Annotated in this window: 51 protein-coding genes and 1 pseudogene (1 of these 52 running past the window's edge); 23 read left to right on the top strand and 29 right to left on the bottom strand. The window is 53.3% G+C overall.

The annotated features are described in order from the left end of the window. From VF639_RS17710 to bshC, 3 genes are all read right to left on the bottom strand, one after another. Positions 1-478, bottom strand: partial view of an ExbD/TolR family protein gene (locus tag VF639_RS17710; protein WP_331147261.1) — the 5' portion only. The gene continues 35 nt to the left of window position 1, outside the view; the window shows 478 of its 513 coding nt (coding positions 1-478); the start codon lies at positions 476-478; its stop codon lies beyond the left edge, outside the window. 86 nt (positions 479-564) lie between these two features. After that, entirely contained in the window at positions 565-1158 is a 594-nt protein-coding gene (locus VF639_RS17705) for a 5-formyltetrahydrofolate cyclo-ligase (RefSeq protein ID WP_331147260.1), read from the bottom strand. Between the two features lie 167 nt (positions 1159-1325). Next, a complete protein-coding gene (gene bshC / locus VF639_RS17700) occupies positions 1326-2918 on the bottom strand; it encodes a bacillithiol biosynthesis cysteine-adding enzyme BshC (protein WP_331147259.1) in 1593 nt (530 codons plus the stop codon). A gap of 364 nt (positions 2919-3282) precedes the next feature. Here bshC and VF639_RS17695 point away from each other — a divergent pair, with 364 nt between their 5' ends. Beyond that, positions 3283-4488, top strand: a complete 1206-nt coding sequence (locus VF639_RS17695; RefSeq protein WP_331147258.1) for an acyltransferase family protein — start codon at positions 3283-3285, stop codon at positions 4486-4488. A gap of 281 nt (positions 4489-4769) precedes the next feature. Here the strand turns inward: VF639_RS17695 and rimO are convergent, their stop codons facing one another. From rimO to rpmB, 6 genes are all read right to left on the bottom strand, one after another. Next, positions 4770-6086 carry a 30S ribosomal protein S12 methylthiotransferase RimO gene (gene rimO / locus VF639_RS17690; protein ID WP_331147257.1) on the bottom strand — a complete coding sequence of 439 codons (1317 nt, stop codon included), beginning with the start codon at positions 6084-6086 and terminating at the stop codon, positions 4770-4772. 105 nt (positions 6087-6191) lie between these two features. Continuing rightward, positions 6192-7166, bottom strand: a complete 975-nt coding sequence (gene ftsY, locus VF639_RS17685; protein WP_331147256.1) for a signal recognition particle-docking protein FtsY — start codon at positions 7164-7166, stop codon at positions 6192-6194. Between the two features lie 203 nt (positions 7167-7369). After that, positions 7370-7531, bottom strand: coding sequence for a DUF4295 domain-containing protein (locus VF639_RS17680; RefSeq protein WP_022825072.1), 162 nt, complete (start codon positions 7529-7531; stop codon positions 7370-7372). A gap of 7 nt (positions 7532-7538) precedes the next feature. Further along, a complete protein-coding gene (gene rpmG, locus VF639_RS17675; protein ID WP_227610342.1) occupies positions 7539-7721 on the bottom strand; it encodes a 50S ribosomal protein L33 in 183 nt (60 codons plus the stop codon). Positions 7722-8131: 410 nt separating this feature from the next. Further along, positions 8132-9763, bottom strand: coding sequence for an aminopeptidase P N-terminal domain-containing protein (locus tag VF639_RS17670; protein ID WP_331147255.1), 1632 nt, complete (start codon positions 9761-9763; stop codon positions 8132-8134). Between the two features lie 131 nt (positions 9764-9894). After that, complete coding sequence (gene rpmB, locus VF639_RS17665; RefSeq protein ID WP_022825070.1) at positions 9895-10134, bottom strand: 50S ribosomal protein L28; 240 nt, start codon at positions 10132-10134, stop codon at positions 9895-9897. Positions 10135-10352: 218 nt separating this feature from the next. Here rpmB and VF639_RS17660 point away from each other — a divergent pair, with 218 nt between their 5' ends. Then, entirely contained in the window at positions 10353-11198 is an 846-nt protein-coding gene (locus tag VF639_RS17660; RefSeq protein WP_331147254.1) for a class I SAM-dependent methyltransferase, read from the top strand. Positions 11199-11633: 435 nt separating this feature from the next. Here VF639_RS17660 and VF639_RS17655 read toward each other — a convergent pair whose 3' ends face one another. The 4 genes from VF639_RS17655 to ruvX form a co-directional block, all read right to left on the bottom strand. After that, positions 11634-11798, bottom strand: coding sequence for a C1orf53 family protein (locus VF639_RS17655; protein ID WP_331147253.1), 165 nt, complete (start codon positions 11796-11798; stop codon positions 11634-11636). 92 nt (positions 11799-11890) lie between these two features. Continuing rightward, positions 11891-12865 carry a zinc dependent phospholipase C family protein gene (locus tag VF639_RS17650; RefSeq protein WP_331147252.1) on the bottom strand — a complete coding sequence of 325 codons (975 nt, stop codon included), beginning with the start codon at positions 12863-12865 and terminating at the stop codon, positions 11891-11893. A gap of 152 nt (positions 12866-13017) precedes the next feature. Beyond that, a complete protein-coding gene (gene def / locus VF639_RS17645; RefSeq protein ID WP_331147251.1) occupies positions 13018-13617 on the bottom strand; it encodes a peptide deformylase in 600 nt (199 codons plus the stop codon). Beyond that, the gene (ruvX, locus tag VF639_RS17640) at positions 13614-14024 is read right to left on the bottom strand and encodes a Holliday junction resolvase RuvX (RefSeq protein ID WP_331147250.1); all 411 of its coding nucleotides are present in this window, start codon (positions 14022-14024) and stop codon (positions 13614-13616) included. Before ruvX ends, def begins: the two co-directional genes overlap by 4 nt. Positions 14025-14426: 402 nt before the next feature. Here ruvX and VF639_RS17635 point away from each other — a divergent pair, with 402 nt between their 5' ends. Continuing rightward, a complete protein-coding gene (locus VF639_RS17635; protein WP_331147249.1) occupies positions 14427-16109 on the top strand; it encodes a S41 family peptidase in 1683 nt (560 codons plus the stop codon). A 154-nt stretch (positions 16110-16263) separates the two neighbouring features. Here VF639_RS17635 and VF639_RS17630 read toward each other — a convergent pair whose 3' ends face one another. Beyond that, positions 16264-17259 (bottom strand): transglutaminase-like domain-containing protein, encoded by a 996-nt coding sequence (locus VF639_RS17630; RefSeq protein WP_331147248.1) that lies wholly within the window; start codon positions 17257-17259, stop codon positions 16264-16266. 264 nt (positions 17260-17523) lie between these two features. Between VF639_RS17630 and VF639_RS17625 the strand changes: the two genes are divergently transcribed. Together VF639_RS17625 and VF639_RS17620 are read left to right on the top strand one after the other, a co-directional pair. Next, positions 17524-18732, top strand: coding sequence for a homogentisate 1,2-dioxygenase (locus VF639_RS17625; RefSeq protein WP_331147247.1), 1209 nt, complete (start codon positions 17524-17526; stop codon positions 18730-18732). A gap of 120 nt (positions 18733-18852) precedes the next feature. Then, the gene (locus tag VF639_RS17620; RefSeq protein ID WP_331147246.1) at positions 18853-19380 is read left to right on the top strand and encodes a hypothetical protein; all 528 of its coding nucleotides are present in this window, start codon (positions 18853-18855) and stop codon (positions 19378-19380) included. 119 nt (positions 19381-19499) lie between these two features. Here the strand turns inward: VF639_RS17620 and VF639_RS17615 are convergent, their stop codons facing one another. The 5 genes from VF639_RS17615 to VF639_RS17600 all read right to left on the bottom strand — a co-directional run bounded on the left by VF639_RS17615 (position 19500) and on the right by VF639_RS17600 (position 25205). Further along, positions 19500-21086 carry a T9SS type A sorting domain-containing protein gene (locus tag VF639_RS17615; protein ID WP_331147245.1) on the bottom strand — a complete coding sequence of 529 codons (1587 nt, stop codon included), beginning with the start codon at positions 21084-21086 and terminating at the stop codon, positions 19500-19502. A 147-nt stretch (positions 21087-21233) separates the two neighbouring features. Next, positions 21234-22793: a hydroxymethylglutaryl-CoA reductase gene (locus tag VF639_RS17610; RefSeq protein WP_331147244.1), complete on the bottom strand. Its 1560-nt coding sequence runs from the start codon at positions 22791-22793 to the stop codon at positions 21234-21236. A gap of 214 nt (positions 22794-23007) precedes the next feature. Further along, a complete protein-coding gene (locus VF639_RS25420; protein ID WP_414654753.1) occupies positions 23008-23187 on the bottom strand; it encodes an energy transducer TonB in 180 nt (59 codons plus the stop codon). Positions 23188-23476: 289 nt separating this feature from the next. Further along, entirely contained in the window at positions 23477-24241 is a 765-nt protein-coding gene (locus tag VF639_RS17605; RefSeq protein WP_331147243.1) for an energy transducer TonB, read from the bottom strand. A 133-nt stretch (positions 24242-24374) separates the two neighbouring features. After that, a complete protein-coding gene (locus VF639_RS17600) occupies positions 24375-25205 on the bottom strand; it encodes a WG repeat-containing protein (RefSeq protein WP_331147242.1) in 831 nt (276 codons plus the stop codon). A gap of 231 nt (positions 25206-25436) precedes the next feature. On the opposite strand from VF639_RS17600, the gene VF639_RS17595 reads away from it, so the two are divergent. Together VF639_RS17595 and VF639_RS17590 are read left to right on the top strand one after the other, a co-directional pair. After that, positions 25437-26252, top strand: a complete 816-nt coding sequence (locus VF639_RS17595) for a phytanoyl-CoA dioxygenase family protein (protein ID WP_331147241.1) — start codon at positions 25437-25439, stop codon at positions 26250-26252. Between the two features lie 131 nt (positions 26253-26383). Next, complete coding sequence (locus VF639_RS17590; RefSeq protein WP_331147240.1) at positions 26384-27169, top strand: SDR family NAD(P)-dependent oxidoreductase; 786 nt, start codon at positions 26384-26386, stop codon at positions 27167-27169. A 43-nt stretch (positions 27170-27212) separates the two neighbouring features. Here the strand turns inward: VF639_RS17590 and VF639_RS17585 are convergent, their stop codons facing one another. The 3 genes from VF639_RS17585 to VF639_RS17575 all read right to left on the bottom strand — a co-directional run bounded on the left by VF639_RS17585 (position 27213) and on the right by VF639_RS17575 (position 30373). Continuing rightward, positions 27213-28646: a sensor histidine kinase gene (locus VF639_RS17585; RefSeq protein WP_331147239.1), complete on the bottom strand. Its 1434-nt coding sequence runs from the start codon at positions 28644-28646 to the stop codon at positions 27213-27215. Between the two features lie 18 nt (positions 28647-28664). Then, a complete protein-coding gene (locus VF639_RS17580) occupies positions 28665-29438 on the bottom strand; it encodes a tetratricopeptide repeat protein (protein ID WP_331147238.1) in 774 nt (257 codons plus the stop codon). Positions 29439-29692: 254 nt separating this feature from the next. Continuing rightward, complete coding sequence (locus VF639_RS17575) at positions 29693-30373, bottom strand: phosphatase PAP2-related protein (RefSeq protein ID WP_331147237.1); 681 nt, start codon at positions 30371-30373, stop codon at positions 29693-29695. 183 nt (positions 30374-30556) lie between these two features. On the opposite strand from VF639_RS17575, the gene VF639_RS17570 reads away from it, so the two are divergent. Together VF639_RS17570 and VF639_RS17565 are read left to right on the top strand one after the other, a co-directional pair. Further along, positions 30557-31861 carry an amidohydrolase gene (locus VF639_RS17570; RefSeq protein ID WP_331147236.1) on the top strand — a complete coding sequence of 435 codons (1305 nt, stop codon included), beginning with the start codon at positions 30557-30559 and terminating at the stop codon, positions 31859-31861. Positions 31862-32025: 164 nt separating this feature from the next. Next, complete coding sequence (locus VF639_RS17565) at positions 32026-32934, top strand: ATP-grasp domain-containing protein (protein WP_331147235.1); 909 nt, start codon at positions 32026-32028, stop codon at positions 32932-32934. A gap of 140 nt (positions 32935-33074) precedes the next feature. Here VF639_RS17565 and VF639_RS17560 read toward each other — a convergent pair whose 3' ends face one another. Continuing rightward, positions 33075-33863 carry an SDR family oxidoreductase gene (locus tag VF639_RS17560; protein ID WP_331147315.1) on the bottom strand — a complete coding sequence of 263 codons (789 nt, stop codon included), beginning with the start codon at positions 33861-33863 and terminating at the stop codon, positions 33075-33077. Between the two features lie 262 nt (positions 33864-34125). Here VF639_RS17560 and VF639_RS17555 point away from each other — a divergent pair, with 262 nt between their 5' ends. Beyond that, positions 34126-36585 carry a M4 family metallopeptidase gene (locus tag VF639_RS17555; RefSeq protein WP_331147234.1) on the top strand — a complete coding sequence of 820 codons (2460 nt, stop codon included), beginning with the start codon at positions 34126-34128 and terminating at the stop codon, positions 36583-36585. Positions 36586-36734: 149 nt separating this feature from the next. Here VF639_RS17555 and VF639_RS17550 read toward each other — a convergent pair whose 3' ends face one another. Further along, positions 36735-37472: a hypothetical protein gene (locus tag VF639_RS17550; RefSeq protein ID WP_331147233.1), complete on the bottom strand. Its 738-nt coding sequence runs from the start codon at positions 37470-37472 to the stop codon at positions 36735-36737. Positions 37473-37727: 255 nt separating this feature from the next. Beyond that, a complete protein-coding gene (locus VF639_RS17545; protein WP_331147232.1) occupies positions 37728-38447 on the bottom strand; it encodes a tetratricopeptide repeat protein in 720 nt (239 codons plus the stop codon). Positions 38448-38701: 254 nt separating this feature from the next. On the opposite strand from VF639_RS17545, the gene VF639_RS17540 reads away from it, so the two are divergent. After that, a complete protein-coding gene (locus VF639_RS17540) occupies positions 38702-39580 on the top strand; it encodes an alpha/beta hydrolase (protein ID WP_331147231.1) in 879 nt (292 codons plus the stop codon). Positions 39581-39650: 70 nt separating this feature from the next. Here the strand turns inward: VF639_RS17540 and VF639_RS17535 are convergent, their stop codons facing one another. Both VF639_RS17535 and VF639_RS17530 read right to left on the bottom strand, forming a co-directional pair. Continuing rightward, positions 39651-40148 carry a methylated-DNA--[protein]-cysteine S-methyltransferase gene (locus VF639_RS17535; protein WP_414654749.1) on the bottom strand — a complete coding sequence of 166 codons (498 nt, stop codon included), beginning with the start codon at positions 40146-40148 and terminating at the stop codon, positions 39651-39653. Between the two features lie 133 nt (positions 40149-40281). After that, positions 40282-41589 carry an LEA/WHy family protein gene (locus VF639_RS17530; RefSeq protein ID WP_331147229.1) on the bottom strand — a complete coding sequence of 436 codons (1308 nt, stop codon included), beginning with the start codon at positions 41587-41589 and terminating at the stop codon, positions 40282-40284. A 207-nt stretch (positions 41590-41796) separates the two neighbouring features. Between VF639_RS17530 and rocD the strand changes: the two genes are divergently transcribed. From rocD to VF639_RS17475, 12 genes are all read left to right on the top strand, one after another. After that, the gene (gene rocD / locus VF639_RS17525; RefSeq protein ID WP_331147228.1) at positions 41797-43047 is read left to right on the top strand and encodes an ornithine--oxo-acid transaminase; all 1251 of its coding nucleotides are present in this window, start codon (positions 41797-41799) and stop codon (positions 43045-43047) included. A 476-nt stretch (positions 43048-43523) separates the two neighbouring features. Further along, a complete protein-coding gene (locus VF639_RS17520) occupies positions 43524-44225 on the top strand; it encodes an exopolysaccharide biosynthesis polyprenyl glycosylphosphotransferase (protein ID WP_331147314.1) in 702 nt (233 codons plus the stop codon). Positions 44226-44606: 381 nt separating this feature from the next. Continuing rightward, on the top strand, positions 44607-45407 hold the full coding sequence (locus tag VF639_RS17515) for a polysaccharide biosynthesis/export family protein (protein ID WP_331147227.1): 801 nt from the start codon (positions 44607-44609) through the stop codon (positions 45405-45407). A 34-nt stretch (positions 45408-45441) separates the two neighbouring features. Continuing rightward, positions 45442-47814: a GumC family protein gene (locus tag VF639_RS17510; RefSeq protein ID WP_331147226.1), complete on the top strand. Its 2373-nt coding sequence runs from the start codon at positions 45442-45444 to the stop codon at positions 47812-47814. A 28-nt stretch (positions 47815-47842) separates the two neighbouring features. Then, positions 47843-49204, top strand: coding sequence for a hypothetical protein (locus tag VF639_RS17505; RefSeq protein ID WP_331147225.1), 1362 nt, complete (start codon positions 47843-47845; stop codon positions 49202-49204). 54 nt (positions 49205-49258) lie between these two features. Next, positions 49259-50449 carry a glycosyltransferase gene (locus VF639_RS17500; protein ID WP_331147224.1) on the top strand — a complete coding sequence of 397 codons (1191 nt, stop codon included), beginning with the start codon at positions 49259-49261 and terminating at the stop codon, positions 50447-50449. A 2-nt stretch (positions 50450-50451) separates the two neighbouring features. After that, the gene (locus tag VF639_RS17495; protein ID WP_331147223.1) at positions 50452-51597 is read left to right on the top strand and encodes an XrtY-associated glycosyltransferase XYAG1; all 1146 of its coding nucleotides are present in this window, start codon (positions 50452-50454) and stop codon (positions 51595-51597) included. 59 nt (positions 51598-51656) lie between these two features. Further along, on the top strand, positions 51657-52088 hold the full coding sequence (locus tag VF639_RS25415; RefSeq protein WP_414654748.1) for a VanZ family protein: 432 nt from the start codon (positions 51657-51659) through the stop codon (positions 52086-52088). A 9-nt stretch (positions 52089-52097) separates the two neighbouring features. Then, positions 52098-52649, top strand: a complete 552-nt coding sequence (locus VF639_RS17490; protein ID WP_331147222.1) for a WcaF family extracellular polysaccharide biosynthesis acetyltransferase — start codon at positions 52098-52100, stop codon at positions 52647-52649. Positions 52650-52696: 47 nt separating this feature from the next. Then, a complete protein-coding gene (locus VF639_RS17485; RefSeq protein ID WP_331147221.1) occupies positions 52697-53941 on the top strand; it encodes a WcaI family glycosyltransferase in 1245 nt (414 codons plus the stop codon). Positions 53942-54391: 450 nt separating this feature from the next. Continuing rightward, positions 54392-54700, top strand: a complete 309-nt coding sequence (locus VF639_RS17480; RefSeq protein ID WP_331147220.1) for a transposase — start codon at positions 54392-54394, stop codon at positions 54698-54700. Positions 54701-54764: 64 nt separating this feature from the next. Continuing rightward, positions 54765-55547 (top strand): IS3 family transposase, encoded by a 783-nt coding sequence (locus VF639_RS17475; RefSeq protein ID WP_331147219.1) that lies wholly within the window; start codon positions 54765-54767, stop codon positions 55545-55547. A gap of 71 nt (positions 55548-55618) precedes the next feature. On the opposite strand, the gene VF639_RS17470 is transcribed toward VF639_RS17475, so the two are convergent. After that, positions 55619-56629, bottom strand: a complete 1011-nt coding sequence (locus tag VF639_RS17470) for a glycosyltransferase family 2 protein (RefSeq protein ID WP_331147218.1) — start codon at positions 56627-56629, stop codon at positions 55619-55621. Positions 56630-57539: 910 nt separating this feature from the next. Continuing rightward, positions 57540-57671 (bottom strand): annotated as a pseudogene (locus VF639_RS25505) (IS701 family transposase); the annotation flags it as partial.

Here is a 57671-nt window from a genome sequence, read left to right as displayed (position 1 = left end):
CTGCCGACAGATTTACCAGCGCGTATTTCTGCTGATCTGTAATAGTCATTTCATCCAGCGCGTCCACCAGGTCACGGTACTTGGCATCCTGAACGCTCTTGATAAGTACGGTAGGTGCGGGCTGTTGCCGCTGCCGCTGAAGTAACACCTGCCGCAGGCCGTCGGAGCCGAAGGTTGTGGTGTGCAGCGTGGCGGGCTCGGCTTCGGTGTTCAAGCCGAAGAAGTAATGCACTTGGCCGCTCTTGCCTAGAATCAGGGTAAGCGCTCCTTTTTCAGAAACAGGAGTTTGAGGACCCTTGCCGTCAGGCATAGCTAGCTCCATCACAGTGGGCTTGTTGAACGAAGCCGTCAGGATGAAGAAGGTGAGCAGCAGGAAGGCCAGGTCGACCATGGGAGTCATGTCGATGCGGGTCGACATTTTCTTGCGGCGAGGTTTGGTACCACGGCCAGCGGGAGCGGAAGATTGAATTTCAGCCATAACAAGAACGGTATATAGTGAACGAACAACCAAGCAACGGTGCTGTGCAGTTGCTTATTGTTAGGTGGTTCAGCGCACCAGATAGCTCAACTCCAGGCCTCGGCTCCAAACCACCGAATGCCCATCGGAGTCAGGCAGGCATGCAGGCGTACATCATGGGGTGAGGCGTCTTCAATGGCAGGCACCGGCTGTTCCCAGCTCATCCCAATGCGCAACGCATCGGGGCGGCACTCGCTCAGAAATCGGTCGTAGAACCCTTTGCCATACCCCACACGATGCCCTGTTATGTCGAAGGCCAGCAAAGGAATCAGCACGGCATCCAGCTGTTGCGGAAAAACCTCCGGAGCCTCCACTGGCTCCGGAATACCCCAGCGGTTGGTAACCAGCCGGGTATCAGGTGTGAGGTGGTGGTGGCGCAAGCTCACGCCATCGGGCTGTACTACGGGCACGGCCAGCTTCACCGGAAGGTCATACTCCCATATCCAGCGGATAATCTCCCAGGTATCTGGCTCGTGCTGCTGCGGAATTGGCAGAAACACATGCAGCCACTCCCACTGCGCTATGCTGAAGTAATAGAACAGATGCTTGCGCAACATCGTGCTACGCCGTGCCAACTCGTACGGCGGCAACGCCTTGCGGCGAGCAAGCATGTATTGGCGCAGTTCGGCTTTCACTGACATTGCTAATCTTGAGCTTTCTTAGGGTGTGTGGACAGTCACATTTTGTAGCGCGGAAACCACAGGAAATCCGTTCCGCGACGAGCACAGCGAGTATCCGGTACCGCACCATCTGATCCTGACGCGTAGGAACTCGCGCTGCTCGTCGCGGAACGGATTTCCGCGCTACCTCACTCCTCTTCCAGCACCGTAAACTCCAGCGCCAGCGGGTCAAATGCCTCCAGCAATTGGTCGATGAACTGCGGATTGTTGATTAGGATGCTGAGCACGTTGTCGATTCGTTCTTGCAGCTGGCCTTCGGGCATGAGCTTTTCTTTGAGCGCGGCTAGCTGGCTGTAAGCTGTTTCGTGCTTGGCTTCCGAAGCTTTGCTAAGGCGCTTTTCCAAACTGGCGAGACTGGTAGCGGCTTTCTGCTGTTCGGCGGCCACGGTGCGCACCAGCGTAGGGTCGAGGCGCTGGGCCAGATCGGCTACTTCCTTGAACACGGCTGCCAGCGCCTGTTGCTGCGTGGCCAGGCTGATTTCCTCCTGCCCCAAGGATGCGCCTACCTGCTTCTTCAAATCTGACAATGGCCGGAAAATATCCGTCGACGTGAGCCCAAGCTTGCGCAGCTTACCCGCAATGGCTTTGCCAATATACTGGGCCGAATTACGAAGCAGCAAAACCGGATACGGCACCTTATTCTCGGCAAACACTTGCTTCAGCTGAAACCAATACGCCACCTCCGCGCCGCCCCCGATGTAGCACAGGTTGGGCAACAACAGCTCCTGGTACAACGGCCGGAGCACCACGTTGGGGCTGAACTGCTCGGGGTGCTGCCGGGCCAGTTCCAGCAGTTCTTCCTGCGTGTGACATCGATTGGTGTTGCGCACCGTTATCTGCACGCAGTCGGCCGCTGCATCGTATTCCAACCGTTCCCGCTTGCCGGCGTAAGTCAGGAAAAACAAGTTGAGAGGGCGCGAATACACTTGGGGTTTAAAACCAGCGGCTTCCAGCTGGGTATTGGCGGCCTGCACGGCTTTGTTGGAAGCCTGCTCCAGAATCTCGCGCTCCAGCACTGGCACCAAGGCTTGCTTCAGCTCAGGCTTATCGGCATCGAGGCTTACTAAGCCGTACTGCCCAAATAGGCTGTGCGTAAGTCGGCGCATGGCATCGGCTAGCGTTGCCGATTCATGATAGGCTTCGTGGAAAGCAGTTGGTACGTCGGCGGGCAGTTGGTCTAGTAGTTCTTCCCGCAGGCCGTCGAGCTTCAACCGACCTACTGGGCCGCCTTGTTCAGCGGAGTTCCACTCGTATTTCTTCCCAAACAGGTGCAGATGGTTGATTTCAGCGAAGTCGTGGTCTTCGGTAGCCATCCAATACAGCGGCACGAAGTCGTACTGCGGATACTGCTCTTTCAGCTGACGGCTAAGTTTTACGGCCGTTACTATTTTGTACACGAAATACAGCGGGCCGGTCAAGAGGTTGAGTTGATGGCCGGTTGTGATAGTGAAGGTGGTATCTTTTTCCAGTAAGTCGAGGTTGGCCTGCACCTGCTCGTGTACTTCGGGTAGCGTGGCGTATTGCTCCCGTAAAGCAGCTACCAGCCGCTGCCGTGCCTCGGGAGTGTACTGCGCCTTTTTCTCTTCTATCTGCGCCGCAAACGTATCGAGGGCCGGGAAGCGGTGGTAAAACGGGGCTAAAGACTCATGCTGGGCCAGATAGGCAGTGATTAAGGGAGAAAACGCGCCGGTATCGGCGTAGCGCAGGGTCGTGACAGACATACAGTGGGGAATAATTCGGCTATAACCGGCCAGCCGCCACAAAGTAACTGGCAATTTGTGGGATCAGCTTAGACGAGGCCTCGCTTGCACCAACAAAAGCCCAATTTCTATATAATTAAAAGTTTATATATCAGCAGTTTGCGTCAATATAATACTGAATCATATCTGCTTAAATAGACAACTATAACTAAACTACCCACGTACTAGCAGCTGTCATTTTGCATTCTGGATCATAAGCTCAATATAGATAATATCACTATTTCTATTTTATAGAATTTTTAGGCAAAAAAGCCTGCAGATCTTGCAACAACTCCATATAAGTTTGCAATATTTGGGCATTAAAACGTTTTAATGCCGCGTGATCATGGTATCCAATATCCAACAACCCAAAACCTACTTCCCTAATCTAGACGGATTACGCACGCTAGCTTGCTTAGGAGTTTTTGCTTTCCATGGTCTTGTCGCCAACGCACCTGGGGGAGTAGCTTCTTCACCTGCGTTTAGCGTATTCAATAAAGGCACTCTGGGTGTCAATTTCTTCTATGTACTATCCGGTTTTCTGATTACCTACCTTCTCTTGGAAGAAGAGCAACGGCATCAGCGAATCGACTTGCTGGCTTTTTACCGTCGCCGTATCCTGCGTATTTGGCCCTTGTTTTATGTGGTCATTGGATACGGTTTTTTTGTGCACCCGCTCATCATGCACTTGCTGCACATGCCCCACCACGAAACTGCAAGTTTGGGGCTGCACATGATTTTCCTAGGCAACATGGACTCGGTGTGGAAGGGGGCACAGCCAGCGGCTGGCAGTTTGGCCGTGCTGTGGTCGGTAGCTGTCGAAGAGCAGTTCTATCTGGTATGGCCCATCTTGTTGATGTTTCTCTTTCGTCGCTGGCGGCCGGGCGCGTTTTTGCTGATTATGGCGGCCTCTTTTTGGTTCCGCTTCACTCATCAAGCGAATTTTTTCCTGACTTACCGGCATACATTCGCCGTTATGTCGGATATGGCAATGGGTGGCGCTATTGGTTGGCTTAGTTTTCACTATCCAGCTTTCCGCCAATCTATAGCCGGCTGGTCGCGTTGGACTATCACAGGCATTTATCTGCTCGGCTTACTTACTCTAGGGCCGCAGAAGTTTCTTCCTTCAGCGGTAAAAGCAGTTACTGATCAACACATCACCCAATCGTTTTTCTTTGTTCTGGTCATTCTAGAGCAAAATTACGCTACCCGCTCTTGGTTTAAAATCAAGAATATTCCCTTCCTGACGTATTGGGGAACGTTCACTTATGGCTTTTACTGCTTACATAGCATCGTGCTTGAGCTGTTGACTATTGGCTCTGATCAGTTGCACGTACCTTCCACTCCGCTCAACACGGTCATCCGAGTTGGAGTTGGGTTGCCTATAAGCGCGGGGCTAGCGTGGCTGAGCTACACCTACTTTGAAAAGTATTTCCTGCTCCTGAAAAACAAGCGCAAGCTAGCTATCGAACAAGATGGCAAGGCCGTGGAACCAGTCATCACCCCATCGGGCCAGCTTATGCAGCTAGATTTAGGAAGTCCCTCTGCGTAACCAAGAAGCTGAAAGTCAATTGAACTTCTCCTAAACTTTCTGCTTGATCTGGCGTCCGCATGTGGCGCCTCAAGCCAGGAACCGGAGGCGTAGTCGAAGCACCTCGCGTACTGACGTTGCCAAAGTAACTTGATTACCACTCTAGCGAGATACTTCGACCACACCGCAGGACGTTCGAGTAACTCTCTAAACAGGCTTCCAAGAAATTAATAAGGTTCCATCAACAAAAAGGCGCTCCTTCTAGAAGGAGCGCCTTTTTGTTGATGGGTAGGTCTTGTTGATTACGAAACGAGTTGCCCGTATAAATCAAAGTCCGAAGCTTCGTGAATTTTAACGTTAGCGAAGTCACCTAGGCGAATAAAAGTATTCTTCGTGGCGGGTACCAGCACTTCGTTGTCCACTTCGGGCGAGTCAAACTCGGTGCGGCCCACGAAGTAGCCGCTTTCCTTACGGTCGAAAAGCACCTTGTAGGTCTGCCCGACTTTCTGCTCGTTCAGCTCCATCGAAATGCCTTGCTGCAACTCCATGATCTGGTCGGCGCGGTCCTGCTTTACGTCAGTCGGTACGTCGTCGGGCAGGCTGAAGGAATGGGTGTTATCCTCGTGCGAGTAGGTGAAGATGCCAAGCCGGTCGAAGCGGGTTTGCTCCACGAAGTCGTAAAGGTCCTCGAAATCCTGCTGCGTCTCGCCAGGGTGGCCGGCAATGAGGGTAGTGCGCAAGGCAATGTTGGGCACACGCTGCCGAATGGTATCCACCAACTCAATAGTACGGCGCCGGCTGATGCCGCGCCGCATAGTTTTCAGCATGTTATCGGAAACGTGCTGCAAGGGCATGTCCAGGTACTTGCAGATGTTGGCACGCTCGTTCATCACGTCGAGCGCCTCCAGGGGGAACTGCGACGGGTAGGCATACTGCATCCGGATCCACTCGATACCGTCCACATCAGAGAGGTGACGGAGCAAATCGGCTAGCTTCCGCTCGCCGTAGGCTTGCAGGCCGTAGTAAGTCAGGTCTTGCGCAATCAGGATCAACTCCTTGGTGCCCATACTAGCCAGGCGCTTGGCTTCGCGCACCAGATCTTCTATGGGGCGGTCTACGTGCTTGCCGCGCATCAGCGGAATGGCGCAGAACGAGCACGGCCGGTTGCAGCCTTCGGCAATCTTGAAGTAGGCATAATGCTGCGGCGTAGTCAGCAGCCGCTCGCCCACTAGCTCGTGCATGTAGTCGGCTTCCAGCGTTTTCATCAGCTGCGGCAGCTCCAGCGTCCCGAAGTAGGCATCGACCTGCGGAATTTCCGCCTCCAGGTCGTCTTTGTAGCGCTGCGAGAGGCAACCTGTTACGTAAAGCTTCTGCAGTTTGCCCGCTTCTTTTTCGTCGGCGTAGCGCAGAATGGTATCAATGCTTTCCTGCTTGGCGTTATCGATAAAGCCGCAGGTATTGATAATCACAATATTAGCGTCGCTCTTATCAGCCTCGTGCGTCACCTCGAACTGATTGGCGCGCAACTGCCCCATCAGCACTTCCGAGTCGACAACGTTCTTGGAACAGCCAAGCGTGATGACGTTTACTTTATTGGCCTGCTGGCTTCTAACTTTCATAAGGAATGGTAACGCGAAGTTTCACTTCGCGAATCGTTGAACGGCGTACCGGCCCGGTAAAGTTCAGATGGTACGGCTGGTCCGCGAAGTAAAACTTCGCGCTACTTACTTTTTAAACAAGGAGTTGACAAACGTGCGCCGATCAAACAGCTGCAAGTCGGTCATCTTCTCTCCTACCCCAATGTAGCGCACCGGCACCTGCAACTGGTCGCTGATACCAATGACTACGCCGCCTTTGGCCGTGCCATCGAGCTTGGTGATGGCTAGGGCCGATACTTCGGTGGCTTTCGTGAATTCTTTGGCTTGCAGAAAAGCATTCTGCCCGGTACTACCATCGAGCACCAGCAATACTTCGTGGGGCGCATCCGGAATCACCTTCTGCATCACGCGCTTGATTTTGTTCAGCTCGTTCATCAGGTTCACCTTGTTGTGCAAGCGGCCGGCCGTGTCAATAATCACGACGTCGGCACCCAATTCCACTCCCTGTTTGATAGCGTCGTAAGCTACCGAAGCCGGGTCAGTATTCATACCGTGTGAAATCACCGGCACGCCTACCCGCTGGCCCCAAATGATAAGTTGGTCGACGGCGGCGGCCCGGAATGTATCGGCGGCTCCTAGCACCACCTTCTTGCCGGCACTGTGGAAACGGTGGGCCAGTTTGCCAATAGTAGTGGTCTTGCCCACCCCGTTTACGCCCACCACCATAATCACGAAAGGCTGGCCGGGGCTATCGGGCCGATCAAGGATGGCATTGGAGCCGGAGGTGCGATTGTCTTGCAGCAAGTCCACGATTTCCTCGCGCAGGATGCGGTCCAGCTCCGAGGTGCTCACGTACTTGTCACGGGCCACGCGCTTCTCAATCCGGTCGATAACCTTTACGGTGGTATCGATACCGACGTCGGCGTGCACCAGCAACGTTTCCAGGTCGTCGAGCACCGCTTCGTCCACGGTAGCTTTGCCCACCACGGCTTTGCTGAGTTGGTCGAAGAAGTTGGTTTTGGTTTTTTCCAGCCCTTTATCCAACGACTCCTGCTGCTCCTTGTTTTCCTTGTCTTTTTTGAAAAAATCGAAGAGGCCCATCTATTGGTGCTTAGTGCTTGGTTGGTAGTGCTTAGTTGCGCAGCCGCTATGAACGGCGGCAGGTTCACTCACGCTATTTGCTTACTTAAGTAACTAAGCATCAACAACTGAGCACTAAGCACTAGAATAAATCCCCAACACGAAAAAAGTCCCACACTGGCGGGACTTCTTCACTTCGGTCAGGGGGCCACGAGGGCGCTGAACTACTTAACGCCAGTGCTTAAGTACTCCTGCACTTTGTCAACGGGCACCATTTCCTCGCGGAAGGTGTAGGCACCAGTTTTATCGGACTTGACAGCGCGAATAACTTTCGCCCAGTCTTTGCCGCCTGCTACTTTCAGGGTTGCTACTACTTTCTTAGCCATAACTCAATTACTTGATTTCCTTGTGAACGGTCATCTTCTTGAGCACGGGGTTGAATTTTTTCAATTCAATGCGCTCAGGCGTGTTCTTGCGGTTTTTGGTGGTGACGTAGCGCGAGGTGCCCGGCTGACCCGAGTTCTTGTGCTCGGTGCATTCGAGGATTACCTGCACCCGGTTTCCTTTCTTAGCCATCTCGACGGGGTTTTTGGGATTAAGGACTGCAAAGGTACAGCTCTTTTCGGGATTGACAAGTGGTTGAATAGTTAAATTGTTGATGGTTGGTTGTTGATTGTTAAATAGTTGTTGAGTAGCGAAATGGTACTGAAGCAACCAAACAAGCTTCTTAGCCCTACATGATGGTGCGAGAGGTCTTACCATTCTAGCACCGCTACTTGATCTAAAATCAACTTTTACCATAAACTCTAGGCCGCTGCACGACCAATATTGGTCTTCCTCATTCACCGAAGCTGTTCAAGAAGTCCACTAAATTTCTCCAGGCCGTCTCATGCTTGATCTGGCGTCAGCACGTGGGAGGCTCCGGCTGCGCTTAGCAGGACAGACAAGCAATTATCTGAGCGTCTTCACCCTCAATCAGCCGCCAGCTATTTCAACAGCGGCAGTTTAAAATCGTCGAGGGCGCTTGGCTTAGCCATCATGGCTTCTACCTCGGCTACCGTGCGCGGCGCTTCCTTAGATAAATTCTCGGCGCCCGTGGTGGTGATGAGCACATCGTCTTCGATGCGAACCCCAATATTCCACCACTTCTTGTCGCAAGGGCTACCCTCCGGGATGTAGATGCCGGGCTCCACTGTGATGACGTTGCCGGGTTTGAGGGGACCGTAACTGCCCCGGTCGTGCACGTCGAGGCCGAGGTAGTGGCTGGTGCCATGCGGGAAATAGCGGCGCATTTCTTCAAACTTCTGAATGATGCCTAGCTTGATCAGGCCCTCTGCTACCACCTGCTGCGCGGCTTTGTTGGGAGCCTGAAACTCGTTGCCGGGCTTACACTCCCGGATGGCGGCATCCTGCGCCGCCAGCACCAGTTCATATATCTGCCGTTGGGCAGCGCTGAACTTACCCGAGGGCGGCGCGGTGCGGGTTACATCGGCCGTGTAGCCGTGGTACTCAGCCCCGCAGTCCATCAGTACCAAGTCGTTGCCTAGGTGGAGCTTGTCATTGGTTACGTAGTGCAGAATGCAGCTGTTGTTACCAGCTCCCACGATGCTCGGGTAGCCTTCGAACTCGGCGCCATACTGCTTGTAAACATATTCGTGTAAGCCCTGCACTTCCATCTCCCCCATATCAGGGCGCAGAGCTTTCATTACTTCTTGTTGCCCTACGGCGCTAATGCGGACAGCCCGGCGCAGCAGGTTCAGTTCCTCGGGAGTCTTTATGGCGCGCATTTCGTTTAGCGCGTCATCGAGCACCGCGTTTTCAAAACGGTTGATGGGACGGGCAGCCATAACTTTTTGACGCTCGGCATCGGTAGTGGCTTGTAGGTAGTTCTGCACGTAGGCATCCGCTACCAGGGTTGGCTGCGTTTTCACCATATTTTCCAGATACGCTTTTACCTTGACTGCATTTGTGATGCCGGAGCGTTCAATTAGACGGTACAGTTCAACCTTCTTGGCATCGTATGCGACTGGAATAGCCGCCTGCTGGCGGAAGCTAGCAACTAAATCAAACAGGTCGGCGGGGTCTTGCGCGTCATCGCGCACATCGGTGAGCAAGTCGAGAAAATGGATGTGTTGAAAGTCTGCCCACCGGATACCGGCTCCCGCGAAACCCGTGTTGTCGGCTACATACTGTAGTTTCAACTGTTGCTTTGCTCCTTCCGTACCCAATCGTCGGCCCGTCCAGACCTCGGCCTTGGGGTTGCGCGGCTGCACAAACAAAGCCTCGGTAATTCCTGCTTGACCGCCCACGGTTTGCGGCTCTTTGAAGACCACCAACACAGCGTCGGGCTCGTCGTAGCCGGTCAGGTAGTAGAAGTCGGGGGCTTGGTGGTAGATGTAATCAACATCATTGGCCCGGTTACGGACTGGCGCCGCAAATAGCACCGCCACTGACCCGGCCGGCAGTGCCTGCCGCAACAACTCCCGCCGACTTTTGTGAAAGGCCGGGTCCAGAAAATCGGTGGGACGGCCGGAGTCCGCCGCCCGCTGCGCGTATCCGTTATGTAGCGAGGCACTTAAACCGAAAGCGAGCAGCAGCGGGCGGAAAAACCAGGTCATGGCGAGAGCAAAAACGCAAGAATGGAATCAGGCAGATACAACAAAGACGCGTACCCGAACCGAAAATTGCTTTTTAGTTCAGGTACGCGTCTGCTAATACGTTTGCGCTAGAGTAAGCCGGGAAGGCTAGACTAGTAAACGATGAAGCCTTGCTCCTTGGCCTTCTTCAGGACCGACATGATGCCGTTCTTGTTGATGGTGCGGATGGTGCTGGTAGCTACTTTCAACGTCACCCACGAATCTTCCTCGGGGATGTAGAAGCGCTTCTTCTGCAAATTCGGGTAGAATTTGCGTTTGGTCTTGTTGTTAGCGTGCGACACGTTGTTGCCTACGCGGGTACGCTTGCCGGTCAAATCACAAACTCGGGCCATGATATCTGAAGGTTGAGGTTACAATGCTAGAAACAGGGGCGCAAATATCGGTATAAGTTTGACAATAGCCAAATGTCTCCTCAACAAGTCAATAGGAAAACCCTGACTTGCTTTTATGATAGGCGGCTGCGGCTGAAACAGAAACGCAGAAAACCGTAGTTTTGCCAACTGCCAACTAATCTGAAATGGTTGGCCCTCTCCTGTAACTACTTGCTCCTATGCTGAAGGAACTCTATCAGTTCGTATCGCCCAAATACCAAAATCTGTTCCTAGAGTATAAAGTTAGTTTCGAACCGCGCTACGGTCATGGCAAACCGCCGCACCAGCCGCTCTACGACCTCATCAACCGGCACCGGGAAACGTATCGGGAATTGCTTAATGGCATCCTGACCTACAAGCCCATCTTCGAGCAGGTAAAAGATGCCAAGGTTGAAACCGACGCCAAGCAACCCGCTTGGAACAACACCTTCTTGCCGGGCCTCGACATAGTGGCTATTTACGGAATGCTCGCGCATTTTCGGCCGGCACAATACGTAGAAGTAGGCTCGGGCAACTCCACCAAAGTGGCCGCCAAGGCTATCCGCGACCAAAGCCTGCCCACTCAAATTACGTCTATCGACCCCTACCCACGGGCTGAAATCGACCAACTGGCCCAACACGTAGTGCGCAAGCCTTTCGAGGATACCGACTTCTCGTTTCTGTATTCGCTTAAGGCCAACGATATTCTGTTCATCGACAATTCGCACCGGGTGTTGCCCAACTCCGACTCCATGGTGTTCTTCCTAGAAGTGCTGCCGCGGTTGGCCTCCGGCGTCATCGTGCACATTCACGACATCTACCTACCCTACGATTATCCGCAGTTCATGTGCGACCGGGCGTATTCCGAGCAGTACATGCTGGCCGCCTTCATCCTGGCAAACCCCGAGAAGTACGAAACGATTCTGCCGAACTACTTCATCAGCCAGGACCCCGAGCTGAGTGGCATCTTAACCCCTCTTTGGCAGCAGCCGGCTCTACAGGGCGTTGAAACCCATGGCGGCTCTTATTGGCTGCGAGTGAATTAACCACCTGCCTGTTATAACCTGCACCACAAAGCAAAAGAGCGCCACATGTGTTGGGCGCTCTTTTGCTTTGATGGTCTATCTGTATAAAGCGTATCTGTGTAAACTAGCGTATGGTCACTCTGAATGAAATTAATTATAGTAGCAAGGAGAAACGCCTCATGAACACGGCCAGAGCAGAAACTGAAAGGTTTCTCCTACTAGGTTAGCGCTTATGCAAGCTACCTACTGTTGAAGCCCGCCGCATCACATGTAGATGTGACACGGCGGGCTTTTATTTAAACCGTCATTCGCTGTAGCTGCAGGCCTACCTATGAACCTGTTTGAGAAGTTGATTACCTATGCTGCTTGATCTAGTATCCTCTTCTCAAAGCGGCTGGCTTGCTGATGTTGTGTTCTGCGCGGATGCCGGATCAAGCACGACATTCAATCGGTTTTCTACTTGGCGGATTTAGCTTTTCGCCACGGGCAGTGCCGGCAACCATTGCCGCAGCAATTGCCACGGCGACGGTGGTACTGCTCGGTGAAGACCATGTAGCCTTCCGGGGTGAGGTAATAGTCGCCGGGTTGGAGCGGTTGCGCTAGAAAAGCGGAGTTAGGCATAGAACTGTTCAGCAAGCAGAGAGGCCGCAAAGTTCCACTCTAATTTTTTAACTGAGCTATATGAGTGGTTTGTGAGGTTGTAATCTGCTATCCTAATCTTCATGGCCGGGCGCTATGGTCGTAGGAGCTTGCTGTAATTCCTTGGTTTCCTGTGCCAACCGCTGCTGCTCTTTCAGAGAAGGCTGTTTAGGTAGGTTATCTAAGTCGGGCTGCCCGGCGTCCACCCAACAGGTGTACCAAAAAGCTCCAATCAGGCGTTGCGCCAGCCGCATTTGCCGCTCCACCTGACCCGTAAGCCGCTGATGATATTCGCGGCTGAATTCGCGAGAATACACGCGGACTGTTTGGTTGTTGCGCTCCTCGAAGCCGTACTTTTTATCATCGGCGAACTTGTTGGTTAGCTCTTTCTCGAACCGCAGCACCGAATCTACGGCCGCATTGGAGCGAGCTACGGTTGTCCAAATAGTTTTGGACGGCGACTCCAGATACGGCGCGGGACCTGTGAAAAAATCGTAGTTCGCGGCTAAGATTTCGGGCAGTCGGGACTCCCACAAGCCGTGAATGCCACGCTGGCCCGTAAGCTGGCCATTGTAGTTGTGCGTGGTATGCAGCGGCACGCAGGCATCAGCTATATAATGCCCCAAGTCCGCCGATAAGCTTAGAATCCGGTCGGCGTCGCGCTGGCGGAAGGCTTCGGTCAACTGGCCCTTCATCCGGAATACCTGCCAGGTCACAATACCGTGGCGCATCAGAGAATCTTCGCCGTACTTGGCTACTGCGTCGGCATACGAGCGGGGCAGCTTGGCCAGGGCAGAGTCACCATATACATCCACGTCTAGGAAGTGGCGAGCCGCTTCGCCGGGTACCACCGAGCGGCGGGAGTCGGGCCGGGTGGCATTTTCGGTCAGATACTCGATGTTGGTCTTGTAGAACCCAATCATCTCGGGTGGCAGCGTGAACACCGCCAGCCGGTTGATGAGCCGATGCCCGAAGAAACCCCACGCCTGCGGCTGCTGCGGCCACAAAAGCAACACTAGGAAGAGGAGCAACGGTAGTTTTTTCTTCATAACACGAGAAATAGGCCCGTAGATATAAACTAAGAACAAGTGATTGAAGTGATTGGGCCTTAGTACACTGCCAGCCCGAAAAGCAAAACAGCGAAAATACCTAACCTCTTGTTCAGCTCCAACAGCTATTTCTCTATTTTGATGCCGCTAACCTACCGCCGACCTTGGCTGACAAACCGCATGCGGTAGTCGGCATTCACGTCGCCTTTACTGATGCGCGTGAGCTTTCCCTTGATGAGCTGCTTTTTGAAGCCGGAAATCTTGTCGGTGAAGAGTACGCCCTCCAAGTGGTCGTATTCGTGCTGAATGACGCGGGCCGTCATGCCGCTGAAAGACTCTTCGTGTGGCTGGCGGTTTTCGTCTTCGTAGCGAAGCACGATATCCTCGTTGCGGTATACCATTTCGCGCACGCCCGGAATGCTTAGGCAGCCTTCCTCGAAACCCCATTCTTCGCCGGTTTCACTTACCATTCGGGGGTTGATAAAGGCGCGTTTTACAGGCTTCTCGGCATCAGTGAGTGGCTCGCCGGTTTCCTCGTCTTCGGTGTCAATCATTGGCTCCGAATCGATAACGAACAGCCGGATGCTTTTGCCTACTTGCGGCGCGGCCAAGCCTACGCCGTGGGCGTGGTACATGGTTTCAAACATATCCTGCACAACCTGTTTCAGCTCGTCGGCTGGAAAGTCTTGGGGAATGTCTTTGGCGCGGGTTTTCAGTACAGGGTCGCCAAAAGCAACTATTGGGTAAATCATTGGGATGCGAGGAAAGATTGCAGAATAAGGGTGGCACTCACCCGGTCGACGGTGGCTTTGTCGCGGCGGTCTTTTTTGCTGAGGCCGCCAGCCAGCATAGCGGCGTGGGCCATACGAGAGGTATACCGTTCGTCTATCTCATGCACGGGCACATCAGGAAACTCACGGCGCAGGCTCCGGATCAGGCCCACAACGGCACTTGTGCTGTCGGTTGCTTCGTTGAGCAGCGTTTTGGGCATTCCGACCACAAGGGCCACCAAGGGCTCGCGCTGGTGATAGGCTTTTAAGTAAGTCAGTAAGTCCTTGCTGTGCACCGTGTCGAGGGGTGTGGCAATGAGCTGCAGAGGATCCGTCACGGCAAGCCCAACACGCTTATTGCCATAGTCAATGGCGAGAATACGGCCCATACCAGAACGATGTTCAAAAGAATACTATAGCACAGCCGCTCGGGCCACCGTTTCAAAGATACGACAGCGCATTAAAACCAGGGAGCTTCCTACCAGATCATACCAGCGCAATCTGTGGTTGCGCCTTTTTAAGACCTTAATTTATGAAATTAGTTTTATACTAATATTACCCATCCTATCGGGCCACATTATACAAGGTTCATGTTAAGCTAATTTGCACCGACATATGCACATTATATAATTTTTTGCTTGTAATAAAGATATAATTGCATTGTTATTCGAAAATTCATACACAAGAACTTATGATGCTATTATCTTGGAAATGTTTTAATATTTTTGAATAGCGCTTCTGTGTTGAGCGGCACTTCCACTGCCTGTTTCTATCCTAGCCTAAACCTTATCATGACAACAAAGTCCACGCCTCAGCCTATGCCTGCTTCGGAGCCTACTCCCCGCAACTCACGGCGGCAGGTGCACCAGCCGCTACTACTGGCGCTGACGTTGGCTTGTGGCGTGATCTTAGGAGCCAACCCATTCCAACCGTCCAGCCAAAACCCCGACGGTACGGCCCGTGGCTACCTCAAATTCAAGGAGATTCTGAGCTATGTAGACCGCGACTACGTGGATTCGGTTGACGCAGAGGCTTTATCGGATTATGCTATTGGCCGGATGCTAGAGCAGTTGGACCCGCACTCGGTTTTTATTCCGGCCAAACAGCAACAGCGAGCGGCGTCTTTTCTGCAGAGTGATTTTGACGGCGTCGGGGTGGAATTCAATATTTTCCGCGACACCGTGACGGTGGTGGCTCCGCTCAGTGGCGGCCCGGCCGAACTTTCGGGCCTGCAGCCCGGCGACCGGATTATGGCAGTGAACGGCGAGCGGGTTTCTGGCATTCATATTACCACTGAGCAAATGTTTGGGAAGCTGCGCGGTACTCGGGGCTCGAAAGTGACTTTGCAGCTTCTGCGTCGGCACCAGGCGAAGCCACTAAACGTAGCCGTTATCCGCAACCGCATTCCTAACAACTCAGTTGATGTAGCTTATCTGGTCGATAATCAAACCGGCTATATCAAAGTAAGCCGGTTTGCCAGTGGCACTTACGACGAGTTCAAGCAGGCGCTCGGCGACCTGCGCCGCCAGGGCATGACCAGCCTCGTGCTAGATTTGCGCGGCAACCCCGGCGGCTACCTCGACCGGGCTACTAAACTAGCCGACGAATTCATTGGCGGTACCCGCAAAATAGTTTACACCGACGGCAAAGGCGACCAGTACGACACCCAAACCTTTTCGCGGGTGGCGGGCGAGTTCGAGGAAGGTCCCCTGGTAGTGCTCGTAGATGAAGGCAGCGCCTCGGCCGCCGAGGTAGTTGCTGGTGCTTTGCAGGACCACGACCGGGCGCTGGTAGTTGGCCGCCGTACCTATGGCAAAGGCTTGGTGCAACAGCCGATTGCGCTTAACGACGGGTCGGAACTGCGCCTCACTATTGCGCGCTACTACACGCCCTCGGGCCGGAGCATTCAGAAGTCATACCGCAAGGGCTTGGCCGCTTACGAGCAGGATTTGCAGAACCGCCTCCGGCACGGGGAGCTGTTCCACGCCGACAGCATTCATTTCGACGACTCCTTACGCTACCACACCGACCATGGCCGCATAGTGTACGGCGGCGGCGGCATCATGCCCGACATATTCGTGCCCCGCGACACCTCGGCTTTCTCGGCGTACTACACGCGTTTGCAGAGCCACAATCTGGTGCGCGAGTATGCGGTAAATTACTTTCAGGAGCACAAAATGGAACTGGAAGCCATGCGTCCCGAGCAGTTTTTAAGCGGCTTCCGCATCACCGACGCGCAATTACAAGGCTTAGCCGAAATGGCCGCCCGTGACGGTATGCCCGCCAACCCAGCGCACTTGCGCCGCTGTGCTAGCCTGTTGCGCAACCAAATAAAAGCCTACGTGGCCCGCAGTGCTTACGGCAAACAAACGTATTATGCCGTGCTACATGATCAGGACGCGGAACTGAAGCAAGCGCTGCAAGCCGTAGGCAACGGTTCGGCCAACCCTATGCAGAAGCTATCAATGAAGTAAGCCTTGCTTCTAAGTACAGAAAGCTATTAGATCAGAACGGCCGGAGCTTCTTGCTCCGGCCGTTCTGATCTAATAGCTAGGAGGGGTTATAGGGGCAAAATTTTGCGGGGTTCCTGTAGCTTCCATTTCGCGCTATAACTCAAATCCACGGTACCTACTTCCCTAGATCTTCGTACCGAAACTGGCCTTTCACCCCTTCGAGCAGCTTCCCGTCGGCTTCGGCGTAAGGATAAACGAAGTAGTTCAATGGGCTGCTTTTTTGATGTGGAGCTAATACTAAGTCACGGCCCCGGGTGAGCTCGACGCGGTTTTCGTCGTGGGCCCCGAAGAAGTAGGTGCGGCGCGACGGGTCTTTGGCGGCTTCAGAGGCATCGACGGGCACCCAGCCAGTTTGCTTGGTGTAGAACTCGGCCCAGCAGTGGTAGCCTTTGATTTCACCGGCTCCGCGCTCGGCAGGTAGCGGGAAGCCGATGCTGAAGCGCGCCGGGATACCCAATGCCCGGCAGTAGCCGATAAACACGGCATGAAAGTCGGTGCAGTTGCCGCGGCGGGCGTCGCAGGCGTAGTAGATATCACCACGCCCCCAGCCCTGCCCGGTTTTGTCGTAGGTGACGGTACTGACGACGTGCTCGTAGATGGCGCGGGCTTTTTCGAGGTCGGTTTTGGCGTTGGCTTTGGTTACCACCTCCTGCGCCCATTCCTTGATTTTAGGATCAAGCGGGACCAGACGGTCGGGGGCCAGCCAGCGGGCCATGTTGGGGTCGGTAGGCTCCGTGGGGCGCGACGACGGCTTTGCGCCGGCCAAAAGTGGGTTCTGGTGCTCCCGCCGGGTGGCTTGAAAGCGCATATCAACGGTGAGGCCGGCAGCTTGTGCGGCGGGCACTTTCAGATGCAGCACCTTATTGCCAAATGGCGCGTTGGTGATGGTGTAGGGCACCTTGGTCTTGATTTCCAGCTGCTTTATATCCTGCGAAGCATCGGGGTGGGGCACAGGCAGCCACAGCTCCAGCGAATCGGTGCCGGTTGGCAGCGCCGGAACCGTCGCGGTATAATCGAAGGTGAACGTACGCGTCCGGGGTGTGGGTGCGGGTCCGGCGGCCAGCAAGGCAAAGCCCACAGGTAACAAGTAGCGGAGGATAGTGGCAGACATACAGGAAGCGGAACACCCAACTGGCTAATAGCAGCCAACACAGGAGTTGCAAAAGTAACGTATCGTATCGGAGGAGTGTTTAAGAACAGCCCCGATTCGGAGTGCCACCGGGTTTCGGTTTACACGAAGCCACTGCCCTAGATTCTGCAATACTGGTACTACGCATACACCAGCAACCTTTTCGCTTACCCGCATCCTCTCAAACGTTCTTACCTTCACGTACCAAGTTTCTCGCTCCATCCCACCCAAACCCACCCTGTTCGTATGGCTTACTACCACCGCCTCGGCCAGATTCCGCGCAAGCGCCACACCCAGTTCCGCCAGCCCGACGGCACGCTGTACGCCGAGCAGCTGGTGGGTACGCTCGGCTTCCACGGGGTCTCGTCGCTGCTCTACCACCAGCACCCGCCCACCGACATCCGGCAGGTAGGACAGCCCGAGCCGTTCAGCCCTAAGCTGCTCAAGGATCGGCCGTTGCAGCCCAGCCACTTGCGCACCCTGGCCCAGACTACCACCGGCGGTGACTACCTAACCGCCCGTCAAACCATGCTTGGCAATGCCGACGTTACGCTCAGCATCTGCAACCCCACCGAGCGGCGCATGCGCTACTACTACAAAAATGCGCTGGCCGACGAAGTAATTTTCGTGCACGAAGGCCGGGGTGAACTGTGGAGCCAGATGGGCAAAGTAGTGTTCGAGCCCGGCGACTACGTGGTTATTCCGCGTACCATCATTCACCAGTTGCACTTCGAGGAAGGACCGGTGCGCTTGCTGATTATCGAGTCGTTTAGCCCCGTGGAAACGTGCCGGCGCTACCGCAACCACTTCGGGCAGTTGCTGGAGCACTCGCCATATTGCGAGCGGGATATCCGGCCACCCAGCGAGTTGGTGACGGACGATGTGCAGGAGTCGGGTGAGTATCTGTTGAAGATCAAGAAGGAAGGTCAGCTGCACCAGCTTACCTACGCCCATTCGCCTTTCGATGTGGTGGGGTGGGACGGGTACTTCTATCCTTATGCTACCAGCATCCATGACTTCGAGCCGATAACCGGCCGCCTGCACCAGCCCCCGCCCGTGCATCAGCACTTCGAGGCACACAACTTCGTGATTTGCTCGTTTGTACCGCGGCTTTTCGACTACCACCCGCTTAGCATTCCCGCGCCCTACAACCACTCCAACGTCGATTCCGACGAGGTACTGTACTACGTAGCGGGCAACTTTATGTCGCGGCGGGGTGTGGATCTGGCGTCGTTTACCTGGCACCCGAGCGGCATCCCGCACGGGCCGCACCCCGGCACGGTGGAAGCTAGCTTGGGCAAAAAGGAAACCCATGAACTCGCCGTGATGGTCGACACATTCCGCCCGCTTTACCTCACGGAAGCCGCCTTACCCTACGTGGATCCACGCTACCCCATGAGTTGGCAACTCGACTTTGTGCCGGAGGCACCCAAAGCAGCCGACATGATGGATTAGTAGTTGACTAATATCGAATTGCACGCCTTCCTGAGATAGAATCAGGAAGGCGTTTTTTTAGCTTCAACAACAATAATTATCCTGAAACACGCCGTATTTTCGTAGCAAAATTCAAAATCTATGAAAAAAATACTGTTTTTATTTCCTTTGATGCTGTTGCTGGCCACGGTGGGCTGCGAGAAAATTGACAAGCTACTAACCTTCTATATCGAAGACTCTCAGAATATCAAGGTATCCAGCAGCTTCCCGCTTGGGAAGATAGTACCGCTCACGCCGCTTACCGTTACTACGAGGTCGGAAGAGAAGTTCAGTAACGAAGGCACCCGCGCTGATTTGGTGAAGGATGTCAGCTTAAACCGGCTTACTCTCACTATCACTGACCCAAGCAGTGAGAATTTCGATTTTTTGAGAAGCATCAAAATCTACATCAGCACCGACAGCAACGACAAGGTTTTGCTGGCTTCGCTGGAGCAGATACCACAAGGAGTCAAAGTCATTTCGCTGAAATCAAACAACGCAGTGCTTGACAAGTACATCAAGGCCAAGAGCTTCACACTGACTACGGAAGCAGTAATAGCTAAGCCCATCTCGCAGGACATCACGCTGCGCTGTGACACTCGCTTTAAGGTTACGGCCGATCCGCTGTAAGTGAGGCTGACCACTGTGAAAAGCCCCGTTCAGGTTGGAACGGGGCTTTTTTATGTGCTGGCGTTTTTAGCCCGTGAAAGGTGCTGAGGCCTGCGCAGCAGACGCAGGGTTCTGCTAGCTCACTTTACCAGCATCACTTTGCGGTGCAGGCGGTAACTGCCAATCTGGGCATCGATGAGGTAAGCGCCGGCGGGCAGGTCCTGGATAGGCAAGCTGAGTTGGCGCTGTCCGGCAGCCAGGGGTTCGTTTTCAACTACAGTGCGCACTTTTCGGCCATCGGCGGCTAGCAGTTGAATGGTGGCAGTGGTAGCGGCGGGTACTTGCAGGGCTAGGTTTAGGGTGTGGTGGGCCGGGTTAGGGTAGGTGCTTAAACTCAGGCCGGGAACGGGCACAGCGCTGGACGTGGCCAGGACCGGCACGTTAATGAGGGCCGTCCAGACGCTGGTTTGGCGGTTGTCCATGCGGGTCCACACGGGGCGCACCACATTGTTGTGAGCGGTGATGTTGGTGTAGTCGCCGAAGAAAACCTGCTCGGTGGGCGTGAACGGGCTTTGGCTGAGGCGGAAATTCTGGAAGGTACGGCCGCCATCGGTGCTGCGGGCGCCGTACACATCGGTCTGAATATCGAGGGAGTTGCTGTTGTTGCGCCGGTCGTAGAACACGCACCAGAGGTGGCCGGTGGCCTGATCAACGGTCATCCAAGTGAAAAACTGATGGCGACCAGCCGGGTCGTTGTTGACGCGGATGGGCGCGCTCCAGGTTTGGCCGCCGTCTTCGCTACGGGCCAGCCACACGTCCGTGTCGGAGGGGCCGTTGCGCTGGTCGGTCCAGTTCACGTAGAGGTTGCCGCGATAAGGGCCAGGGCTAGCATCGCACGCCGTTACGGGCAAGCCATTGGCACGCGTTATACCTGGCACGGCATACTCCCAACCACCGGGCTGGCTCACAATGGTTCGCTCGCGGGGCAGCCAGGTTTGGCCGCCATCCAGACTGCGGTTGAACACGATGCCCCGCGGCCCGGCCCAGGCTACGTATACCTCGCCGTTGGGACCCACGGCCGGCATAGCTCCTTCCACTGTATTGTCATCATCCACGGCATCGCCCCCATAGAAGCTGATGCGCCGAGGCGTACTCCAGGTTTGGGCTTGGTCGGTGGATTTGCTAAACAGAATGCGGGTACTGTCGCGGCTACCCAGGCTACCATACACGTCGAATTCGCTCCAGGTGGCATACAGGGCGTTATTGCGCCGGTCGACGGTTACCCATTCCTTGTCTTGCTGCTTGGGTTGATTGTAGCCGAAAAACGACCGGTAGCTGAACGGCGTGGTGGCCGAAGCCGTCCGCTGCACCAGCAGCCGGTCGATGAACGGAAATGCATACGACGTGGCGCCGGGGTTGGAAAGATGGAAATAGTAGAAGGCGCCCGTGGTGTCGACCACTACGCACGGGTCGCCCCAGACCGAGTAGGGCGAAGTGAGGGCACGCCAGGTCCAGGTCTGGCCGCCATCGAGAGAAGAATACTGGTTGTTGAGGTTGGCCCCGGCCACCAGTTGCTGCGTGTTTTTGGGGTTGATGGCAATGGCCGTTTCGTTGGGCGTGTTCTGGGTGCTCACCAGCACATTAGGGTGCGCCGATTGGGCGTAGGCCACCTGCGGAGCTCCACTCAATGCCCCAACGCCAAGCAGGAAAAGTAGCAGGTATTTCATCGAGCGGATAGGTTGGCTGGCAATGCTTTATACTACGTTACCCACTCCAGCATCTGCCTAAGCTACTGTAGCGAAACGTGTCGTCTTTTACTACGGAGTTAGCGCAGCGGGTTCACCTTCCTCCCTGTCCTTACTGTAGCCACTGCGTTATCGGTTCCGGCCGTACTGTTCGTGGCTGCTCACCCAATCGGAAGAGGAAATAGCTGAACCTAAGCTCAGTTCACCGGCCAGCACAACACCGGCCACTATTTCAGCGAATTTATTGACCGTACCCCGGCCCACGCAGCCTAACATGCGGAGGCATTCGTTTTGGGTGGCCAGCCCGGTACCCCCACCGTGCGTGGCTACGATAAGCGAAGGAATGGTGATGCTCAGGTACAAGTCGCCTTCTTTGGTTACCTCGGAATACAGCACCCCCGCGCTGGATTCCGAAACATTGGCCACATCCTGCCCCGTGGCAATGAACAGCGCCGTAATACCGTTGGCCGAATGCGCCCCGTTGTTGTTGGCCCCCGACAAGAAAGCGCCTACGTTGCTGACCTGCCCATGATACGCCAGCTGCTCGGGCGTCACGCGCATGCGCTGCTGCAGAATGTCGCGCTTGATTACGCACTCGGCCACTACCCGCTTGCCACGGGTGCGCATCACGTTGATCTGGGAGGCTTTTTTGTCGGTGGCGAAGTTGGATTCGAGGTAGAAGTGCCGCACGGGTGCGCCCTTGTAGTGGTCCAGAATCCAGGAGCAAGCGGCAAATGTGGCGCGGCCCACCATGTTCTGGCCCGCTGCGTCGCCGGTGCTGAAGTTGAAGCGTAGATACGCAAACTTGTTGGCCAGGTAGGTATCGATGTATTGCAGCTTCGCCACGCTGGAGGTGCTTTCCGCCTCCGGCCGAATCTGGTCGATGGTTTCGGCTACCCAGCGGCCAAAATCCCGGGCGCCGCGGGCATCATCGAACACGAAAACCGGGGCCCGCTGCATGGCGTCGCCGATGACGGTGCACTTCACGCCGCCGCACAGGTTGAGCACCTGAATGCCCCGGTTGTAGCTGGCTACCAAGGTGCCTTCGGTGGTGGCCATGGGCACCAGAAAGTCGCCCTGGGCGTACTCGCCATTCATCCGCAACGGGCCGGCCAGCCCCACCGGAATCTGGGCTACGCCGGTGAAATGCTCGCAGTTGCCTTGCAGCGTGTGCGCATCAAACGAGTAGTGCTTGAGGTGCTTGAACTCCTGGCCCGAAAACTCCTCGGCAAAGCGTTGGCGGGCCTGAATGGCGGCCTCGGAATAGTCGTCCTGGCTTTGGCGCGGAATGCGGGTGCGGTTGTCAGCCTGTTGCACAATGGCGTCTTCCACCTCCACGAGCATGTCGCCGAAAGGGTCGGCGGCAAACTGCACCCGAATGGGATGAATGCCCTCGGGCAGGGCCGTAGCCGTGAGGTGGAAGGTGATGCTGTGCCCCACCGGAAACTCCAGCCCGCCGGGGGTGCGGCTCAACACATCGTGCGCCGGCCGGATGTCGCCGTCGCCCAAGTCCAGCGCAATATTCTCGGGAACTATGCGCTGCTCCCCGACCTGCACGTAATCGAGCCGGGTGAACCGGACGGTATCAAGGCGGTTCTTGATGCTGAAGGCGACGCCGTTGGGCGTGTTGCGCAGGCTGCCGCGCGTATACAGCAGTTTCAGCAGCATGGGGCTAGGCGTGAAGATCATAGGAGCAGAAGACGAGAGTGGGAGTAGGAAGATGCGGGTAGTAAAGTCGGAATTTTTCGGAGAATAGTAGAATGTAGAATAAGCCCGGATCTTCCATCCTGTAAGTTCATCGGCGACGCTTGGTTTGTGGCTGTTCTACAGGTTCCTTGCTGAATATGATTGGAATAGTAAACGGCACACTAACTGGCCGCCCGTCGCTTCGCCCTGGTGTAAACTAATAACCAAGCAACTGTACCACTCGTAAGGCCTCAATATCCATGGCCGGATGCAACCCCTTCATAACCTTTGCATCCCGAATGCTCCCACTTGCATCAACAACGAAGCTGACGAAGACTCTTCCGCCCTCCTGTGGTGCTTCTGTGGGCCAGCGCAAGTTTTGACGAATGAACCTCATCAAGCCCTCTGGTCCACCGGACTTCTTACTTACTCCTTTATAAACTGGAGCAGCCTCAAACCAAGTCACCGTTCGGTCTTCTCTACGGCTAGTAGCTTTTGGAGCTTCTTCTAAGCTGCTCAAGTCAGGAGTGACCAGCACGTCCTGCACGTATGGAACTGGCAGACTAGGCTCAGATTCTATTGTACCAGATAATGGCTTTCCAGTACTTTTTTCAGCCTGCGCCCAGGCTTCCTCGTTCCTCAGGCACAAGCCGCACACCAACAGTATCAGCGGTAGTCTGTGCATCTCAATTACGCTTGAATGTGATGGGAAGAGTGTAGTGTACATCTACTGGCCGATTATTTTGCCGGCCCGGCGTAAACTGACCATTAAGTAGTTGTACCAGTCGCAGGGCTTCGATATTCAACGCCGGGTGTAACCCTTTTACCACTTTTGCGTCGCGCACGCCACCGGCTTTATCGATGACGAAAGCAACAAATACTCGCCCTTCCACTTCTGCAGCTTCCTTCGGCCACCGCAGATTGTTTTTGATAAACAAAGGAAGGGCCTGTGCTCCGCCATCCTTGTAGACAGGCATCTGCCCTACATTGGTGTACACTTGGTGCGCATCAGGATTAGGAGCAGGTTCTCCTACAAGCCCTATTTCAAAAAATACCGCTTCAGGTTTAGGAGTCGCTTTCGAAACTTCCTTAGCCAGGGGTTGATTGGGTTTATGACCAACCACCTTATGCGTCCCCTTCTGCACCTGCGCCCACGCTTCCCCACTCGTCAAACCCAACCCACACACCAGCACCAGCGCCACCAGAAACCGCCGCAGTTTGGGGCGCAGCTGCGGCTTGGGCGCGAGCTGACTTTGGCGGAACCGCCCGCACACTCGTCCGTCGGGAGAATTTTGGAAGGCCGCTTCTAAATCGGCTTGGGTGCCTTTGGTGAAATCCATAACCACTCGGTTGCACTGGCTACAGTGCTGACCTTGCGCTACGGGGGTCATTTGCTGCCAGTCCTCGTGGCAGGCATTCAGGCGGACGTTGAGGATGGGTAGCGGCAGCATAGCAATAGGATCAGGCCATTGAATATACCAGGCGAAACGCTGACAAAGCAAAGCTATTGCACCCAGGCTATTCAGCATTTACCTGACCGGCAGGACACCAGTCAGTCAACTACTTAGCAAGCGGGAGTGATACTTACTCTTCCCAATATTCTTTGCCGCGGCTGTCGATGTAACCGGTCTTGCCTTCGGGGGTTGTTACGCGGGCTACGTCCTCTATAAATGGCTCGGCAGCAGTATACTGCACCTTAGTTAAGAGCTTGCCCTCGGTGTCCAGATAGCCAAAGCGGCCTGCTTGCTCAACGATGGGGTAAGCACAGCCATTGGCGGCGGTGGCGCGGATGGCGTCGTATTCCAGCGGTAATGTCAGGTTGCCGCTGCTGTTCAAGACTCCCCATTTCAAGCCTTGCCGAACCAGCAGCAGACCATCGTGGTGCAAATCCTGGATTTCGTCATACTCGGCGGGCACTACCGTGCTGGCACCCATGGTAAAGCGGAAGCCGACTTTGCCTTGGCGACGTACCAGGTCGCCTTGCTCTAGGTAATCGGTTTCCGGCTCGGGGTCGGGGGGCGAGGCTAGACGCTGGCCACCGGGGTTGATGTAGAACGTTTCGCCGTTTAGCTCGACGCTGGCCCGGCCGTGCTGGAAGTTACTGGCGCGGCGGTACTGCACGGGTGTGAGGGAAGTGCCGCCACCGTTGATGTAGCCGTATAGCGTGCCTTGCCGGACCCAGGCCACCCCTTCCACAAAAGGCCCTGCCTCGTCGTAGGCCAAGGGTAGCACCAAACGGCGGGTGTGGTCGGCGTAGCCCCAACGACTCCCGTGGCGGAACGGCAGAAGGTCGGGAGTAGCGTTTTGAGCTAGCAGTGCGGTATCGGTCAGCAACAAGGCCAGTCCGCCCAACCCCCAAAAAACGAGGCGACGGCATGGCCAGAACTTAAATAAAATGAACTGGAATCCAGACATTGAAACGAAGGTACACAAGCCGGCAAAACCTACAGTCAGTTTGCGGGTTGATTCACTTGTTCTTCACCTATCATCCCGAATTTTTGACGGCTTTCGCCACTAAAAAAGCTTGCAAATGCTAGTGTCCAGATTACCCTTGTTACCGTAATTTTATGGCGAGCAAGGTTTGGTCCGGTATCACTCCCCTATCTTTGCGCCTGTAGGCGCATTTGCCGGTTGCCTCCGTTCCTTATGTCTTCACTACAGAATTACCCGCGTTTCACCTTAGGCTCTGCCCTCACGGCTGAACAACTGGCGTTTTTCCAACGAAATGGATTCCTGCACTTTCGGGCTTTTGCCGACATCAGTACGGTGCAGCGCTTGTTGCGCGCTACCGAGCAGGTGCAGCGCCAATGGCTGGCCGACGAGGTGCAGAAAGTAAATGGCGTACCAATCAAATACGGCAAGGATGTCGATGGTTCTCCGATAGTGCAACGCTTTGCTTTCGCCAATCATTACAGCCCTGAGCTGCGCGAATTTTTGGAGGAGCCGCGGTTCCAGGCGCTTTTCCCGCTGCTCGAGGCCCCCGGCGGCCGGGTGGGCATCAACGAGAAAGACGGCCTCGTTATCAACCATTACGTGAACGTAAAGGGCAGCGAGTTTTCGCAGATGGGTTGGCATACCGATTCGCTCCGCGACGTGTTCTACGGCAAGCGCATTGGTCCGATGCTTAATGTGGGCTTTCACCTCGATGGCACGCCCTCTACCAACGGCGGCCTGCGGGTGATACCCGGTACCCACCGCCAGCCGTTGCGCGAAATGCTCTTTCGCAAAAAGTACTACAAAGACGTCCACTTCGACCCTAACGAGGTAGCCGTGGAAACCGAAGCGGGGGATTTAACCGTACACGATGGCCGCATGTGGCACCGCGTGGCGCAGTCGCCGCTGGTGGGCGAGGCCTCTCGCCGCCGGGTGATGTACGTGCCCATTTTGGCCGGCAAGTACCAACCCAAGACCGCCGATAGCCCGACGCCGTTCTATCTGCGGTTCCTTCACCTGGTGAAATAGTTGCTTCGCCGAGTGAATGAGAGAGTGAGTGAATGAGTGAAGTAGCCTACGTTTGCGGACGTTAGCTGACAGCTACGCCATTCGCGCCGGAGGCTACTTCACTCATTCACTCACTCACTCATTCGCTTTTTATGCCTATTGCTCTTATCACCGGCGCTTCGCGTGGCATTGGCCGGGCTTTTGCCGTCGAGTTAGCCCGCCGCGGCTATAACCTGTTGCTGGTGGCCCGTTCTGAAGACCAATTGCAGGCAGTAGCCACTGAGCTACGGCAGTTACACGGTGTTGAAGCGCACATTTTGCCCTGTGACCTGGCCGCGCCGGGCGCGGCTGAGCGCGTGGTGGAGTGGACCCACCGCCAGACCCAGGAACTGACGGTGCTAGTGAACAATGCCGGCTATGGCCTTTGGGGCCGCTTCGAGGAACTGACCCTGGCAGAACAGCAGAACATGTTGCAACTCAACATGCATCTGCCGGTAGCCCTCACCCATCTACTACTCCCTGCCTTACACCAACAGCCAAAGGCCTACATTCTGAACGTTGCCAGCACCGCAGCTTACCAAGCCGTGCCTACGCTCACCCTTTACGCGGCCAGTAAAGCCTTTCTGCTTAGTTTCTCCCGGGGCCTGCGCTACGAGCTGCGCGAATCTGGGGTGTCGGTAAGCTGCCTCAGCCCCGGCGCTACCACCACCGACTTTGCCGACCGCGCCGGCATGAGTGCGGGCTTGCAGGAAACGGCCAATAAGGTGTCGATGACCCCAACTCAGGTGGCACAAGCCGGCATTGCGGCGCTGCTGGCGGGCGAGGCGGAAATTATTCCGGGCGCGTTAAACAAGATTTCCTCGAAGCTTACCGGCCTAGTACCGAAGGCATTAACCGAGAAAATTGCGGCGGGCATCTACGAGAAGCACTTGAAATAAAAGCGCGAAGCTCCTGGATGTCATTTCGGGGCAAGCCTGTATGCTATTGGCAAGGCAGCAGGATAATGAACTCGGTGCCTTTACCGACTTCGCTGTTTACGTTAATAGTGCCGCCGTGGCCTTTTTTCACGATGTCGTAGCTCAGCGACAACCCTAAGCCGGTGCCTTCGCCGGGCGCTTTGGTGGTGAAGAAGGGCTCGAAAATTTGGCTTTGCACGCTTTCGGGCATCCCAGTGCCGTTGTCGCACACCCGAATTTCCACTGCGCCGTTGTGCTGCACCGTACGCACGCATATTTCGGGCTCGTAGCCAGCTTCGGCTGTTTGCTGCCGCTGCCGAACTGCTTGCAAGGCATTGGTACACAGGTTAATCAACACCCGGCTTAGGTCTTGTGGCGAGGCTAACGTGGGGCGCAACTGAGCGTCGTATTCCGTTTTGAGGGCGACCTTGAAAGCAGAGTCCTGCGTCTGAAAGCCTTGGTAGGCTAGTTGCGTAGCTTCTGCCGCCAAGGCATTCAGGTCGGTGAGGGTGGGCTGGCTGGTACCGGAGCGGGAATGCTCCAGCATATTTTTGATGATGGCCGAAGCGCGTAATCCATGCTCGCTGATTTCGCGCAGATTTTGGCGCAGGCCCGTCAGAATCTCTTGCTCGAGGCTGTTCTGTTCTTTTGCGGGGCTGTTGCCCATCCCATCCACCAGCTTGGTGCTCACCTCGGCAAAGTTCTTCATGAAGTTGAGCGGGTTCTGGAGCTCGTGCGCAATACCCGCCGACAACTCGCCCACAAAAGCCCACTTCTCGGATTGCACCAGCTGATTTTGCGCCTGCCGCAGCTGCTGCAACGTGCGCCGATTGGTTTGAAGCTGTCGGTAAATGAATACGCCCAGCCCTGAGAGCAGCACTACGATCAGGAATGCGCCACCGAGCAGCAAGTTGCGCTGCTTGATGCGAAGCACCTGTATGGCCTGCTCGTGGCGGAGGTCGGCAATCTGCGCGTTTTTGGCTTGCTCTATTCGTTCGCCTTCATATTGCGCCACATGAAATCCTCCTTCGGCAGCATCGAGCGTATCAGCCAAGGCGAGGTAGATGCGCGAGTAGCGTTGCGCTTCCGCTGGCTGCCCATGCGCATCGTAGAAGCGGGACAACTGCTTCAGATAGCGGGGCAGCAGCACATCCATATGAGCCGCCTTGGCTTTTTGATATGCCTTCAGCCAATGCTGCTGGGCAAGCAGGTAAGTGTGGCGGGCGGCGTAGTATTGCGCCCAGGCAGCTTCCAGCTCAAACTCACCTACTCGTCCGGTCATCGGGAGGTGAAGCGAATCGTCGAGGCGCTGGGCCTGGCGCAAGAACGGCAAGGCTTGCGTCGATTGGTTCATCTCGAGCAGTACTGCGCTTTTCTGCACCAATCCGTACGCTGTGTATATTGCTTCCACGGCCGAGTCGCTGCGAGCAGCTTTCAGGCCCATGTCGGCGAAGCGCAAAGCGGCGGCATAGTTGCCTCATCGTAGGTGCACTTTGGAAATAGCTTCGATAGTAAAGAAACGCTTCACTCCCTCGATTCCGTAAGCGTCTTCCAGCTTCATGGCCAGCCGCAGGTAGTACAATGCCCGCTGCGTATTGCCCCAGTCGGCATAAGCGGCACCAGCGGCCATGATTTCATTCAGGTAGTGCACCCGGTCGAATGTCCGGAACAAGTCAGCAGCCCGTAGCAGGTGGCTAACCGACTGGTTGTAGTCGCCTTTATGACGGTAGTAGCCGCCCAAAGCCAGGTAGCAAGCCGCCATGCTTTTCTGGTCGCCGCGCAGTTGATACGCAGCCAGCTTATGGCGAAAGTATACGCCCCGGGCGGGCACCTGCCGCAGTTGGTTGAACAGTGGCGCCATGGCAATCAACAGCCGCGGAACTGGCTTATTGGCCTCGTCAAACAAAAAGACGGCTTGCTGCATGGCAGCTAATGCCTGCGGGTTAGGCGGGTCCTGGGCCCACAACCGCAAGCCTACCCGCAATTGCTGGTAAGGTACATCGTTGAATTTGTGTTGGTGCTGATTGAGCGCCAACAGCTCGTTTAGCTGGGGAAGCAACTGGCGCCGACGCCGCAGCTCCGACAAGTCGATTATGTCAACTAAGTGCACCAGCACCCGTAAGCGGGCAGTATCGGCCGACTGATGCTTTAAAGTACGGGTAAGGGCATCGTAGTCGGTTTCCCAATAATGATATTGCGCGAATAGCGGCCTGCTGAGCAGCAAAGCCAGGAACGTAATTACCCACCTCATATAGACAGTTCTACTCTGCTAACTGGCTTTGAATAGCCAAGCAAGATAGAGGGAATATATCTAAGAAATATTTGAATTAATTCACTAAAATAATAATCTAATTGGATATTTCGTGCTTGACGGTCTGTTTGCCAACCCCAATTGCGGTTACGCGGCTACCTTAAGTCTGTGAGGGTTTTGCCTCCTGCATCCGAATCACTCTACAGGCTGGAAGTAGCTATGCCCCGTTAAGCCACAAAGAAGGTAGGAGCTACTTACTTTTCTGTGCTGAAGGAATTCAATTCCTTGGCGCCAGTGTCTGCCCACCAGCCCGCGAGCCAATAACAGCCCAGGGCAAAAAAGGGCGCGGCTACTACATCATAGGTGTAATGCACATGCTGTATCAGGACCAACAGCCCGACCATGGCAGTGGCCGCCAGCAGCCAGCGCCGCCGCGGGCCCGCTACTGACAAGGCCAGCAACATGATGGTAGCCGTGTGGCCGGAGAAAAATAAATCCTTGGTGATGGGGCCGGCCGCCACGTAAATAAACGTGTCGATGATTGGGTCGCGCAAGGGCAATATGCCAACGGGCGGCTCTAAGGGCAATGCTACCAGCAACAGCAGGCGGCACGTTTGCATCAGCCAGTAGGCCCCCAACAACCGAAGTAGCGCGTACGGGCGAGGCAGCACGTGGGTTAACGTGACGCCTGCACTTAGGTAGATGACAATGAACGTGGGCCACGACACATCATAAACCGGTAACAAGGCCAACAGGGGGTCAGGCAATTGGGCACCAGGCCGGGCTTGCAGCCAGGCAAAGAAATGTGGCAGGTTGGCTACCAGCAACAAAAGCAACACCAGCGTAAGCAGCAGCCGATGACGAAAGGCAGACTGCTCCCAGGTAGTCGACCAAGTGGCCGGTAGCGCTTGAGGAGCAGCAATTACTTGAGGCATGAGAAAAACAAACAGCAACTGCTGCAAAAGTACGTGTTACCTAAATATTAACACGACGCGGTTTACAGCTAAGGCTGTATTTTAACCTGCTTTGCGTAAGGATTTGATGAAGGAAACCTTGCTTGGCAAGCCATTCCTTTACCGGCGAGGCTGTATCTTTTGCGCTCTATCCTCTTTTCTTACATGAAGCATTCTCTAATTCTGGCCTCCTTGGCGGCGGCGGTGGCCTTACCTGCCGCCGCTCAAAACCAGGCCCTCAATGCCCGCATAGCCAAGCTGGCTGTAATACAAGAAGCGAAAGTAATAGCCTGCCGGCGCGATATTCACGAGCACCCGGAACTAGGCAACCAAGAAACCCGCACGGCCGGTATCGTGGCCGATCAACTCAAGAAGCTGGGGTTGGAAGTGCAAACCGGAGTGGCACGCACCGGGGTTGTAGGCATTCTGCGCGGTGGCAAACCCGGCCCCGTGGTGGCCTTGCGCGCTGATATGGATGGCTTGCCCGTTACGGAAACCGCTACGTTGCCCTTCGCCTCGAAAGTGAAGACCACCTACAACGGCCAAGATGTGGGCGTCATGCACGCCTGCGGCCACGATACCCACGTGGCCATGCTGCTCGGCGCGGCCGAAGTGCTGAGCCAGGTGAAAAAGGACTTACCAGGTACCGTGAAGTTTATCTTCCAACCGGCCGAAGAAGGCTCCCTGCCCGGCGTGGTGGGCGGCGCCCGCCTGATGGTGCAGGAAGGCGTGCTTGACAACCCGAAAGTAGACGCTGTTTTTGGCTTGCACATCAACGCCCAAACCGAAGTAGGTACGCTCAAATACCGGCCCGAGGGGACCATGGCGGCGGCCGACGTTTTCACTATCAAGGTGAAAGGCAAGTCGGCGCACGGTGCTTACCCCTGGCTGGCAGTAGACCCGGTGGTAACGGCCGCCCAGATTGTGACCGGCCTGCAAACCATCATCAGCCGCCAAATCGAGCTAACCGAGGATGCGGCCGTGCTAACCGTAGGCATGATTCATGGCGGGGTGCGCAACAATATCATTCCCGACCAGGTGGAGCTGACCGGCACTATTCGGACGCTAGACAAGGACATGCAGCAGAAGATCTGGGCGGCGGTGCGGCGCACAGCCACCAACATTGCGGAAAGTGCCGGCGCCACGGCTGAGGTCGACATCGTTAACTACGCCCCCATCACCTACAACGACACGCGCCTAACCGAGCGGATGCTGCCCACCTTGCAACGCGTAGCGGGCCCCGGCCACGTGGTATTGCAGAAAGCCGTTACGGGTGCCGAGGATTTCGCTTATTTCCAGGAGAAAGTGCCGGGTCTGTTTGTGTTTGTGGGCGGCATGCCCAAAGGAAAAAACCCGGCCGAAACTGCCCCGCACCACACTCCTGGCTTTTTTGTCGATGAGAGTGGCCTCACGCTGGGCGTGCAAGCCATTGCGACCCTGGCCGCCGATTATCTGGGCATGAAAAAGTAAGACGAATATAAGCTGTTGCCCGAACGAAGTGCCCCCTATATAGCGACGCGCCCCTTGGCTATAGTAGCCCGGCAACAAAGCGGCTACGGCTGGCTACCAAACTATAGTAGGTTGGCGCGCCATTTAAATCTGCGTAATTCGCGGAAAAATCAGTGCCATTTGCCATGAATATAGCCCTTGTTACCTGCGAAAGTCTGGCGCAATACGCCGCCCCCAACATCGACGATGAAGACAGCTTGCTTTCGCGCTACCTGCGGGCGCAAGGCTACCAGATAGAGCCCTGCATCTGGAGCAACCCGGCCGTGAACTGGCACAACTACGACCTGGCAGTGCTGAAGTCGCCGTGGGACTACTTCGACCGGATACAGGAGTTTTACACTTGGCTGGACCGAATGGAGCAAGAGAATGTTCGCCTGCTCAACCCCGTATCAACGGTGCGCTGGAATGCCGATAAGCAGTACTTGCTCGATATGGAACGGCAGGGGGTTTGTGTCGTGCCCACGCATTGGCTGCCGCGCGGCACTACTTTCCAGGCCGCAACCGTATTCAACGCGCTAGGCACCAACCGGCTGGTGGTGAAGCCGGCTGTGAGCGGCGGCGCCAAAAACACGTTTGACCTAAACCTGGCCGAAGCTCAGCGCCGCAGTTCAGAGCTGACGGAATTGCTACGGGAAGAGGACTTCTTGGCGCAGCCGTTCTTGCCTCAGATCCAAAGCCAAGGCGAATGGTCGTTGGTATACCTAGGTGGCGAGTACAGCCATTGCGTGCTAAAAACGCCTAAATCCGGTGATTTTCGCGTGCAGCACTACTTGGGTGGCGGCATCGAGCCCCGCGAAGCGCCCACTCACCTGCGCCATACCGCCGACGATATTATAAGCCGCTTTGCCGCCGATTGCCTCTACGCCCGCGTCGATGGGGTGGAAGTCGATGGCGAGTTTCAGCTCATGGAATTAGAGCTTATCGAGCCGTTCCTGTACTTGGAAACTGCCCAAGATTCGTTTGCGCGCTATACCATGGCCTTAAAGAATCTACTGTCGTTGCGGGGAGGCAGCGCAACGCAATCTTCTTTGTAGCAAGTATTTCAGTTGTAGCATAGGGCGTTACCCCATAAAAGCGACACCCGCTTGACACTTGTATAGTCGTCAAGCGGGTGTCGCTTTTGTGGGTATTGCTGAGTGTAATGTACGGCGCGGCCTTACTTCAACGCCTCGCCTCAGAAGCCATTGATGGTGAAGCCCCCATCTACGCTCAGGCACTGGCCGGTGATGTAGCTAGCGGCGGGCAAACAAAGGAAGGCAACGGCGGCGGCTACTTCTTCGGCCTCGCCGACGCGGCCGAGGGGCGTGCGGTCTACCACTTGCTTTAAGTAATCGGGGTTGGCTAGAACGGTGGCGGCCAAGGGCGTTTGAATGTACCACGGCGCTACGGCATTAACCCGAATACCGGCGGGGGCCCACTCTACAGCCAGGTTGCGACTGAGTTGGATGAGTGCCGCTTTGGTCATGCCATAAATGGCTCCAGTGCGCAAATGGGTAAGTCCCGCCACCGACGACACGTTGATGACACTAGCGCTACCCGCGGCTTTCAACTGCGGGTAAGCCCCCCGGCACAGCCCGAAGGCCGACTCTAAGTTGGTGGCCAGCAGGTACTGATATTCAGTATCGACATAATCGGTGGTGGGCTTGCGGATGTTGGTGCCCACGTTGTTGACCAGAATATGTAGTGCCGGCCCAAGCTGCGCGGCGGCGCTCAGCACCAACTCCCGGCCTGCTTGCTGGCTTACGTCGGCTGCTACGGCGTGGGCATCGAGGCCGGCGGCGCGCCATTCAGCTACCTGCGCCTCTAGTTCGGGGGCTTGCCGGGCAACGGCTACCACGGTTGCGCCGAAAGCTAGCAGCTCCGAGGCTATGGCGGCACCTATGCCTTTGGAAGCGCCCGTTACGATGGCAAGTTGGCTAGCTAAGCTCCAGCGTTTTTGCAATAAAGGGTGGGGTTGCGGCATGTTCATTATGATGTAGGGTGGTGTAAAACTATGGCATTTGCTTGGTCATATCCTGTCCAAGGCAAGCAATAAAAGGATGCTTGTAATACTTAGGCAAGATTCTATATAATTAATGCAATTAATATATTTGAAATAATATACTTTATTGTTGGACAGATCTTCAAAATAAATAGCATTCTATTAACAATACTATAAATTGAAGCCCTATCTGTTGTCAGATAGACTATCCGCTTCCTTTCCAAACCAACTTACTTCCAACTCAATGACCAAAAATTACTCTGCGGCAGCACTCCTACTGCTAAGCACCCTTCCTTATTCGGCGGCGCATGCCCAAGAGGCTAGCCGAGCGGCGCAAAAGTACCTGGCTGAAGACGGTACTCCTGCCTTAGTTACGTTTCGGCCCGAAACACCGGCCTACACATTAAGCCAAGCCCGGCAAGCACTGGTAGAGCAACTGCAACTTACCTCCGACGACCAGATGCTGTCTAGCCGTACCGAAACGGATGCGCTAGGTTTTGTACACGAAAAATACACGCAGTACTACAAAGGCATCAAAGTAGAACATGCCGCTTATACGCTACACGCCAAGCAAGGCAAGGTACAAAGCATGAGTGGACAGGTGGAGCGCATCAGTAAGCTCAACGTAACCCCTTCGTTGAATGCCGCGGCCGCGCTGCAAAAGGCACTGGCCTTTGTGGGAGCCGAGCAGTACATGTGGGAAGATGCCAGCGAGGAAGCGGGCCTGAAGCAGCAGGAAAACAGCGCTAGCGCCACCTACCGCCCCACGGGCGAGCTGGTGATTGTGCGCAACGAGCGTAGCCAAGACAAACTGCGCCTCAACAAACCCACCTTGGCCTGGAAGTTTGACGTGTATGCCAAGGCTCCGGTTAGCCGGGCTTACATTTATGTAGACGCCCACTCTGGCGAAGTGGTTTTGCAGGATGCCATCATCAAGCATGCCGCCGCCACGGGCACCTTCGCCACCAAATACGCCGGTACCCAGAGCAGTACCACCAGCACCACTACGGGCGGGTACTACCTCCGCGAAGCAACCCGCGGCTCGGGCATCGAAACCTACAATTGCCGCAAGAGCAACAGCTACACCAACGCCGTCGATTTTGTTGACGCCGATAACAACTGGACCGAGTACGCCAACGCCAACTTCGACAATGCCGCCCTCGATGCTCATTGGGGCGCCCAGGCGGTGTACGACTACTGGAAAAACGTGCACGCCCGCAACTCCTACAACAACGCCGGCGCCAAAATCAAAAGCTACGTGCACTTCGACGACACGCCCGGCGACGGCAAAGGCTACGAAAACGCTTACTGGAACGGCTCGGTGATGACCTATGGCGACGGCGCCACCCGCTTCGACCCACTGACTTCCCTGGATGTGTGCGCCCACGAAATCGGGCATGCTGTGTGCTCAAGCACCGCCAACCTCACTTACTCTAATGAGTCGGGCGCGCTAAACGAGGGCTTCTCCGATATTTGGGGTGCGGCCGTGGAGTATTACAAAGCGCCTACCAAAGCTACCTGGCTGATTGGGGAAGACATCGACAAAGTGCGGCCTTCGCTGCGCTCGATGAGCAACCCCAACGCCGAAGGCCAGCCCGATACCTACAAGGGCACCAGCTGGTACACCGGCACCGGCGACAATGGCGGCGTACACACCAACAGCGGCGTGCTCAACCACTGGTTCTACCTCCTGAGCGTGGGCAAAACCGGCACCAACGACATCGGCAGTTCCTACAGCGTAACTGGCATCGGCATCGACGCGGCAGCTAAAATTGCCTACCGCACCGAAAGCGTGTACCTAACGGCTTCCTCTAACTACGCGGCTACCCGCACGTATTCCATTCAGGCAGCTACGGACCTCTACGGGGCTGGCTCAGCCCAGGTAACGGCCGTAACCAACGCGTGGTACGCGGTAGGCGTGGGGGCGGCTGCCGGGGGCACTACTCCGCCGCCTACCACAGCGGGGTACTGCACCAGCAAAGCGTCAAACGCAAGCTACGAGTGGATCGACCTCGTCCGGTTGGGTTCCATTAGCCGCACCTCCGCCGCCGACGGCGGCTACTTCGATGGCACTGCTTTAGGCACCAGCGTAACGGCAGGCACTGCGCAAACCATCAGTTTCTCGGCAGGCTTTGCTTCCACGGCGTACACCGAATATTGGGAAGTGTTCATCGACTACAACCAGGACGGCGACTTCACTGACAGCGGCGAAACCGTAGTAAGTGGCAGCAGCAGCAGCAGTGCCACCCTCAGCAGCACCTTTACAGTACCTGCCGCCGCTAAGAATGGCAAAACCCGCCTGCGTTTGGTGATGAGTGACGCCGCTGCCACTATCAGCTGTGGTTCTTACAGCTACGGCGAAACCGAAGACTACAGCATCACCATTTCCGGTGGCGCAACCCTAGACGAAGGCGTTGCCGGCAGAGGCAGCAATGACAGCAACAGCAGCATGGGCCTCATGAGCCAAAGCGCTGCTCAACGCCTGGAAGTATACCCCAATCCCGCTACCGATGTGTTGCGCATTGCCATGCCGGGCGACGGCACCGCCGTTGCCGTGAGCGTAACGGACTTGCGCGGCGTGAAAGTGCTAGGCACGAAAGTGGAAGGCGGCCAACTAAACGTCTCGTCACTGGCGAAAGGTATTTACACACTTACCGTCTCCGACGGACAGAAGGTGTTCCATCAGCGCTTCGTCAAGCAGTAAGCAAGTAATTAGCTGCTGGTTTATGATTACCAGCTGTCTGCTACAACAAAAAAGGCCTGTCATCCGACAGGCCTTTTTTGCTTTTTGGCAGGCTACTAGAATGGCTTTTGTTTAAACTCAACTGCCTTTTTGCTCGCAACCTCCTGAAGCTATCGGCCCCAGGGAGCATATTCCAGCTTTAGCTCGACCTGTCCGTAACCGTCGTTTTGGCTAGGGTTGGCACGTTGGCTGATGTCGTCGAGGTGGTCGGTGGTGGTGAAGTTATAGGTTCCTTCCACGGTAGCGTTGAGCTTCGGACTGAGCCGCAAGACCACGCCCAAGCCTACGGGTGCCACCACTGCCAAAGCAGGATAGTCGTTGCGTTCCGGGCTCAAGAAAGCGGTGCGCTCGTCGGCGCGGGTGGTGCCGCGGTACGACTTGGGATTGTAAAGCAACAAGCCTGCGCCCGCCTTCAGATAAGGTTTCACAAGGGCCGCGCCCCGTTTGGGACTAGCAAACTCGCTTTCGTCTTTTATCAATTCGTAGCGTAGAAATGTGACGCCACTTGCATTTCGTCCCCGGAAAGCCAACCCGCGTTCTGGCAGCTGGTCTTTGGCGCCAATCTGAAAGTAAGAAGCCTCGGCGCCAATAACTAGGTGCGGACGAACAAGGTAGAGCAGCCCCAGGCTGCCACTGCCGCCAAGAAAGTTTTCCGACAAGCTGCTGCCCAGGTCACCGTTGTAATAGCTAATGCCACCGCCCACCGTAAAACGCACTGGCCCCCGGTAATAGGCCCGGGCCTGCGCGTTGTAGTGCCGACGACGACGCTCTGGGCTATCCTGCGCCGTAACGGAATGCGCCAGCAGCACGCTGGTCGTGAAAGAGGTAATTAGCAGAAGATGCTTCACGCAGTAAGATTAAGTGAACAGACTAAAAACCGCTGGCTACGTACGCAGCCCAACCAGCCTAGGTAAGTGAAACGGCGAAGTTCAGGAGCCAGCAAAAAGCGTTTGCTCTGGCAATGAGGCAGTTGCAACAGGAAGGTTACAGAAATCTTTCTGTTACAACGAGCAAAGTGAGTTCGCGCATATATACCTCAGGGGACGCACCACGGAATAGTTGCCATGCGCGGTGCGCTCCGTTTTCAGGTAGCCCCCTCGTCTTTATTTGAATTTGCCCTGCGGATCGGGCATTTTGGTCATTAGCTCGCTCAGGAAATTGAAGTCGATGCTATTGATGCTTAAGTCGCCGCCTTTGTGCGTAGCATCCCAGGCTTTGGTGTAGTCTTCCTGCAAGTAGTAGACGCGGGCCAGCTGCTGCCAGGCGGCGGCGTTTTTAGGATCGGTGGCTACCGCTCGTTGCAGATAGTCGTTGCCAGTGGTTAAATCTTTTTTCTTTTTGGTTTGCTCGTAGCGGATAAGGTAGCTGCTGCCCAGATCAGCTAGCATCAGGGCATCGTTGGGAGCTAGCGCCAAGCCCTGTGTGAGCAAGCTGATTGATTGGTCGGGAGTGGGGTTGCGGCTAGCCACTACCCCTAAACCACGGTAAGCTTCGGCATTTTTGGGGTCGAGCAGCCAGGCCAGGTTGAAGCGGTAGACGGCCGTATCGGGCTTGCCTTCTGTTAGATACTCGTAGCCTTTGGTGGAGAAAAATCGACTGGCCTCTGTTTTGGATGGGAAGCTGCGCTCTACATCGGCCAGAAAAGCGGCCCCAACGAGGGCTTGGGCCTGGGCCGGGGAAATGCCGCCAAACAAGGGTTGCAAGCGGTTGGCGGCGCTTACCGCCACATCGCCCTTGGTTTTAACTTTGGTTTTGCGTTGCGCCTGCGCGGGCAGTGTCAGCAAGGTACTAAAGCCCAAGAGCAGGCAAATCAAGTATTTCATTGACGTGTTAAAGGAATTAAAAGCAGAAAGAAGAAGCTGGCTGAGGCCGGGTGGCTTTCAGCAAATATAACGCACACCCTCACAGGCTTCGTGCCCACTCATTGAAATGGAAGGCAAACTGCTACTTTTTAAGGGTAGCACCATCCCAAACCGATAGCCCTGCGTAAGTGTCACGCTCTTGTTAAGGCGCTGCGGTGCGCATCAACCGCGCCACTTGTTTTCTCCCCTCCCTCCAGAACTCACCTTGCTTTTATATGCGTATACCCCGCCGCTGGCTGGCGCTACCTACCTTGCTTATACTGCCTTTGCTGCTGCTGTTAGCCAACGAGTACGCTACCGCCCGCCCGAGCCGCCGCACCCAGGATGTGCCTTATGTCCCGGCCACCGACCCAACCTTTGATGCCGAGCGGCACCTGTTGGATGTGTACGCTCCTCGCCGCAAAGCCGCAAAGCCTTATCCGGTGGTCGTTTTTATTCACGGAGGCAGCTGGAACAGCGGCAACAAAAACTTCTACTCGTTTATCGGGCGGCGCTTGGCTAAGCAGGGCGTAGTGGCCGTTGTTATCAACTACCGCCTCTCTCCGAAAGTGCAAGTGCCCGCCATGGCCGATGACTGCGCCCGCGCCGTGGTCTGGACCACCGAGCACATCCGCGAATACGGCGGCGACCCGCAGCGCCTGTTTTTGATGGGGCACTCGGCCGGTGGCGGTTTATGCGCCTTGCTCGCCGCCGATAACCGCCTGTTCGCACGGCGCGGCCTTGCCACCAATCCCGTTCGCGGCGCCCTCCTCGATGACCCGGCTGGCCTGGACATGTTCGATTACCTCACCAAGCTCGAATATCCTGGCGATGCCGAGTACCTGATTCCCTACGGCAAGCAGCCCGAAGTGTGGAAAGACGTTTCGGCTTTGTACCATATCACGGCCAACACGCCGCCTTTTATCATCTTCATCGGAGGCGAAACCTACCCGTCGATCCGCAATAGCAGCCGCAAGTTTCAGGAAAAGCTTACTGAATTGGGGCGCCCTCCGCTGTTCACGGTGCTGCCCGGCAAAAAGCACGTACCCATGGTTTTGCAGCTCTATTGGAAGAACAACGTGCTATACCAAGCGCTTCTTAAAATGGTGAATTAGCAACCTAGTGGGTTTGTTGTTCAGATGGCGCGAGTAGCACGAGATAAAGTGATAAGTCGCTAAGTTACTTTTACCACAAACTTGTCTGCGCAGTTGGTTGCTCGAATTCCAACAGCCACTTTTTGCGCCACAAGCCCCCGGCATAACCCGTTAGCTGCCCACCGGCCCCGATGATGCGGTGGCAGGGCCAAACCAAGCCGAGGGGATTCTGCCCATTGGCAGCACCGACGGCCCGCACAGCTCCCGGGTTGCCTAACTGCCGGGCCAAGTCCAGATAAGAAGTCGTGCGGCCAAACCCCACCCCGAGCAGGGCCGCCCACACCCGCCGTTGAAACTCGGTACCCTGCGTCACCTCGTACGTCAACTGAAAATCGCGCAACTCCCGGTTAAAATAGGCAGCCACCTGCTGATGGGCTTCCCGCAAGCACTCCGGCACTGCGGTACTTGGCGTGACTGGCCGCGGCTCATCTGAAAACTGCACAGCAGCAAGGCCAGCCTCTGTACCCCGTAGCTTAATACAGCCTAGAGGAGAACTCAGATAAGCTTCCGCAGTGGGAACAACTACCATAGGAAATAAGTGAGGGCGTGCTAATCAGGTAGCCTAAGTTACCATTAATCATAGTCCGCCTTGTCTCGCATTGCTACTATTGCCCAGGTAGCATCGTCATCTCACTCAGCTACTGCGTGCCCCTAGCAGCTCCCTACTTCGGAATGTTTTTTAGCTCCTTCAGGGTGCCTGCGCTGTTGAACTGCATGGTCATGTCCTTAGGATTGTTTTTACCGGCAGCTACCACCACTGAACCCTTCAAGTTGTAGGGCGTTTTTTTAGCTCTGAACAGCGTTTTATACCCAACTTTCGGTAATCCCTTCGGCTCGAACTTCACGCGGATCGGCATCATCTCGGTGCCGCGGGTTGCAAACGAAACATCTTTTTCCTCTACGCCCCGCACCTGCATATCGTCGCTAACCCGGAAGTCGTAGGAAACGCGGCGAATGGTAACCGGGAACGGGTTGTAGTTGGTGACTTTGAGGTTGACAATTGCCTCCCCGTTCTTCAACCCCAGGTGCTCTACGTCGATGTCGGCTACCTCAATCTTAGGGAGTTTCGGGACATATACCCGCTTGGTCACGTTCACCGGAATTCTCTGCGTACCCTCGGCCATCGGCAAGCGGGCGTATAAGTTCATCACCATCTTCACGTCTACGCAGTCCTGCTGGCTGGTTTTGATGGTGTTCTTTATTTTACTCAGGTCCAAGGTAACGGGAACTTGCATGTGGCTCAGGCCTTTGCCTTTCAGCACGGTGGGCTTGCCTTTATGGCCGCTGGCTAGCATTCTGCCATCCACGCTGGTGCGGTAGCTCAAACTATCGATGCGGAGCGTGATGGGCATGTGGTTGCGAATGTCTGTTACCATCTGGGCGTACACGTAGTCGGGCGTGATGTTATTCACTGAAAACGAAACATTTTCCAGCGTCGGCATCTTCGGCATGAAGATGCGTTTGGTAAGCGTAACCGGTATTTTTTTGGTGCCGGCTACCGGCAGGCGGGTATACAGGTCCATGGCAAGCTGCACATCCACACAATCTTGTTGGCTGGCCTGCAGCTTGTTTTTCATCTTGCTTAGGTCCAGCGCCAAAGGCAATTGCAGGTGGCTGATAGAATCTTTGCTCAGCACCGTGGGCGTGTTTCGGGCGCCTTGCGTGAGTAGGTCCCCATCCAGGCGGGTCTGGTAGCGGAAGCTGTCGATGCGCAGTGTGATGGGCATGTTGTTGCGCACATCCAGCTTCACCTGGGCTTTCACCGAGTCGCCCTTCATGCTACTCACGGCGAGGGAGGTGTTTTCCAAAGTGGGTAGTAGTTCCTTGCCTTTATCGGCTAGCGTGGGCAAAAGCCCTTTGCCCTTGTCGTTTTTCACATACACCCACCCCACTACCCCCACTAGGAGCAAGAGTAACAGCGCGAACACAAAGACAACAGGATGACGTTGATAATATGGGCGAGTAGCCATAACAGTTCAGGTTGGGTGCAAGTATATTGTTCAGCTTCAAGCTCAACCACACAAGGCATTGCAATTCAGCATCTTACTAAGCCATACGAGCACTTACAGCTAACTTGTTATAGTCGAGGTGGCAGCAACGCTACCTTATCTTAGGCCTTCCTTTTTGCGTACGTTTGACTCACAGTACTTTACCTTGTCTTACCCCCTCCTTCCGCTATGTCTCTCCCCACCCCTACCGACACGCACAGCCGCAGCCAGCAGCTTATGGCGCTCGAAGACCAGTATGGTGCCCACAACTACCACCCGCTGCCCGTAGTGCTAAGCCGCGGCGAGGGGGTGCACCTCTGGGATGTAGATGGCAAGCACTACTACGATTTCCTCTCGGCCTATTCGGCCGTCAACCAGGGCCATTGCCACCCGCGCATCATTGGGGCCCTTACCGAGCAGGCCCAGCGCCTCACGCTCACTTCCCGCGCTTTCTTCAACGACCAGCTAGGTGGGGCCGAAAAGCAACTCTGTGACCTGTTCAACTACGACAAGGCCTTGCTGATGAACTCGGGCGCCGAGGCCGTGGAAACGGCCCTCAAGCTGGCGCGCAAGTGGGGTTACCAAGAGAAAGGCATTGCCCCCAATCAGGCTCGCGTGCTGGTAGCCGAGCACAACTTCCACGGCCGCACGACCGGCATTATCTCTTTCAGCACCGACCCTGACTCGACCGGCAACTTCGGCCCTTACATGCCGGGCTACCAAGTGGTGCCCTACGACGATCTGGCCGCGCTGGAAGATGCCGTGCGAGACCCGCACGTGTGTGCTTTTCTGGTGGAGCCCATTCAGGGTGAAGCCGGCGTGGTAGTGCCCTCGGAAGGCTACCTGGCCAAAGCAGCGGCTATTTGCAAAGCGCACAGAGTACTCTTCATTGCCGACGAGATTCAAACTGGCCTCGGCCGCACCGGCGAGTTGCTAGCCGTATGCTACGAAGGCGTACATGCCGACATCCTGATTTTAGGTAAAGCACTGAGTGGCGGCGTATTGCCCGTATCGGCAGTGTTGGCCCGCAACGAAATTATGCTCACTATCCAGCCTGGGCAACACGGCTCCACCTTTGGCGGCAACCCGCTGGCGAGCGTGGTACTAAGAGCCGCCTTAGACGTACTGCTCGACGAAAAACTGATTCAAAATGCCCGCGTACTAGGCGAAGTGTTTCGGGAGCGAATGCGTCGGGTGCAGGTTAAACGCCCTGAAGTGATAGAAACAGTGCGGGGCAAAGGATTGCTTAACGCAATAGTGATAAAACCGCACACCGACGGCCGTACCGCCTGGGACGTGTGTTTGACCCTGATGGAACGAGGAGTATTGGCCAAGCCTACTCACGGTGATATCATTCGTTTTGCCCCTCCACTGACTATCACCGAAGAACAGCTACATGAAGCTTGTGACGTGATTGAGCAAGTTATTCTTGAATTTTAGCTCCTACTGTTTTCTTGCCAGCAGCGGGCTTCCTGTTCAAGGAGGCCCGCTTCTTTTTGCTACCAAAAATAGGGGACTCATCGAGCAATTTCGATGAGCAGAGGCGAAAAGCCTGTTCTTATCGAAAATTGATTTATGACCATTTACGGATTATTTATTACGCACCGATGGGCTTTGCTAATGAGCACCATCATAAGCGAGAAGAATTATCTGAATCCGTGATTGGCTATTCAACCGATTGCACGAAGTGCCTACTGTTGCCCTAGTGCCTGATCTACTGGCTTCTAGCTCAACATAGCACGTAGTCAACTGCGTAGACAAGTAATAAGCCTACATAAAATAGTCTCATTTTAAGACGACATGAAAATTTTATAAAAATTATATTTTATCAGTATTCCTTAAATAATTTGGATTTAATTTTTGCAAACACAGATATCCATGATAATTTTGTGACTAATACATATTATATTGGATTCATGCAACCGCAATCTACCCTACAACTCGAGTGGAGTTCGGCGCCTACCCTGCGCGCCCGGAGGTCCACCACCCACACACCTTATAAGCCCTCCTCTAAGCTAGCTGTGCAGACTTCGCCTACGAAGCGCGCTTTCGACTATCTTTTTGCCGCATTAGTGACCCTTTTGATGCTTAGCTGGCTGATTCCCATAATTGCACTTCTCATCAAGATGGAATCGCGGGGACCAGTATTCTTTAAGCAGCTTCGCACTGGGAAAAATGGTAGCCCTTTCTACTGCTTGAAGTTCAGAAGCATGCGCACCAACGCTGATGCAGATCTGAAGCAAGCCAGCCGGGGTGATAATCGCATTACCAAGCTAGGTGCGTTCTTGCGCAGGACCAGTCTCGACGAGCTACCGCAGTTTATCAATGTATTGAAAGGCGAGATGTCGGTGGTTGGCCCACGGCCACACATGCTCCGCCACACAGAAGACTACTCTAAAATCATTGACAACTTTATGGATCGGCATCTGGTTCTGCCGGGCATCACAGGCTTGGCCCAGGTATCAGGCCATAGAGGCGAGACAAGGGAAGTCGAAGCCATGGCTAAGCGCGTCAATGCAGATATTCACTACCTCGAAAACTGGTCGTTTTGGCTGGACCTGAAGATTGTGTTGGCAACGGTATTCCAAATATTCCGGAGCAACAACCACGTCTTTTAGTCGCTCTACTGTTTGCCTGCTACAAACGAGTTTTATATAGGTTGAGCTACGCAAGTAGCTTAACCTATTTTTGCCAGCATCCTTCTTGGCAGCGCACCCGTTTGAGTGGCAAAAACAAATCATTCTGTGGTGGATGCTTCCTTGATGCCAAGTCTTAGCCGCACAGCTAAGACCACAAGAATGCAGGAACGACAAGCAAAGGAACTATGAATTCAGTTGCTCTCAACTCTCTGATTTGCAAGCAGGTTGCCCCCTGATGAGCTTGGCTCCATCGTGCTAGCAATATGATAAGTCTAGCAAAATCAAGTACATTAGCACCTAAATCAAGCGCATAAATCGTTGATTTTTATAATCAGCATGATTTATTAATAATCAACCATAATGACCGTACTTCCTAAGGTTTCAAAAATGCAAAGGAATTTTCAATATTTTATTGTATTGCTTTTTTTTACTGCTTGTGGTTCTGGAAGAAACTTGGTGTATTTCGGTAACCTAAAGGAAACAGAAACTTATACATCTACTATCACCAACAAAGTAGAAGCAGTTATTCAACCCGACGACTTATTAAGTATTACGCTAAGCAGTTTAAATCCTGAGTCCAATGTTTTGTTTAACAATGGGCTCTTACAAACTCCTGGAGGTAGTGCAGGTTCAGGCGAGAAGTTGAACGAGGGGTATCTTGTAGATAAGGCTGGCACCATCAACTACCCCGTCTTGGGCTCTTTGAAAATAGCTGGCTTAACAAAAACAGAAGCCACTCAACTGCTGACTACAAAGATCAGTCAATACGTGAAGAACCCCATAATCAACATCCGGTTCTTGAACTTCAAGATAACTGTGGTAGGTGAGGTGAACCACCCTACGACTTTGACTGTTCCGACCGAGCGAATAAACATTGTAGAAGCCTTAGGTTTGGCTGGTGACATGACAGTTTATGGAAAAAGAACCAATGTTTTGATCATCCGCGAGAAAAATGGGATTAGAAATACTGCAAGAATTGACTTAACCAACAAGGAAAGTTTGAATTCTCCCTATTTCTATCTACAGCAAAATGATATCGTTTATATCGAACCTGAAAAAACAAGGATTTTGCAGGCCAATCCAGCTAACTACTATCTGCCACTAATTGGTAGTGTTGCCTCAATACTTAGCGTTTTGTATTTCGTATTTAGAACTAATTAATTACTCGATAACTTCCACACTGCGCTTTAAGAATATGAGTAATCAAGAACTTTTTCCTCTTTCCTCTGAAAGAAGCGAGGCGCTGGATTTAAAATCTGCATTCTCGAAATATCTGCGTTACTGGTATTTATTCCTGCTAGGCGCTGTTATTGCCATCGGTATCGCGTATGCCCATTTGCGGTATTACGCCATTCCTCAGTACTACACAACCAGCCTGATTCTTATTAAAGATGAAAGGTCTGAGTCGGGCACTTCTTCGGCCATGGCCCTCAACGACCCTGACCTATTCAAGTCGTCCAAGAATGTAGACGATGAGATAGAGGTTTTGAAATCAAAGACCTTGATGCAGAGAGTAATCAGGGAGCTTGATCTGTCGATCAGCTACGTGGTGGAAGGCCGAATTCGTGACGTTGAAATCTACGGCAAGGGACTACCTATCAAGGTAATTCCTAGCAAAATGAACCCGAAATATCCCAACCCGGCTTTCTCTATTCTGCTGACGGGTAATAACTCGTACAAGCTGATCGATAGCGACGGGAAAGTCAATGTTTATCAATTAGGGCAAGAGATTTCCAAGCCTTACGGCTCATTTACGGTCGTACCTGGTCCTGCATTCTATGCAAATACCAAAGGCGCCAGCAAAAAGATCAACATCCAGTTTCAAAACATCAAGGATGTAGCTGATATGTTTTTTTCGCGTGTTGATATTAAGCCAAGCGCTAAAAACGCTAGCGTAATTACTATGGGGATAGTTGATCCTATTCCTGAAAGAGGCGAAAATATCATCAATAAGGTTATTGAAGTATACGAGAAGGAATCTATTGAAGACAAGAATGCCAAAGCGGCTAATACGGTTGCTTTCTTGGATGAGCGCCTGAAGTATATTACTGCTGAGCTGTCTGGTGCAGAGAAAAATGTTCAGCAATACAAGAGCCTAAACGAAGTAACCGACGTTTCCACGCAAGCGTCCAACTACTTATCGCAAGCGAGCGACTATAACAGGCAGCTTTCCGAGTGGGCCACTCAAATTCAGGTACTCGAGTCCATAGAGCGGTACATGTCGGCTGGTGCCTCGCAATACAAAACGGTACCGAGCACGCTTGGCATTCAAGACCCAACCTTGCAGGGCCTGATCAGCAACTTCAACGAGTTGCAGCTGCAGCGCGAAACTCAGTTGCGCACTAGCACTGCCGAAAACCCGGTGGTAGTAGGCATCAATGAGCAGCTAGCCAATTTGCGGCTCAATATTTTAGAGAACCTGCGGAATATCAAGAAGGGTTTGGTTATTACCAGCAATAACTTGAGGCAGAACTCTGGCAACTTCCAGTCTAAGATCAAGCGGGTGCCTTTGATGGAAAGAGAGCTTCTGGAAATCAACAGACAGCAAGCTGTAAAGCAAAACCTCTATCTGTTCCTGTTGCAGAAGCGGGAAGAAGTTGCGTTGGCTCTGGCTGCTACGGTGTCTAACACCCGGGTTATCGATCAGGCAGTAAGCCTGCCTTACCCCGTTAGCCCAAACCCTCAGAACATCTACCTTATTGCGCTACTTGCTGGCCTCGGCATCCCATTCGCTGGTATCTTCATCCGCAACCTTCTCAACGATAAAGTGCAGAGCCGCTCGGATGTGGAGAAGGCAACTGCTACGCCTATCCTAGGTGAAATCTGCCACAACTCCCGCAGTTCTCGCAACGCGGTAGTGGTAAACAAAGACAGCCGTAGCCCGATAGTGGAGATGTTCCGGCTGGTACGTGCCAACCTACACTTTGCCGCTATTGGCAAAGAGAACAAGGTGATGCTTATCACCTCTAGTATGGGCGGTGAAGGCAAAACCTTCTTCAGCATCAACCTCGGTGCTAGCCTAGCCCTGACAGGCAAAAAAGTAGTGCTACTCGAGCTAGACCTCCGCAAGCCAACCCTGTCTACCCGCCTCGGCTTGAACGACAACGTTGGTATCACCAACTACTTAACTTCTGACTCTATCACGATCAACGAAATCATTCGGACTTCGGAAAAAGCACCGGACCTGTTCGTGATAAGCTCGGGGCCACTGCCACCTAACCCAGCCGAACTGATGATGTCGGCCAAGCTGGCGCACCTCATCAATGAGCTCAAGGATATCTTCGACCATATCATCATTGATACGGCTCCAATCGGCCAGGTTTCCGATGCCTTCAGCTTAAGTCCACTGGTAGATTCTACTATCTATTTGCTTCGGTACGGCTTCACTTACAAAAAGCAAATCGAGATAATCGACTCCATCTATCAGAACAAGCGCTTGAATCACCCGATGATTGTGCTCAACGATGCTAAGAAGGAGAACGGCGGCAACTACGGTTATGGCTACGGTTACGGCTATGGCGACGATGCACCTGCAAGCTCGAAGAAGAAAAGCCTAGAGGCGCAATAGTCAATTATCGTATTTAAGTAATTTCGCAGTGTCCACTACCAGCATCATAGCAGTTCGCCCGGAATCTAGGGCCATGTTGGAGCGGCAGAAGAGCGCAGCAAAAGACCCAAACCGCTTGCTCAAGCAAGGGGTTTGGGCTTACTTTTTACTGTTGATTTTTGAGGGAGCCTTGCGCAAATGGTTTTTACCAGGTCTAGCAACTCCTCTGCTTGTCGTTCGCGACCCACTGGTATTATGGCTGCTAATTGTTACCTGGCAACGCGGTCTGCTGCCTATTAATGGCTACATGGTTGGCATGATGCTAATTGGTATCCTGTCCATGTTTACGGCAGTGCTTCTGGGCCACGGCAACATTGCCGTGGCTATCTACGGGGCCCGAATCCTGGTACTTCACTTCCCGATGGTGTTCGTGATTGGCCGGCTCTTCAACCGGGAAGATGTAGTCAAGCTAGGCAAGGTGACGTTGTGGATAGCCATTCCGATGACGGTACTGATTGCCTTGCAGTTTTACAGTCCCCAATCGGCGTGGGTGAATCGTGGCGTAGGCGGCGACATGGCGGGTGCTGGATACAGCGGGGCCCTAAACTATTTTCGGCCGCCAGGCACCTTCTCTTTTACGTCCGGCAACACGCAGTTCTTCATGTTCGCCGGTTGCTTCGTTTTCTATTTCTGGCTGAATTCGCAAAGTATCAATCGGCTGATCCTGATTGGAGCTACGGCTGGGCTGATGGCCGCTATACCGTTGTCTATCAGCCGCTCGCTGCTGTTTGGGGTTGGAATAACTATGATATTCACTTTAGCAGCCGTGGCCCGCAAGCCGCAGTATCTGTCTAAAATCATTCCTATCGCATTTGCCCTAGTTGTGGCACTGGCAGTGTTAAGTCAGGCTACGTTTTTCCAGAATGCCACCGAAGCCTTTCTATCGCGCTTTACCAGTGCCAGCGAAACAGAAGGCGGCTTGGAGGGTACCATTGGCAACCGATACCTAGGAGGCATGGTTGCCGCGCTTACGGGCTCGTCTAACACTCCTTTCTTTGGCTATGGTATCGGTATGGGAACCAATGTGGGCAGTATGCTGCTAAGCGGTGGCACTCAGTTCTTGATTGCGGAAGAAGAATGGGCGCGTCTGATCGGTGAGATGGGTCCCTTGTTTGGCATCATCATCATCATGATTCGGCTAGGCTTCAGCGTGAAAGTTGGGCTTGCCTGCTACGGAAAGCTTAGTGCTGGCGACTTCCTTCCCTGGATTCTCCTCAGCAACGGCCTGCTACTAATTCCTCAGGGGCAATGGGCACAGCCAACCGCGTTGGGGTTCAGCACCCTGATAGCTGGATTACTGGTAGCCTCTTTGCGGAGTGTTCCGCAGAAAAGAGCAGTGGCTACAAGCTGATTTAGATTCGTCTGGCCACCATCGTGGCACTGGTATCACTCAAAAATCAGCGTCGTGAATATTGTTTTCTTTGCCCACCCCGACTTCCTCGGTCATCAAAGCATGCCCCGCTTTGCCCGAATGCTAGCAGACGGGATGAAGGACCGCGGGCATCAGGTGGAGATACTCTCGCCACAAGCCACGGTTTCCCGCCTTCCTGCCCCCCGAATGTTCAGGAAATGGCTGCACTACGCTGACCAGTACATCACCTTTCCTAGTGCCGTACGCAAACGCTTGGCTAGCTACTCGCCCGACACGCTTTTTGTATTCACTGACCATGCTTTGGGGCCTTGGGTACCCTTGGTAGCTGATCGGCCGCACGTGGTTCACTGCCACGACTTTCTAGCGCAATTTTCTGCCTTAGGAGCTATTCCTGAAAACCCGACGGGTTGGTCGGGCCGGCAGTACCAGAAGTACATCCGGCGGGGTTACTCGCAAGCCAAGCACTTCATATCGGTTTCCCAGAAGACGCAGCAAGACCTTGCGCACTTCCTGCCTTCTCCACCTGTCTCCTCCCAAACGGTATACAATGCGCTGAACCAGAAGTTCAGCCCCGTGGATCTGGTGGAAGCGCGCAGTTCATTAACTAAGCAGACCGGGCTCGACTTAACTGCTGGCTACCTTTTCCATATCGGCGGCAATCAGTGGTACAAGAACCGAGCTGGCGTAATTGAGATATACAATGCGTGGCGCCAAAACACGAGCGGCTCGCTGCCCCTTCTCTTGATTGGCGAGTCTCCAACGCCCGCTTTAGAGCAGTTACACGAGCAGTCGGCTTACCGCAAGGATATCCATTTCCTCACGAATATTCCCGACGAGCTGGTCCAGCTAGCCTACGCGGGGGCTTCAGCGTTTCTTTTCCCTTCGCTCGCAGAAGGCTTTGGTTGGCCTATTGCCGAGGCCATGGCTTCGGGATGCTTGGTTATTACGACCAACGAAGCACCTATGACGGAAGTAGCAGGAAATGCTGGTTTCCTGGCGCCCAAACGACCTGCTGCTGTAGCAGAGGTGGCTGCTTGGGCCAAAGAGGTGGCTCAACTGCTTCAGCACGTTCTTAACCTCTCCCCCACCGAGCGAAACTTGGCGGTGGAAGCGGGCCTTTTAAACGCCAAAAGATTCGACCCTAAAAATCTGTTAGCTCAAATAGAAAAAATCTATTTGAGCTGCACTACCAAAACAGCCGAACTACATAGTTCGGCCCGTTAATCATGAAAATACTTTTCGTAATTCCAGTTTACAAACCTGCCTATATATATGGAGGCCTAATGGCTGTCGTGTACTTATTAGCCGAATCGTTGGTCCGGAATGGCCACGATGTAACGGTTTACACAACTACCGCTAATGGCAAAGAGGAGTTAAATGTTAAAACTGGTGAGGAAGTATTAGTTGATGGCGTTAAAGTCTATTATTTTAAAAGATATACCAAAGGTAATTCCCACTTATCACCTGGTTTCTGGAATAAGATCTATCAAACCGTTACTGATTTCGATGTAGTACACCTCCACTCTTGGTGGAGCCCAGCTATTGTAGCGGCAGCGGCTGTTTGCCGTTTAAGAGGCGTGAAACCAATTCTCTCACCTCATGGCATGTTCTGCGACTATATTCTGACTACAAATAATAAAGTAAAGAAGCAGATCCTACAGAATGTAGTCGGTAAATCTTTACTTAAAAACACCTTTCTCCACGTATCAACCCCGATGGAGTGGGAAGAGAGTCAGCTTATACTAAAAGACAAATGGGAAGGGGCCGTTATTTCCAATTTAGTTGAACTCGATAATAGTAAGCCGCCCGTAAGAAAAGAAAAAAATAGCGTTTTTACGATTGGGTTTATATCCAGAATAGACCCTAAGAAAGGCCTAGATATTCTCATCCAGGCCTTATCAAAAGTATCTTTTAATTACAAATTATTGGTTGCTGGTACAGGCGAGGAAGAATATGTTAATAAGTTAAAAAACTTAGCCATAGAATGCGGCAACGCTGACAAGATAGAATGGGTAGGATGGAAAGATAATGTTCAGAAAATGAAATTCTATTCTGAAATAGATCTGTTTGCTCTTACTTCGCACAACGAAAACTTTGCTGTAGTAGTAATCGAATCTTTGTCGGTAGGAACACCCGTCCTCTTAGGTAAGAGTGTGGGCTTATCAAGCTATGTGGAGGAAAAGCAGCTAGGTTGGATTACCAACATAAACGATATCAACCAAGTAGCGATAGACCTTGAACTAGTTTATCAGGAAGTTGATAAGAGAAAGTACATTCATGAAAATGCGCCAGGCATTATCACCCGTGACTTCGACAAGAATTTTCTTACCAAACAATACACAGATTATTATAAAACTTTAATACCACAGTAATCTTATTAAAAAATGCCTTTGCGACACCTCTCGTTGAAAAGCACACCTTTTATTATCTGATGAAACACGTAAGGTCTTTATTATTTTTCTTGTACGCAGGACTATTAACTTATATAGTTTTCTTCTCTCGCAGAAGACAATCTCTGGTGTGGAGAGATAACCTTGTAAATCTAATTCCTATTAAACACACAATTCAATCTTTTAGACGATCAGATCTAACAGGCTTAGAAAATAATGTAGCTAATTTATTTGGCAATATCATTATATTTATTCCTTTAGCTTTTTTTCTGGTTAACATTTTTGGCGTTTACACGAAAAGGAAAATTATTTTGATAGGCTTTTTAATCAGTTTCTCCATTGAAATGATTCAGTTTATTCTACGAATAGGAGTTCCCGATATCGACGATATAATATTAAACGTAACTGGCGTAGTCATAGGAATTTATTTATATAAAATACTCTGGGCAGCGCTCAAAAATCAAGCAAGATAAAGTTGTTGTATGTTGCAGACCGATTTATCTAAGTTCGATACGGATGGCTACGTAGCAGGGCCTAAGTTGAAAGTATTGATTTGGTTCTTTTTCAACTACCTGATCATGGACAGTTTTTTTCCATGGCCTTACAAGCTAAAACGGTCGTTGCTGATAGCATTCGGGGCACAGGTGGGAGAAGGCCTAGTAATCAAAAACAAAGTGCGCATCAAGAACCCCTGGCGTTTAACTATTGGCAAAAACTGCTGGATAGGAGAATCGGTCTGGATTGATAATTTGGAAGACGTGGCTATTGGCAACAATGTCACCCTCTCGCAAGGTGCCATGCTTCTCACTGGCAACCACGACTACAAAGTGAGTAGCTTTCCTTATAAATTAGGTAAGATTAAGTTGGAAGATGGCGTATGGATAGGCGCTCAATCAGTGGTATGCCCTGGCGTGAGCTGTGCTTCTCACTCGATTCTAACGGTGCATTCGGTGGCCACCAAAAACTTGGATGCCTGGGGTATTTACGCCGGAAATCCTGCAGTTTATATGCGTAAGCGCGAAATAGTTAAATAAGTGCAGCTGAAAAAACTGCGCATAGCTCCACCTGATTTCCTCGTAGCATGAAGAAAAGAATATTGCTTATTGGGTACAACTTTTCTCCTGAGCCGACAGGCATTGGCAAGTACAGCGGAGAAATGATGGCCTGGCTAGCGAAAAACAACTACCAGTGCGAGGTAATTACGGCGTATCCTTATTACCCGCAGTGGAAGGTTGACTCTTCTTACTACAACAGCCGGTATAGCTTCAAAACAGAAGCGGTTGCGCTTGCTCCGGGGAGCACGCTACTCGTTCATCGGTGCCCGATGTATGTGCCCGCGGCTCCTTCGGGCCTAAAGCGAATGCTGTTAGATATGTCATTCTCTTTAACTGCAGCGTTGAAACTCATACAATTATTATTTACCAAGAAATTCGATATAGTTATTACAGTTGCTCCTTCCTTTCAATTCGGACTATTGGGAATACTTTGCAAAAAGCTGTCGAAAGCTAAGTTTGCTTATCATATTCAGGATTTGCAAATCGAAGCTGCCAGGGATTTGAATATGATTCGCTCTAAGGGCATAATTGATACCTTATTTAAGGTGGAAAAGTTTATATTCAACCAGGCTGATCATATTAGCAGTATCTCGGAGGATATGATCAAAAAGATACAAGCTAAAGCCCAGAAAGAAGTTTTATTATTTCCCAACTGGACTGACAATTCATTGTTCTTTCCGTTAGATAATAAGCACGGTTTAAAAGAAATTTTTGGATTTAACGCCAACGACACTATTGTATTGTATTCGGGGGCAATAGGCGAAAAGCAAGGGCTAGAGTATATTTTGCACGCTGCCAAAAGCTTCGAGAGCAAACAGAATGTAAAGTTTGTGATTTGTGGTTCAGGACCTTACAAAGAGAAGCTGCAAAGTATGGCTGATGGCTTGCAGCTAAAGAATGTTGTATTCTTGCCCTTGCAGCCGTTCGAGAAATTCAACCAGTTCTTGAATATGGCTGATATTCATCTGGTTATTCAAAAGGGCACAGCTGGCGATTTAGTTATGCCCTCTAAGCTGACTACTATATTAGCCGTTGGTGGGTTAGCAGTGGTAACGGCAAACGAAGGATCAGGACTGCATTCGCTTTTGAAGAAATACAATATGGGGTTGCTAGTGGAAGCGGAAAATCAACAAGCTTTAAACGAAGGTTTGCGCAGAGCCATTGATGAAGATAATCAGCACTTCACTAAAAATGCTCGCACGTACGCAGAAAATTATCTTTCAATAGAGAAAATCATGACAACCTTCGAACGTACCGTAATTGATTCATGAAGCTGTAACTATATAACCTGTAGCTGTTTTATTGGATTATGCAGCTGAACAACAAATTTTTAGCTTAACGTCAATCAGATATTTTTCTCTTTTATTTAGCATTCTATTGTAAACTCATAATTTTACGTCATACCTCCAGAAGCTACTCTACCTGCTGACTTTATTGTAGCGCGGGGCCAAACACAGAAGGACGTTAATTATACTATCCTAGCTAATATTGCTAATAGATTTCCCAAGGATGCTTCCATTCAAGCACTAGACCTTCCTTGTGGCAACCTAGAGTTCCTAAACTATGTGCGGAAGCTATATTCGGCTGCCAAACTATGGGGAGCCGACCTCACGCCCCCCGCTGTTAAAGACGCCTCTATATCCTTCGTTGAAATGGATTTGCCAAAGGACTGAGGTGGTCTAGTTAATCTGGACAGAACTGGGTGGTATCTTTCCGTCGTCATGAAAGACACGCCAAAACCCGACAAACGCCGCAAGTATGATGCGGCCTTCCGTGCCGAAGCCTTGCGCCTGGCTGAGCAAAGCCGCTCGACCCAAGCCGCCGCGCGGGCGCTCAACATCGACCCAAAACGAATCTACCAGTGGCAAAGAACTGCTCAAACGCCAGTGGCCGCCTCGCTGGGGGCTGCCCTGGACCCGGATACAGCCGCTGAGCTGCGCCAACTGCGGGCCGATAATCGGCGGCAGGCGCAGGAGCTGGCGATTTTAAAAAAAGCTACCGCCATCTTTTCGCAGACACCGGACCAATGAGCCGCTACCGCTTCATTGCCGCCGAGCGCGGCCACTACCCGGTGCGGCGGCTTTGCCAGGTCAGGTGCTGGGCGCCCCACTGCCAGGTGCTTGGCAGGCCGCCCAGCACCTGGCAGTGGGGCGCCCGAAGACACCCGCCTGGGAAACGGCGCTGGTCAAGACCTTTGGGCACCATCAGCGCCGCTACGGCACCCACCGGCTGCAGGTGGCCCTGCGTGAAAAAGGCCACCGGGTGGGCCACCAGCGCCTGCGCACGGCCCTGCGCCGCCGGAGCCTGTACGCGCTCCAGCCCAAAGCCTACACCCCGCGCACAACCAACTCAACCCATGGGCTGCGCTGCGCCCCCAACCGAGTAGTGGACCAGCCCACACCCACTCGGGCTAACCGGGTGTGGGTGTCGGACATTACGTATTTGCCCCTGGCCAACGGTGTATGGGCCTACTTGTGCGCCTTTCAGGACGTGGCCAGCAAGCACGTGGTGGGCTGGCATGTGGCCGCTACCATGCCCGAGGAGTTGGTCACCACGGCCTTGCAGCGGGCCTTTTTGGCCCAACCGCCCACGCCCGGACTCCTCGTGCACTCCGACCGCGGCGGGCAGTACTGCGGCCACGCCTACCGGCAACTGCTCCACGGCCACGAGGCCGTGCGCTCGCAGAGCCGCCGCGGCGAGTGCTACGACAACGCGCAGGCCGAAAGCCCCTGGTCCCGGCTCAGAACCGAGGTGCTCGAACTACGCGGGTGGCCCGTTTTCACCGACCTGGCCGACGCGCAGGCCAGCGTCGCCGACTATTTTGACTACTATAATCACGACCGGCTGCACTCCAGTACCGGCTATCAAACGCCGTAGCATGCTCATCATCAACTCCTTCAAACTACTGCCCTAAACTGTCCAACCTAATTGGACCACCTCATAATTATCTAAATGGGATTAGGAATATCGCTTTGCTTTAAGCCCCGCCGATATTTTTTGAATGTAGATTTCAGCACTGTCATAAAATCACTATAACTGTTCAAAACAGCTCCAAATCCATTCATATGGGCCCAAGCAAACATTTGCGCCCTCTTAGAAGAAGATAACTGGTTTAAAGCCTCAGCTAATTCTGATTTTTCTTGTGCGGTATAAACGTCGGAACCTAAGCAATCGGATAATACTCCCGCAAAGTTTGCTCTTTCCTTGTAGAGTTGAGTTATGTTCCAACCACGCTTTTTATAAGCGGGCTCTAACACTTCTTCAAACACCTTCCGCACCCCGTCTATCTCCAGCATTTTGCGCCGTTGACGCACCTTACCGGCATCAGACCACACTCGGTAGAAAGCCAAGATTTCGTCGAGGTAAATGTTGCCATAGCCGGCCGCCGCTAACGCAGCCGAGAGGTGAAAGTCTTCCGCAGAATTCGGCCGTCCCGTATTGTAGTTAACTGCTTCCAGCGCTGCGCGCCGAAACATAATGATGTTGGCCGCTACTCTATATCCCTTTTTGGAGGCCAACAAAGCATCTTCACTATTTTGAAAGCCTGCTTGCCGGATTAGCAGTCTTTGCCGAAGGAAGCTTCCATGCTGGTCGATTTCTTGGATAGCGCCGTGGGCATAAGCTGCATCAGGCTGATTCGACAATAGTGTAGAAAGCTTTTCAATATAAGTAGGCGTTAGAATATCATCGGAATCAAGTCTGACAATGAATTCGCCGGCCGCTTTCCGCAGACATTCGTCGGTGTTTTTAGAAATACCGACATTTTTCGGCTGACGAAAAACGTTTAGTACTGGTATTTCTTTAGCTAGCTCTTGCAGAACTTCGGCTGTGCTGTCAGTGCTGCAATCATCAAAAATAATGATTTCGCTTGGTGCCACTGTTTGGTTGAACGCACTACGCACAGCAATTGCTAAATACTGCGACTGGTTGTATGTAGGAATGCAGACTGAAACCTTCATTAGTTTATTGATTATTAAACTCTCTTTTATTTATTACGGGAAGAGAGCTTAAAAACGTTTATTCATAGTAGGCTTTTCCATATCACACTAGTACGAGTGATACCCATTGCCTTACTGAAAAAAGACTGTTCTATAGCAGATTAATACCTTTTATGTAACTTAAAAGACTATAGGTTCTCTAATGTTTTGCAAGCAGTTTACAGCTACAAATACCATGTAAGCTGCACCATTTACTTGCAGGTGCCGTCCGCAAGATAATTAAAGACACTTCTAGTACAGTAATTCTGCAAGTTTAAATTGGGCTAGGCACATTTTGCTGTAAAGAATTGCACCTCTCTAGTATCGTAATAGACGGACAATGGCAGCCACTGCATCGCCTAGTATACCGCCCCTCTATTGAGGCAGGATTGCTAACGGTAATCACCGTAGGAAGTTGGCTTTGTAATCGACTCGCAAGACGGGTTCGCTTGGCAATTCGCTCAATTTCATGCATTGCAGTATAGGAGCAGGGTACCGATTACCCAGGACATTAGGCGTTGGCTTACAGACCAGTGAAAGAGCTGAACCATATAAGCTTTCAACTACTATCAATTGGAAGTTGTGGCTAAGACACATAGCCAAATATTCTGCATACGTTATTTCTTACCTACAATGGTGTTCCCCCTCACATCGGTCTAAGGAGCTCAAGCTGACTTAGCAACGTAAACCCATGCTGTTCTGGAAGCTACAATGTCAAGAACGCTCATTGCTTCTCACACTAGCTTGCCTCCATAGCTTCTACCAATCGAGACGATATTAATTAAATATTGATTTAATGTGCAGCTAAGACACTTTGTATCATACTAATAAGCTTTAATTCTTTCCTGAAAACCAAACTATTACCCGTTATACTGCGTCTTACTAACTGATGTTACGCACGGAGTTGCCCGAGTTGCCGGTACATGGCTTTTAGGCCGACGGCATAGAGTTGAGCTTTGAGGCGAAAATGCCCGATGCCGCACTTGAGCTTGAGGGCCTCCAGTTTGGTGTAGGCCAACACGGC

It is taken from the genome of Hymenobacter sp., assembly GCF_036387835.1.
GTDB lineage: Bacteria > Bacteroidota > Bacteroidia > Cytophagales > Hymenobacteraceae > Hymenobacter.
Note: the sequence above shows the minus strand (reverse complement) of the source record. Positions and strands in the feature narration are given on the sequence as shown.

What these genes read in the sequence shown, in the direction of transcription:
- VF639_RS17545 (WP_331147232.1), bottom strand. Translation starts at nt 38,447, where the DNA reads ATGAAATACTTGATTTGCCTGCTCTTGGGCTTTAGTACCTTGCTGACA.
- VF639_RS17595 (WP_331147241.1), top strand. Translation starts at nt 25,437, where the DNA reads ATGTCTTCACTACAGAATTACCCGCGTTTCACCTTAGGCTCTGCCCTC.
- VF639_RS17470 (WP_331147218.1), bottom strand. Translation starts at nt 56,629, where the DNA reads ATGAAGGTTTCAGTCTGCATTCCTACATACAACCAGTCGCAGTATTTA.
- VF639_RS17540 (WP_331147231.1), top strand. Translation starts at nt 38,702, where the DNA reads ATGCGTATACCCCGCCGCTGGCTGGCGCTACCTACCTTGCTTATACTG.
- bshC (WP_331147259.1), bottom strand. Translation starts at nt 2,918, where the DNA reads ATGTCTGTCACGACCCTGCGCTACGCCGATACCGGCGCGTTTTCTCCC.
- VF639_RS17530 (WP_331147229.1), bottom strand. Translation starts at nt 41,589, where the DNA reads ATGGCTACTCGCCCATATTATCAACGTCATCCTGTTGTCTTTGTGTTC.
- VF639_RS17535 (WP_414654749.1), bottom strand. Translation starts at nt 40,148, where the DNA reads ATGGTAGTTGTTCCCACTGCGGAAGCTTATCTGAGTTCTCCTCTAGGC.
- VF639_RS17490 (WP_331147222.1), top strand. Translation starts at nt 52,098, where the DNA reads ATGTTGCAGACCGATTTATCTAAGTTCGATACGGATGGCTACGTAGCA.
- ftsY (WP_331147256.1), bottom strand. Translation starts at nt 7,166, where the DNA reads ATGGGCCTCTTCGATTTTTTCAAAAAAGACAAGGAAAACAAGGAGCAG.
- VF639_RS17610 (WP_331147244.1), bottom strand. Translation starts at nt 22,793, where the DNA reads ATGATCTTCACGCCTAGCCCCATGCTGCTGAAACTGCTGTATACGCGC.
- VF639_RS17650 (WP_331147252.1), bottom strand. Translation starts at nt 12,865, where the DNA reads ATGAAGAAAAAACTACCGTTGCTCCTCTTCCTAGTGTTGCTTTTGTGG.
- VF639_RS17605 (WP_331147243.1), bottom strand. Translation starts at nt 24,241, where the DNA reads ATGCTGCCGCTACCCATCCTCAACGTCCGCCTGAATGCCTGCCACGAG.
- VF639_RS17655 (WP_331147253.1), bottom strand. Translation starts at nt 11,798, where the DNA reads ATGCCTAACTCCGCTTTTCTAGCGCAACCGCTCCAACCCGGCGACTAT.
- ruvX (WP_331147250.1), bottom strand. Translation starts at nt 14,024, where the DNA reads ATGGGCCGTATTCTCGCCATTGACTATGGCAATAAGCGTGTTGGGCTT.
- VF639_RS17600 (WP_331147242.1), bottom strand. Translation starts at nt 25,205, where the DNA reads ATGTCTGGATTCCAGTTCATTTTATTTAAGTTCTGGCCATGCCGTCGC.
- VF639_RS17635 (WP_331147249.1), top strand. Translation starts at nt 14,427, where the DNA reads ATGACAACAAAGTCCACGCCTCAGCCTATGCCTGCTTCGGAGCCTACT.
- VF639_RS17620 (WP_331147246.1), top strand. Translation starts at nt 18,853, where the DNA reads ATGAAAAAAATACTGTTTTTATTTCCTTTGATGCTGTTGCTGGCCACG.
- VF639_RS17630 (WP_331147248.1), bottom strand. Translation starts at nt 17,259, where the DNA reads ATGTCTGCCACTATCCTCCGCTACTTGTTACCTGTGGGCTTTGCCTTG.
- rpmG (WP_227610342.1), bottom strand. Translation starts at nt 7,721, where the DNA reads ATGGCTAAGAAAGGAAACCGGGTGCAGGTAATCCTCGAATGCACCGAG.
- VF639_RS17510 (WP_331147226.1), top strand. Translation starts at nt 45,442, where the DNA reads ATGAGTAATCAAGAACTTTTTCCTCTTTCCTCTGAAAGAAGCGAGGCG.
- VF639_RS17515 (WP_331147227.1), top strand. Translation starts at nt 44,607, where the DNA reads ATGACCGTACTTCCTAAGGTTTCAAAAATGCAAAGGAATTTTCAATAT.
- VF639_RS17565 (WP_331147235.1), top strand. Translation starts at nt 32,026, where the DNA reads ATGAATATAGCCCTTGTTACCTGCGAAAGTCTGGCGCAATACGCCGCC.
- VF639_RS17555 (WP_331147234.1), top strand. Translation starts at nt 34,126, where the DNA reads ATGACCAAAAATTACTCTGCGGCAGCACTCCTACTGCTAAGCACCCTT.
- def (WP_331147251.1), bottom strand. Translation starts at nt 13,617, where the DNA reads ATGATTTACCCAATAGTTGCTTTTGGCGACCCTGTACTGAAAACCCGC.
- VF639_RS17625 (WP_331147247.1), top strand. Translation starts at nt 17,524, where the DNA reads ATGGCTTACTACCACCGCCTCGGCCAGATTCCGCGCAAGCGCCACACC.
- VF639_RS17520 (WP_331147314.1), top strand. Translation starts at nt 43,524, where the DNA reads ATGCAACCGCAATCTACCCTACAACTCGAGTGGAGTTCGGCGCCTACC.
- VF639_RS25420 (WP_414654753.1), bottom strand. Translation starts at nt 23,187, where the DNA reads ATGAGGTTCATTCGTCAAAACTTGCGCTGGCCCACAGAAGCACCACAG.
- VF639_RS17580 (WP_331147238.1), bottom strand. Translation starts at nt 29,438, where the DNA reads ATGAGGTGGGTAATTACGTTCCTGGCTTTGCTGCTCAGCAGGCCGCTA.
- VF639_RS17705 (WP_331147260.1), bottom strand. Translation starts at nt 1,158, where the DNA reads ATGTCAGTGAAAGCCGAACTGCGCCAATACATGCTTGCTCGCCGCAAG.
- VF639_RS25415 (WP_414654748.1), top strand. Translation starts at nt 51,657, where the DNA reads ATGAAACACGTAAGGTCTTTATTATTTTTCTTGTACGCAGGACTATTA.
- VF639_RS17660 (WP_331147254.1), top strand. Translation starts at nt 10,353, where the DNA reads ATGCTGAAGGAACTCTATCAGTTCGTATCGCCCAAATACCAAAATCTG.
- VF639_RS17480 (WP_331147220.1), top strand. Translation starts at nt 54,392, where the DNA reads ATGAAAGACACGCCAAAACCCGACAAACGCCGCAAGTATGATGCGGCC.
- rimO (WP_331147257.1), bottom strand. Translation starts at nt 6,086, where the DNA reads ATGAAAGTTAGAAGCCAGCAGGCCAATAAAGTAAACGTCATCACGCTT.
- VF639_RS17680 (WP_022825072.1), bottom strand. Translation starts at nt 7,531, where the DNA reads ATGGCTAAGAAAGTAGTAGCAACCCTGAAAGTAGCAGGCGGCAAAGAC.
- VF639_RS17485 (WP_331147221.1), top strand. Translation starts at nt 52,697, where the DNA reads ATGAAGAAAAGAATATTGCTTATTGGGTACAACTTTTCTCCTGAGCCG.
- VF639_RS17495 (WP_331147223.1), top strand. Translation starts at nt 50,452, where the DNA reads ATGAAAATACTTTTCGTAATTCCAGTTTACAAACCTGCCTATATATAT.
- VF639_RS17575 (WP_331147237.1), bottom strand. Translation starts at nt 30,373, where the DNA reads ATGCCTCAAGTAATTGCTGCTCCTCAAGCGCTACCGGCCACTTGGTCG.
- rpmB (WP_022825070.1), bottom strand. Translation starts at nt 10,134, where the DNA reads ATGGCCCGAGTTTGTGATTTGACCGGCAAGCGTACCCGCGTAGGCAAC.
- rocD (WP_331147228.1), top strand. Translation starts at nt 41,797, where the DNA reads ATGTCTCTCCCCACCCCTACCGACACGCACAGCCGCAGCCAGCAGCTT.
- VF639_RS17590 (WP_331147240.1), top strand. Translation starts at nt 26,384, where the DNA reads ATGCCTATTGCTCTTATCACCGGCGCTTCGCGTGGCATTGGCCGGGCT.
- VF639_RS17570 (WP_331147236.1), top strand. Translation starts at nt 30,557, where the DNA reads ATGAAGCATTCTCTAATTCTGGCCTCCTTGGCGGCGGCGGTGGCCTTA.
- VF639_RS17560 (WP_331147315.1), bottom strand. Translation starts at nt 33,863, where the DNA reads ATGCCGCAACCCCACCCTTTATTGCAAAAACGCTGGAGCTTAGCTAGC.
- VF639_RS17670 (WP_331147255.1), bottom strand. Translation starts at nt 9,763, where the DNA reads ATGACCTGGTTTTTCCGCCCGCTGCTGCTCGCTTTCGGTTTAAGTGCC.
- VF639_RS17615 (WP_331147245.1), bottom strand. Translation starts at nt 21,086, where the DNA reads ATGAAATACCTGCTACTTTTCCTGCTTGGCGTTGGGGCATTGAGTGGA.
- VF639_RS17695 (WP_331147258.1), top strand. Translation starts at nt 3,283, where the DNA reads ATGGTATCCAATATCCAACAACCCAAAACCTACTTCCCTAATCTAGAC.